Source organism: Egicoccus halophilus (assembly GCF_004300825.1).
Classification (GTDB): Bacteria; Actinomycetota; Nitriliruptoria; order Nitriliruptorales; family Nitriliruptoraceae; genus Egicoccus; species Egicoccus halophilus.
The window spans coordinates 3612984-3670247 of the sequence record NZ_CP036250.1 but is presented as its reverse complement, the minus strand read 5'-3'; the positions used below and the strand labels follow the sequence as shown (position 1 = coordinate 3670247).

54 protein-coding genes (2 of these 54 running past the window's edge) are annotated in these 57264 nt (G+C 72.2%); 33 read left to right on the top strand and 21 right to left on the bottom strand.

Features of this window, described 5'->3' with window-relative positions:
* The 4 genes in view from ELR47_RS16720 to ELR47_RS16705 are tightly spaced (at most 16 nt apart) and all read left to right on the top strand, a layout consistent with a single transcriptional unit that may run on beyond the window.
* A protein-coding gene (locus tag ELR47_RS16720; protein WP_130650920.1) for an ABC transporter permease subunit crosses the window boundary here: on the top strand, positions 1-379 show its end. The gene continues 1310 nt to the left of window position 1, outside the view; the window shows 379 of its 1689 coding nt (coding positions 1311-1689); its start codon lies beyond the left edge, outside the window; its stop codon occupies positions 377-379.
* Positions 379-1323: a sugar ABC transporter permease gene (locus ELR47_RS16715; RefSeq protein ID WP_205745331.1), complete on the top strand. Its 945-nt coding sequence runs from the start codon at positions 379-381 to the stop codon at positions 1321-1323. Before ELR47_RS16720 ends, ELR47_RS16715 begins: the two co-directional genes overlap by 1 nt.
* Positions 1324-1339: 16 nt before the next feature.
* A complete protein-coding gene (locus tag ELR47_RS16710; RefSeq protein WP_130650919.1) occupies positions 1340-3247 on the top strand; it encodes an alpha-amylase family glycosyl hydrolase in 1908 nt (635 codons plus the stop codon).
* Entirely contained in the window at positions 3244-5202 is a 1959-nt protein-coding gene (locus tag ELR47_RS16705; RefSeq protein WP_165404155.1) for a glycoside hydrolase family 15 protein, read from the top strand. Before ELR47_RS16710 ends, ELR47_RS16705 begins: the two co-directional genes overlap by 4 nt.
* Positions 5203-5208: 6 nt before the next feature.
* Here ELR47_RS16705 and ELR47_RS18525 read toward each other — a convergent pair whose 3' ends face one another.
* From ELR47_RS18525 to ELR47_RS16695, 3 genes are all read right to left on the bottom strand, one after another.
* Positions 5209-5355, bottom strand: coding sequence for a hypothetical protein (locus ELR47_RS18525; protein WP_165404154.1), 147 nt, complete (start codon positions 5353-5355; stop codon positions 5209-5211).
* A gap of 257 nt (positions 5356-5612) precedes the next feature.
* Positions 5613-7121, bottom strand: coding sequence for a pyridoxal phosphate-dependent decarboxylase family protein (locus tag ELR47_RS16700; RefSeq protein WP_205745330.1), 1509 nt, complete (start codon positions 7119-7121; stop codon positions 5613-5615).
* On the bottom strand, positions 7118-8605 hold the full coding sequence (locus tag ELR47_RS16695; protein WP_130650917.1) for an MFS transporter: 1488 nt from the start codon (positions 8603-8605) through the stop codon (positions 7118-7120). The genes ELR47_RS16700 and ELR47_RS16695 overlap by 4 nt, the downstream gene beginning before the upstream one ends.
* Before the next feature lie 123 nt (positions 8606-8728).
* On the opposite strand from ELR47_RS16695, the gene ELR47_RS16690 reads away from it, so the two are divergent.
* Positions 8729-8959, top strand: a complete 231-nt coding sequence (locus tag ELR47_RS16690) for a hypothetical protein (protein ID WP_130650916.1) — start codon at positions 8729-8731, stop codon at positions 8957-8959.
* Between the two features lie 20 nt (positions 8960-8979).
* Here the strand turns inward: ELR47_RS16690 and ELR47_RS16685 are convergent, their stop codons facing one another.
* Complete coding sequence (locus ELR47_RS16685; protein ID WP_130650915.1) at positions 8980-10326, bottom strand: C40 family peptidase; 1347 nt, start codon at positions 10324-10326, stop codon at positions 8980-8982.
* A gap of 105 nt (positions 10327-10431) precedes the next feature.
* Positions 10432-10956, bottom strand: coding sequence for a hypothetical protein (locus ELR47_RS16680; protein WP_165404153.1), 525 nt, complete (start codon positions 10954-10956; stop codon positions 10432-10434).
* A gap of 226 nt (positions 10957-11182) precedes the next feature.
* On the opposite strand from ELR47_RS16680, the gene purN reads away from it, so the two are divergent.
* Both purN and purH read left to right on the top strand, forming a co-directional pair.
* Entirely contained in the window at positions 11183-11821 is a 639-nt protein-coding gene (gene purN, locus ELR47_RS16675) for a phosphoribosylglycinamide formyltransferase (protein ID WP_130650913.1), read from the top strand.
* 8 nt (positions 11822-11829) lie between these two features.
* Positions 11830-13371, top strand: a complete 1542-nt coding sequence (gene purH, locus ELR47_RS16670) for a bifunctional phosphoribosylaminoimidazolecarboxamide formyltransferase/IMP cyclohydrolase (protein ID WP_130651457.1) — start codon at positions 11830-11832, stop codon at positions 13369-13371.
* Between the two features lie 123 nt (positions 13372-13494).
* Here purH and ELR47_RS16665 read toward each other — a convergent pair whose 3' ends face one another.
* Complete coding sequence (locus tag ELR47_RS16665; RefSeq protein ID WP_130650912.1) at positions 13495-14124, bottom strand: class I SAM-dependent methyltransferase; 630 nt, start codon at positions 14122-14124, stop codon at positions 13495-13497.
* Between the two features lie 120 nt (positions 14125-14244).
* On the opposite strand from ELR47_RS16665, the gene ELR47_RS16660 reads away from it, so the two are divergent.
* Entirely contained in the window at positions 14245-15234 is a 990-nt protein-coding gene (locus ELR47_RS16660; protein WP_130650911.1) for a malate dehydrogenase, read from the top strand.
* 284 nt (positions 15235-15518) lie between these two features.
* Here ELR47_RS16660 and ELR47_RS16655 read toward each other — a convergent pair whose 3' ends face one another.
* A complete protein-coding gene (locus ELR47_RS16655) occupies positions 15519-16106 on the bottom strand; it encodes a GNAT family N-acetyltransferase (protein ID WP_130650910.1) in 588 nt (195 codons plus the stop codon).
* A 156-nt stretch (positions 16107-16262) separates the two neighbouring features.
* Here ELR47_RS16655 and ELR47_RS16650 point away from each other — a divergent pair, with 156 nt between their 5' ends.
* The 4 genes from ELR47_RS16650 (at position 16263) to ELR47_RS16635 (ending at position 19170) form a co-directional block, all read left to right on the top strand.
* Positions 16263-16505 (top strand): hypothetical protein, encoded by a 243-nt coding sequence (locus ELR47_RS16650; protein WP_130650909.1) that lies wholly within the window; start codon positions 16263-16265, stop codon positions 16503-16505.
* A 115-nt stretch (positions 16506-16620) separates the two neighbouring features.
* Positions 16621-17625 carry a tryptophan--tRNA ligase gene (gene trpS, locus ELR47_RS16645; protein ID WP_205745329.1) on the top strand — a complete coding sequence of 335 codons (1005 nt, stop codon included), beginning with the start codon at positions 16621-16623 and terminating at the stop codon, positions 17623-17625.
* A gap of 5 nt (positions 17626-17630) precedes the next feature.
* Entirely contained in the window at positions 17631-18389 is a 759-nt protein-coding gene (locus ELR47_RS16640; RefSeq protein WP_130650908.1) for an alpha/beta fold hydrolase, read from the top strand.
* A gap of 361 nt (positions 18390-18750) precedes the next feature.
* Entirely contained in the window at positions 18751-19170 is a 420-nt protein-coding gene (locus tag ELR47_RS16635) for a mycoredoxin (protein ID WP_130650907.1), read from the top strand.
* 33 nt (positions 19171-19203) lie between these two features.
* Here ELR47_RS16635 and ELR47_RS16630 read toward each other — a convergent pair whose 3' ends face one another.
* The gene (locus tag ELR47_RS16630; protein ID WP_130650906.1) at positions 19204-19611 is read right to left on the bottom strand and encodes a hypothetical protein; all 408 of its coding nucleotides are present in this window, start codon (positions 19609-19611) and stop codon (positions 19204-19206) included.
* 258 nt (positions 19612-19869) lie between these two features.
* On the opposite strand from ELR47_RS16630, the gene ELR47_RS16625 reads away from it, so the two are divergent.
* The 3 genes from ELR47_RS16625 to ELR47_RS16615 are packed head-to-tail and all read left to right on the top strand — an operon-like array spanning position 19870 to position 23333.
* A complete protein-coding gene (locus ELR47_RS16625; RefSeq protein WP_130650905.1) occupies positions 19870-20619 on the top strand; it encodes a succinate dehydrogenase cytochrome b subunit in 750 nt (249 codons plus the stop codon).
* Between the two features lie 48 nt (positions 20620-20667).
* Positions 20668-22584 carry a fumarate reductase/succinate dehydrogenase flavoprotein subunit gene (locus tag ELR47_RS16620; RefSeq protein ID WP_130650904.1) on the top strand — a complete coding sequence of 639 codons (1917 nt, stop codon included), beginning with the start codon at positions 20668-20670 and terminating at the stop codon, positions 22582-22584.
* The gene (locus ELR47_RS16615) at positions 22581-23333 is read left to right on the top strand and encodes a succinate dehydrogenase/fumarate reductase iron-sulfur subunit (RefSeq protein ID WP_130650903.1); all 753 of its coding nucleotides are present in this window, start codon (positions 22581-22583) and stop codon (positions 23331-23333) included. Before ELR47_RS16620 ends, ELR47_RS16615 begins: the two co-directional genes overlap by 4 nt.
* A gap of 83 nt (positions 23334-23416) precedes the next feature.
* Here the strand turns inward: ELR47_RS16615 and ELR47_RS16610 are convergent, their stop codons facing one another.
* Positions 23417-24859, bottom strand: coding sequence for an SRPBCC family protein (locus tag ELR47_RS16610; protein WP_130650902.1), 1443 nt, complete (start codon positions 24857-24859; stop codon positions 23417-23419).
* Between the two features lie 385 nt (positions 24860-25244).
* Here ELR47_RS16610 and ELR47_RS16605 point away from each other — a divergent pair, with 385 nt between their 5' ends.
* The 5 genes from ELR47_RS16605 (at position 25245) to ELR47_RS18745 (ending at position 27403) form a co-directional block, all read left to right on the top strand.
* Positions 25245-25466: a hypothetical protein gene (locus ELR47_RS16605; protein ID WP_130650901.1), complete on the top strand. Its 222-nt coding sequence runs from the start codon at positions 25245-25247 to the stop codon at positions 25464-25466.
* A 78-nt stretch (positions 25467-25544) separates the two neighbouring features.
* The gene (gene gvpJ / locus ELR47_RS16600; RefSeq protein ID WP_130650900.1) at positions 25545-25931 is read left to right on the top strand and encodes a gas vesicle protein GvpJ; all 387 of its coding nucleotides are present in this window, start codon (positions 25545-25547) and stop codon (positions 25929-25931) included.
* A gap of 2 nt (positions 25932-25933) precedes the next feature.
* Positions 25934-26644 (top strand): GvpL/GvpF family gas vesicle protein, encoded by a 711-nt coding sequence (locus ELR47_RS16595; RefSeq protein WP_130650899.1) that lies wholly within the window; start codon positions 25934-25936, stop codon positions 26642-26644.
* On the top strand, positions 26641-26877 hold the full coding sequence (locus ELR47_RS16590) for a gas vesicle protein GvpG (RefSeq protein ID WP_130650898.1): 237 nt from the start codon (positions 26641-26643) through the stop codon (positions 26875-26877). The genes ELR47_RS16595 and ELR47_RS16590 overlap by 4 nt, the downstream gene beginning before the upstream one ends.
* Positions 26878-26896: 19 nt before the next feature.
* A complete protein-coding gene (locus ELR47_RS18745) occupies positions 26897-27403 on the top strand; it encodes a gas vesicle protein GvpO (protein WP_205745328.1) in 507 nt (168 codons plus the stop codon).
* A gap of 79 nt (positions 27404-27482) precedes the next feature.
* Here ELR47_RS18745 and ELR47_RS16580 read toward each other — a convergent pair whose 3' ends face one another.
* Positions 27483-27821: a hypothetical protein gene (locus tag ELR47_RS16580; protein WP_130650897.1), complete on the bottom strand. Its 339-nt coding sequence runs from the start codon at positions 27819-27821 to the stop codon at positions 27483-27485.
* Positions 27818-28540: a hypothetical protein gene (locus ELR47_RS16575; protein WP_130650896.1), complete on the bottom strand. Its 723-nt coding sequence runs from the start codon at positions 28538-28540 to the stop codon at positions 27818-27820. Before ELR47_RS16575 ends, ELR47_RS16580 begins: the two co-directional genes overlap by 4 nt.
* 256 nt (positions 28541-28796) lie before the next feature.
* Here ELR47_RS16575 and ELR47_RS16570 point away from each other — a divergent pair, with 256 nt between their 5' ends.
* The gene (locus ELR47_RS16570; RefSeq protein ID WP_130650895.1) at positions 28797-30392 is read left to right on the top strand and encodes an acyl-CoA mutase large subunit family protein; all 1596 of its coding nucleotides are present in this window, start codon (positions 28797-28799) and stop codon (positions 30390-30392) included.
* A 54-nt stretch (positions 30393-30446) separates the two neighbouring features.
* Here the strand turns inward: ELR47_RS16570 and ELR47_RS16565 are convergent, their stop codons facing one another.
* Complete coding sequence (locus ELR47_RS16565) at positions 30447-31133, bottom strand: response regulator (protein ID WP_130650894.1); 687 nt, start codon at positions 31131-31133, stop codon at positions 30447-30449.
* Positions 31130-32443, bottom strand: a complete 1314-nt coding sequence (locus tag ELR47_RS16560) for a sensor histidine kinase (RefSeq protein WP_130650893.1) — start codon at positions 32441-32443, stop codon at positions 31130-31132. The genes ELR47_RS16565 and ELR47_RS16560 overlap by 4 nt, the downstream gene beginning before the upstream one ends.
* A 154-nt stretch (positions 32444-32597) precedes the next feature.
* On the opposite strand from ELR47_RS16560, the gene ELR47_RS16555 reads away from it, so the two are divergent.
* The 3 genes from ELR47_RS16555 (at position 32598) to ELR47_RS16545 (ending at position 36219) form a co-directional block, all read left to right on the top strand.
* On the top strand, positions 32598-33542 hold the full coding sequence (locus tag ELR47_RS16555) for an ABC transporter ATP-binding protein (RefSeq protein WP_205745327.1): 945 nt from the start codon (positions 32598-32600) through the stop codon (positions 33540-33542).
* Complete coding sequence (locus ELR47_RS16550) at positions 33539-34726, top strand: ABC transporter permease (RefSeq protein WP_130650891.1); 1188 nt, start codon at positions 33539-33541, stop codon at positions 34724-34726. Before ELR47_RS16555 ends, ELR47_RS16550 begins: the two co-directional genes overlap by 4 nt.
* Before the next feature lie 86 nt (positions 34727-34812).
* Complete coding sequence (locus ELR47_RS16545; protein WP_205745326.1) at positions 34813-36219, top strand: NAD(P)H-quinone dehydrogenase; 1407 nt, start codon at positions 34813-34815, stop codon at positions 36217-36219.
* A 69-nt stretch (positions 36220-36288) separates the two neighbouring features.
* Here the strand turns inward: ELR47_RS16545 and ELR47_RS16540 are convergent, their stop codons facing one another.
* Together ELR47_RS16540 and ELR47_RS16535 are read right to left on the bottom strand one after the other, a co-directional pair.
* Positions 36289-39534 carry an ExeM/NucH family extracellular endonuclease gene (locus ELR47_RS16540; protein ID WP_130650890.1) on the bottom strand — a complete coding sequence of 1082 codons (3246 nt, stop codon included), beginning with the start codon at positions 39532-39534 and terminating at the stop codon, positions 36289-36291.
* 186 nt (positions 39535-39720) lie between these two features.
* The gene (locus ELR47_RS16535; RefSeq protein ID WP_130650889.1) at positions 39721-41526 is read right to left on the bottom strand and encodes an acetyl/propionyl/methylcrotonyl-CoA carboxylase subunit alpha; all 1806 of its coding nucleotides are present in this window, start codon (positions 41524-41526) and stop codon (positions 39721-39723) included.
* Between the two features lie 306 nt (positions 41527-41832).
* On the opposite strand from ELR47_RS16535, the gene ELR47_RS16530 reads away from it, so the two are divergent.
* Both ELR47_RS16530 and ELR47_RS16525 read left to right on the top strand, forming a co-directional pair.
* A complete protein-coding gene (locus ELR47_RS16530) occupies positions 41833-42243 on the top strand; it encodes a plastocyanin/azurin family copper-binding protein (protein WP_130650888.1) in 411 nt (136 codons plus the stop codon).
* 193 nt (positions 42244-42436) lie between these two features.
* Entirely contained in the window at positions 42437-43063 is a 627-nt protein-coding gene (locus tag ELR47_RS16525) for a plastocyanin/azurin family copper-binding protein (RefSeq protein ID WP_130650887.1), read from the top strand.
* A gap of 87 nt (positions 43064-43150) precedes the next feature.
* Here ELR47_RS16525 and ELR47_RS16520 read toward each other — a convergent pair whose 3' ends face one another.
* Both ELR47_RS16520 and ELR47_RS16515 read right to left on the bottom strand, forming a co-directional pair.
* A complete protein-coding gene (locus ELR47_RS16520; RefSeq protein WP_130650886.1) occupies positions 43151-43387 on the bottom strand; it encodes a hypothetical protein in 237 nt (78 codons plus the stop codon).
* Positions 43388-43413: 26 nt separating this feature from the next.
* On the bottom strand, positions 43414-44970 hold the full coding sequence (locus ELR47_RS16515; protein ID WP_130650885.1) for an acyl-CoA carboxylase subunit beta: 1557 nt from the start codon (positions 44968-44970) through the stop codon (positions 43414-43416).
* A gap of 114 nt (positions 44971-45084) precedes the next feature.
* Here ELR47_RS16515 and ELR47_RS16510 point away from each other — a divergent pair, with 114 nt between their 5' ends.
* Together ELR47_RS16510 and ELR47_RS16505 are read left to right on the top strand one after the other, a co-directional pair.
* A complete protein-coding gene (locus ELR47_RS16510; protein ID WP_130650884.1) occupies positions 45085-45870 on the top strand; it encodes a biotin--[acetyl-CoA-carboxylase] ligase in 786 nt (261 codons plus the stop codon).
* 118 nt (positions 45871-45988) lie between these two features.
* On the top strand, positions 45989-47125 hold the full coding sequence (locus ELR47_RS16505; RefSeq protein WP_370469408.1) for an acyl-CoA dehydrogenase family protein: 1137 nt from the start codon (positions 45989-45991) through the stop codon (positions 47123-47125).
* Between the two features lie 60 nt (positions 47126-47185).
* Here ELR47_RS16505 and ELR47_RS16500 read toward each other — a convergent pair whose 3' ends face one another.
* Entirely contained in the window at positions 47186-47788 is a 603-nt protein-coding gene (locus ELR47_RS16500) for a septum formation family protein (protein WP_130650882.1), read from the bottom strand.
* A 189-nt stretch (positions 47789-47977) separates the two neighbouring features.
* Here ELR47_RS16500 and ELR47_RS16495 point away from each other — a divergent pair, with 189 nt between their 5' ends.
* The gene (locus ELR47_RS16495; protein ID WP_130650881.1) at positions 47978-48781 is read left to right on the top strand and encodes a hypothetical protein; all 804 of its coding nucleotides are present in this window, start codon (positions 47978-47980) and stop codon (positions 48779-48781) included.
* A 30-nt stretch (positions 48782-48811) separates the two neighbouring features.
* On the opposite strand, the gene ELR47_RS16490 is transcribed toward ELR47_RS16495, so the two are convergent.
* Positions 48812-50035: a potassium channel family protein gene (locus ELR47_RS16490; protein ID WP_130650880.1), complete on the bottom strand. Its 1224-nt coding sequence runs from the start codon at positions 50033-50035 to the stop codon at positions 48812-48814.
* Position 50036: 1 nt separating this feature from the next.
* Positions 50037-51329, bottom strand: a complete 1293-nt coding sequence (locus tag ELR47_RS16485) for a magnesium transporter (RefSeq protein ID WP_130650879.1) — start codon at positions 51327-51329, stop codon at positions 50037-50039.
* 118 nt (positions 51330-51447) lie between these two features.
* Between ELR47_RS16485 and ELR47_RS16480 the strand changes: the two genes are divergently transcribed.
* On the top strand, positions 51448-53247 hold the full coding sequence (locus ELR47_RS16480; protein ID WP_130650878.1) for an acyl-CoA dehydrogenase: 1800 nt from the start codon (positions 51448-51450) through the stop codon (positions 53245-53247).
* Between the two features lie 37 nt (positions 53248-53284).
* Here the strand turns inward: ELR47_RS16480 and ELR47_RS16475 are convergent, their stop codons facing one another.
* On the bottom strand, positions 53285-54001 hold the full coding sequence (locus ELR47_RS16475; protein WP_130650877.1) for a hypothetical protein: 717 nt from the start codon (positions 53999-54001) through the stop codon (positions 53285-53287).
* Between the two features lie 161 nt (positions 54002-54162).
* Here ELR47_RS16475 and ELR47_RS16470 point away from each other — a divergent pair, with 161 nt between their 5' ends.
* The 3 genes in view from ELR47_RS16470 to ELR47_RS16460 are tightly spaced (at most 13 nt apart) and all read left to right on the top strand, a layout consistent with a single transcriptional unit that may run on beyond the window.
* On the top strand, positions 54163-55425 hold the full coding sequence (locus tag ELR47_RS16470) for an LCP family protein (protein WP_130650876.1): 1263 nt from the start codon (positions 54163-54165) through the stop codon (positions 55423-55425).
* A complete protein-coding gene (locus tag ELR47_RS16465; RefSeq protein WP_130650875.1) occupies positions 55422-56735 on the top strand; it encodes an LCP family protein in 1314 nt (437 codons plus the stop codon). The genes ELR47_RS16470 and ELR47_RS16465 overlap by 4 nt, the downstream gene beginning before the upstream one ends.
* 13 nt (positions 56736-56748) lie before the next feature.
* Positions 56749-57264, top strand: partial view of a glycosyltransferase family 2 protein gene (locus tag ELR47_RS16460; RefSeq protein WP_165404152.1) — the 5' portion only. Its footprint extends 381 nt past the window's final position; the window shows 516 of its 897 coding nt (coding positions 1-516); its start codon is at positions 56749-56751; its stop codon lies beyond the right edge, outside the window.

The window sequence follows — 57264 nt, the reverse complement described above, 5'->3', positions numbered from 1 at the left end:
GCTCCAGGCGATCCCGTCGGACCTGACCGAGGCGGCCAAGGTCGACGGCGCGTCGGGCTGGCAGGCGTTCCGCAACGTGACCCTGCCACTGCTGCTGGTCGCCGTCGGACCGCTGCTGATCGCCTCGTTCGCGTTCAACTTCAACAACTTCAACGTCGTGTTCCTGCTGACCGGTGGCGGGCCGCCGATCGGTGGGACCCCGACTCCGGCCGGCCACACCGACATCCTGATCAGCTACAGCTATCGATTGGCGTTCCAGGGCGGTCGTGGTCAGGACTTCGGGCTCGCTGCGGCGGTGTCGTCGATCATCTTCCTGCTCGTGGCGGTCTTCAGCTACATCGGCTTCAAACGCACCGCGGTGCTCGAGGAGATCAACTGATGGCCGCCGACCCGGTCCCGATGCCGGTCCCGACGACCGAGCACGCCGCTGTCCGTGACCCGGCCATCCGCGCCACGCGCACCCCGTCGCCCAAGGGGGTGCGCTGGTTCAAGGAACTCGGCTGGCGCTACCTCGTCGCCCTGTTGGCGGTCGCGTTCGCGCTGATGCCGGCCTACTTCGTGGTGCTCGCGTCAGTGTCGCCGACCGCGACGCTGCAGGGCAGCCAACTGCTGCCACGCGAGGTCACCACCGCCAACTACACCCGGCTGTTCGAGGTCACGCCGTTCTGGACCTGGCTGGGCAACTCGCTCAAGATCGCCGGCGGCGCGGCGATCGCCAACATGATGCTCTCGGCGATGGCCGCCTACGCGTTCTCGCGGCTGCGCTTCGTCGGCCGGCGGGTGGGCCTGCTCACCATCCTGCTGGTGCAGATGTTCCCCCAGTTGCTCGCCAACGTGGCGATCTTCCTGTTCCTGGTCAACGTCCGCGGCTACTTCCCGGCCATCGGGTTCGGGACCCAGCTCGGGCTGTTCCTGGTCTATCTCGGCGGGGCGCTCGGCACGAACACCTGGTTGATGAAGGGCTTCTTCGACACCGTGCCGACCGATCTCGACGAGTCGGCCCGCGTGGACGGCGCCACCCACGGCCAGATCTTCGTGCGGATCATCCTCCCGCTCTCCGCGCCGATCCTGGTGGTCGCCGGGCTGCTGTCGTTCATCTTCCTGTTCAACGAGTTCATCCTCGCCAGCATCCTGCTCGGCCAGGAGGACGCCAACCAGACCCTGGCGACCGGGCTGTACCGCTTCATCGACCAGAACTACGGTCAGCAGTGGGGGCCGTTCGCCGCCGGCGCCCTGATCGGGTCGCTGCCGACGCTGCTGTTGTTCCTGTTCGGCCAGCGCTGGATCGTCTCCGGGCTGACGTCGGGCTCGGTCAAGGGCTGATGGAGCGGCCACGCACGTGACCGACCTCCTCCACCAGGCCCACACGGACGGCTCGCCGGTGTACGTCGCCACGCCGGCGGGTCGTGCCGTGGCCGCGCCCGCCCTCGGCGACCGGGTGGTCGTCCGGGTCGAGGTGCCCCACGCCGCCGAGGTCGACGCCGTCCACGTGCGCACGACCCCCGACACCGAACCGGCCTGGGCCCCGGCGCGGCGGGTGGCGCGCGGCCCGGCGGTCGACCTCTTCGAAGCCGAGGTCGAGGTCGTCAACCCGATCTCCCGCTACCGCTTCCTGCTCGACGGGCCGGGAGGACAGCGCTGGCTCACCCAGCTCGGCGTGGTCGACCACGACGTCGCCGACACCTGGGACCTCGGCCTGGTGGCGACCCCACCGCCGCCGGCCTGGGTGGCCGACGCGGTCCTCTACCAGGTCTTCCCCGACCGTTTCGCCCGTGGTGACGGCAGTACCGACGCACCGGAGGCCTCACGGTTGCCCGCGGACGCGCTGCCGGCGGCCTGGGACGACCCGGTCGCCACCGTCCACCCCGCCTCGATGCGCCAGTTCTACGCCGGCGACCTGCCCGGGATCGTGCGCCACCTCGACCACCTCGTCGACCTCGGTGTCACCGGCGTCTACCTCAACCCGGTGTTCCCGGCGCCCGAGAACCACCGCTACTGCGCCGCCGACTTCGACCGCGTCGACCCGCTGCTCGGTGGCGACGCGGCCCTGGTCGAGCTCGCCGCCGCCCTGCACGCGCGTGGCATGCACCTGATCGGCGACCTCACCCTCAACCACTCCGGCGACCGCCATCCGTGGTTCACCACCGCAACGGCCGACCCGAGCTCCACCGAGGCCGGGTTCTACCTGTGGCACGACCACCCCGGCGGACGGGCGTTGGGTTGGGCCGGCGTCCCGACCCTGCCGAAGTTCGACCACCGCAGTCAGGCGCTGCGCGCGCAGCTCTACGACGGGCCCGGTTCGGTGGCCGCCCGCTGGCTCGCGCCGCCGTTCTCGCTCGACGGCTGGCGGGTCGATGCCGCCAACGTCGCCGGACGCTCCGGTGCGATCGACCTCACCGCCGAGGTGCAGGCCACGCTGCTGCGCACCATGCGCGAGGTGCGGGGCGAGGACGCCTACCTGCTCGCCGAGCACTGCCACGACGCCACCGCGGACCTCCAGGGCGCCGGCTGGCACGGCACGATGGACTACCTCGGATTCACCCGTGCCGCCTGGAGCTGGCTGCGCGACCCCGACCGGCTCGACGACGCGATGGGGCAGCCGGTCGCACTGCCGCGTCGTGGCGGTGCCGCGGTCGTCCGCGGCCTCGACCTCGTTCGCGGCCAGGTGCCCTGGCGCAGCGTGGTGCACTCGCTGTCGCTGCTCGGCTCCCACGACCGGGCCCGGTGGGCCACCGTCGCCGGCGACGTCGACCGCCGCGACGTCGGCCTGGCCTGGCTGCTGACCTTCCCCGGGGTCCCCTCGCTCTACTACGGCGACGAGATCGGGTCGACCGGCCACGACGACCTGCAGGCCCGCGCGCCCATGCCGTGGCACCGACCCGAACGTTGGGACCACGACGCGCTGGCCTGGGTGAGACGACTGGTGGCGCTGCGGCGGTCGTCGGTGGCGTTGCGTCGCGGCGGGCTGCGCTGGATCCTCACCGCCGACGACCAGCTCGCCTACCTGCGCCAACATCCCGATGAGCGGGTCCTCGTGCAGCTCACCCGCTCCGGCACCGACCCGGTCGAGCTCGACGCACGGCTGCTCCACCTCGCCGAGGACGCCACCGTCGAGGCCCTGCTCGACCATCCGCCGCTGCGCGTGTGCTCCGGTCGCCTGCGCCTGCCCGCCACCGACCGGCCCATCGCCCGGGCCTGGCGGCTGCCACCCCTGCCCGTTCCGTACGCCACCGAGGCCCGCCCGTGACCGTCCCCGCCGACCCACGCCGCTCGCTGTTCCCCAACGCCGTCCTCGGGGACGGCTCGCTGCTGGTGACCCTTTCCGCCAGGGGAGAGGTCGAGCAGCTGTGGTGGCCGCACGTCGACCACGACCCCCACCTCGGCCTCCTGCGCCTGGCCACCGTCGCCGACGGCACGCTGCGCTTCCTCGACGAGGCCGGTGACGTCCCGCCGGGCGGTGCCGGGCCGGTCCGCCACACCCAGACCTACGAGGACGCGGCCAGCATCCTGCGCACCACCGTGGCCAGCGGCGAGGCGGCGGTGACCGTCACCGACGTGGTGACCGTCGACGCCCCGGTGCTGGTGCGCCACGTGACGGGTCTGTCCACACCACTGGCCGTGGTGGTGCGGCCCGAGCTGGCCGGACAGGTGCAGGGCGGCGGTGGCTTCCTCGACCCGACCACCGGCGCGCTGGTGTTCCACCGTCGCGACCGGGTGCTGGCGCTCGCCCTCGACGTCCCGGCCACCGGCACGCTGGGGGAGCGGCACAACGGCGATGACCTGCTGCGCGATCTCGCCGAGGGGCGGTTGCGCGGCAGCGGCGTCGTCCACGGCGAGGTCGACGGGGCGCTGGTCGCCGACGCCGCCTGGCCACAGGTGACGGTGGCCGTCGCGGTGGCCGACACCGTTGCCGAGGCGGTCGACCGTGCCCACGCCGCCGTCCGTGGTGACCGGGAGCGTCAGTGGCGCGAACGTCGGGAGGCCGACGCGGTCGCTCGGGCGACCGTTCCCCTCGTCGTCGACGGGCCGTTGGCCGACCTCGAACGACGATCGCAACTGGTGTTCGCCCTGGTGTCGGACAAGGCGACCGGTGGCGTGATCGCCGCACCCGAGCAGGATCCGTGGTTCGCCCGGTCCGGCGGCTACGGGTTCGTGTGGGCCCGTGACCTCGTCTACCTCCTGCTCGCCGAGCTCTCGGCCGGTCGCGACGAGCTCGCCGTCCCCGCCCTGCAGTGGCTGGTCCGGGCCCAGGGAGCCGACGGGCTGTGGCTCCAGCGCAACTGGACCGACGGCAGCCTCGCGCCGTCGTGGGGCACCCAGCTCGACGAGACCGGCACCGTGCTGTTCGCCTACGACCAGGCCCTGCGCACGCTCGGACTCGGGGGGCTGCACGAGCTGGTGTGGCCCTCGGTGGTCCGCGCCGCGGACGCGCTGGTGCGGGTGCTCGACCCGGCCACCGGCCTGCCGGCCCCGTCGATGGACCTGTGGGAGGAGCGCGTCGGCCTGCACGCCTACACCGCGGCCGCCACGGAGGCCGGACTGCGCGCGGCCGCCGACATCGCCCGCCGTGCCGGCCAGCCCGGCCGCGCCGAGGGCTGGGACGCCGCCGCGGGACGCGTCAAGGCCGGCATCGAGGCCTTCCTGTGGTCCGAGGAGCACGGGCACTACCTGCGCTCGATCGTGCTCGCACGCGGGGACACCGCCGGTGACCCGGTGCCCGGCTGTTACGGCCTGCTACCGGCCCACGCGCAGCACCCGGTCGGGTCGGTCGACCCGATCGACGCGACCCCGGACGCGTCGCTGCTCGGGCTCACCTATCCGTTCGCGACCTTCGCGCCCGACGAGCCGCGGATGGCCGCCACCCTCGAGGTCCTCGACGCCCGGCTGCGGGCCGCCGACGGTGGCCTGGGCCGCTATCCAGGCGACGACTACCGGGGCGGCAACCCATGGGTGCTGACCACCCTGTGGCTCGGGCTCGCCCGTCGGGCACCCGGTGCGCCCGTGCCCGCCGACGGACTCGACTACGCCCGGCGGGCGGCCACCTCGACGCAGCTGCTGCCCGAGCAGGTCGACGCCGCCACCGGCCGGCCGGCCTGGATCGTGCCGCTGACGTGGAGCCATGCGATGTACGTGCTGGCCTGCCGACCCGACACGCCGGCGTTGGCCGAACATCGGCGCCGGGTCGCCGCCGTCCTGGACTGACCCGACTCAGCGGCGCAGGTCACGGAACGGGTCGGGGTCCTCGTCGAGCGCCCGCCGCTCGACGTCGGCGGAGCGCTGCAGGGATCGCCACACGACACCGGCGAGCACCGCGACGACCAGCACCAGCACCACCGTCGCGACGACCTCGCCCACGTCCGCTCCTCCCCGGGTGGCGACGGTACCGGCTGCCGACGGTCGGGGAACCTCCGCCGGTTCCCCGACCGCGGCCGCGAGGTGGACGACCCTCGTCCTTCAGCGGTGGTGCGCGGGAGGGATCGCCCCGCCGGCCCGGTTCCCTGCACCCGGTACACGACGAGGGGACAGCATGTTCGGCTTCTACTCGAATCGACTCGGATGTCTCGGGTCGATCGTGGTCTCGGTGATCGGCACCCTGCTGCTGCTGGCCCTGTTCAGCCTGCTCCGGGGCTGACCGCGTCGGCCCGGCCTCCGGGCGCCGGCCGGAACAGTTCGCCGAGGAAGGCGATCAACAGCCGTTCCCGTAGCGCCGCGGGGAGCGCGTCGAGCATCGCGTTGATCGTCGCCATGTCCGGTGGCAGGGCGGCACCGTCACCAGCGTTCGGTCCGCTTGCGGCGCGCCCGAGGCCGGCAGCTGCCAGCAGCCCGGCGTACATCTCCGGGGTGAAGGCGTCGGGATCCAGGCCACGCAGCGCGGCGAGGAAGGTGCGCCGCTCGTCGGACACCTCGATGCCGCGGGCGTGCTCGCAGGCCGCGGCGAGGTCCTCGAGCATGGCGTCGACCACCTGCTCCGAGGTGGCGGTCACCGAGAAGTGCACGTTCGCGGGCGAGGCACCGTGGGCGAGCTGCGGCTGCACGTACCAGCCGCGCCGCTTCATCTCGTCGACCACCTCGAACACGTCGTACGCCGGCGCGTGCGCCGCCACGAGGCTCAGCCGCGGGTCGCCCAGCACCTCGAGGCCGTCGATCGCGGCGATGCCGTCGATCAGCCGTCGCGTCGCCGCCTGCGTGCGGCGGGCGACGTCGAGGTAGCCGTCGTCGCCGACGTGGTGCAGCGTCGCCCATGCCGCCGCCAGCGGACCGGCCGACTTCGTCGACTGCATGGTCGGGTTGATCACGGTGTAGCCGGACCAGTCCGCGCAGGCGTAGAACTGGTGGCGGCGCAGATCGGCGTCCCGGTAGAGGACCACCGACGCCCCCTTGGGGCAGTAGGCGTACTTGTGCAGGTCCATCGAGATCGAGGTGACGCCGGGCACACGGAAGTCGAACGGCGGCACCTCGACCCCCAGGCGGGCGGCGTAGGGGAGCAGCCAGCCGCCGATGCAGGCGTCGACGTGCAACCACACGTCGCGCTCGGCGGTGACCGCGGCCACCGCCTCGACCGGGTCCATCACGCCGTGGGCGTACTGCGGTGCGGACACCACGACCAGGGCGGTCCGCTCGTCGATCGCGGCGGTCAGCGCGGCGGCGTCGGCCGCGAACGTCGTCGGGTCGACCCCGACGCGCACCTCCTCGAGGTCGAAGTAGTGGGCGGCCTTGGAGAACGCCGCATGGGCGGTGTCGGGCAACACGACCCGGGCGCGTCCGGGGCCGGATCGTTCGCGCAACCGGTCGCGGGCCGCCTTCACGGCCAGCATGCACGACTCGGTCCCGCCGCTGGTGAAGCTGCCGACCGCGTGCTCGTCCCCGCCGAGGTGGGTGACCGCGATCCCCACGACGTCGTTCTCCATCGCCAGCACGCTCGGGAACACGGTCGGGTCGAGCCCGTTCTCGTGCAGGAAGGCGAGGTAGGCCTGCCCGGCCACCTCGTCGACCTCGGCCCGGCCCGAGTCGTAGACGTACGCCCAGGTCCGCCCGCCCCGGCTGTCGAGATCGTCTCGGCGCAGGACGTCGAGGCGGGCGAAGACCTCGTCGCGGGGCAGGCCGCTGTGGGGCAGCGTCACGGGGACTCCGGTGGTCGGTCGACGGCATCGGTGCCGGCGTCGGGTGCGACGTCGGCGTCGGGGGCTCGAGGGGCGTCGGGTGCGTCGGGAACGGGCAGCGGGGACGGATAGGGCACGGCTCCCGGGGCGAGCGGTGGAGCGTCGGACCCGTGGAGCCCCGCGACCGTGTCGGCGTCGAGGTCGTAGCCGCGCAGGAACCACAGGCCGGACACCACCAGCAGCGGTGGCACGAGGGCGAACCCGAGGAGTACCCCGGTGACGGCGGACGACGGTTGGTCGACGATCGCGCCCGACTCGGTCTCCACGAAGCCCGTCAGGGCGAGGATGCCGGCGTAGACGGCCGGCCCGATCGCCATGCCGCCCTTCTCGCCCGCGGTCCAGACGCCGGTGTGGGCACCTGCGCGCCGCAGACCGGACCGGGCCGTGTCGAGGCTGATCGCGTCCGGCAACATCGCGAACGGGAACAGTTGCGTGCCGGCGTAGGCGGTACCCATGACGACCACCTGCAGGTAGACCAGCCACAGCCGCTGCGGCGACGCCGTGACGAGCGACAGGCCGCCGGCGGCGAACACCAGCGAGCAGGTGACCCAGCCGGCGCGCTTGCCGAAACGGTGGCCCACCCACGCCCACAGCGGCATGGTCACCAGCGCCGGGCCGACCAGGCACACGAACAGGATCGAGGTCTGTCCCGGGTCCCCGAGCACGTAGGCAGCGAAGAAGTCGACACCGGCGAGCATCGCGCCGATGCCGAGCGCCTGGACCACGAAGCAGGCCAACAGCAGCAGGAACGGTCGGTTGTCGCCCGCGGCCCGCAGCTGCTGCCGGAAGGAGGCGGTGGTCGCGACCGGCGCGGCGACCGGGGCCGCACGGGTACCGAGGAAACAGGCCAGCAGCGCCGTGAGCAGCACGGCCCCGATGGCCAGGCCCATCCGGGCGTAGCCGTCCCGGCCACCACCGCCGGCGGCGACGATCTCCGGTGCAAGCCCACCGGCGAGCAGGATGCCGACGGTCAGCAGGGCCACCCGCCAGGAGAGGATGGTCGTGCGCTCGTGGTAGTCCTGCGTCATCTCGGCAGGCATGGCGACGTAGGGCACCTGGAAGATCGTGAACGCGGTCGTACCGAGCACGTAGACGCCCAGCACGTAGACGGCCGCCGGCCGGCCGGCGAGCTCGGGCACGCGGAACAGCAGCGCGAACGCGACCGGCAGGGTGAGCGCGCCGGCCAGCAACCACGGTCGACGCGGCCCGAGTCGGGAACGGGTCCGGTCCGACAGCGACCCGACCAGTGGGTCGGTGACCACGTCCCACAGCCGCGGCAACAGGATCACCAGCCCCGCCAGGGCCGGCGGCACCTGCAGCTGGCGGACCAGGAAGGTGAGCAACAGCAGGCCCGGCACGGTCGCGAACACGCCGGTGCCCACCGACCCGACCGCGTAGCCGAGGTAGGTGCGTCGCGACAGCGTCGGTCGAGCGAGCTGGCCCATGTCCCGTTCCCGTTCCGCGTCCCTCCCGGACGCGGAACGGCGAACCCTCGCCGAGGGTGGCCGGGCCGTCAAGCATCCGGGCGCTAGCGTCGGAGGACCGACGGCGTCCGGAGAGCTGCCCTGATGGCCGAGAAACGCACCGTCCACCTCGGACAGTTCACCGACGAGCACGCCGAACGGATCGCCGAGGTGCTCGAACGGGCCGGCATCGTGTGGTGGCACAAGAGCTCCGGGCGCTACACCCGGATCCTGTCGGCGGGGGACTGGGGCACCCGCCTGTACGTCGAGGCGGGACGCCTCGAGGAAGCGCAACGGCTCGCTCGGGACGTCCTGGACGCGACGCCGGAACCCTGACGCCGGCGGACCGGGGTCCGTCAGGGGCGTCCGTACCCGACGATGTCCTTGCGCGACAGGCCGTCGCTGCGGACGCGGACGTTGGCGCCGGTGTACGGCGCCTCGACGATCTGCCCGCCACCGACGTACATCGCGACGTGCGAGATGCCGCTGACGGAGCGGCCGTAGAAGATCAGGTCGCCCGGTTGCAGGTCCCCGCGCGAGATCCGCTTGGTCGCGGCGTACTGCGAGCGCGACGTGCGGGTGATGTCGACGCCGGCGGCGCGCCACGCGAACGAGGTCAGGCCCGAGCAGTCGAAGCTGTTGGGTCCGCCGCCGCCCCACTGGTAGCGCTTGCCGACCTGTGCCAGGGCGGTGTCCACCGCAGCCTGCGCGGAACGGCGGGTCGAGGGTGCCGGTGCGGGCGTGGACTCGCCGCTCCCGCCGCCACTGCTGCTGCCGTTGCTGCCGCCGCTGTTGGTGCTGCCGCCGCTGTTGGTGCTGCCGCCGCTGTTGGTGCTGCCGCCGCTGTTGGTGCTGCCGCCGCTGTTGCCGGAAGCGGCCGGCGGCGACGAGGGCGCCGGTGCCGGTGCCGGCTCGGGTTCGGGTTCCGAGGGCTGCGCGGCAGCCTCGCGCTCCCGGGTCGCCTCCTGCCGGGCGCGCTCCTCGGCCTGCTGGCGGGCACGTTCCTCGGCCTGCTGGCGGGCACGTTCCTCGGCCTGCTGGCGGGCACGCTCCTCCGCTTCGCGGCGGAGGCGCTCCTCCTCGGCGCGGCGACGCTCCTCCTCCTCGCGCTCCTCGGCCGCGCGGATCCGGCGCTCGAGATCCGCGATCTCGGTCTCGTTGGCGGCCACACGCTGGTCGAGCCGCTCGCGACGCTCGGCGACCTGTTCGGCCGACGCGACCGCCGCGGCACGCTGCTCGTCGAGGCGTTCCTCGGTCGCGGCGATGGCCGTCCGGGCCGCGTCCAGACCTTCGAGGTCCGCACGCTGGCCGGCCAGCACCCGCCGCAACGTCGCCGCCTTGGCGCCGGCGTCCGTCGGGTTGCCGGCCACGAAGATCGACGACAGCTCGAGACCGGGGCCGAGCTTGTGGATCCGCCGGACGTGGTCCTCGGCCAGCTCGCTCAGCTCGCCGACCTCGGAGGTCAGACCGGCGTGCTCACGCTCGGTCGCGGCCAGCTCGGCCTCGGCGAGCTCCAGCGCGACCGTGGCCTCGTTGTAGTCCTCGACGACCTCCGCCACCTGCATCATCAGCTCGTCCAGGCGCTCCTGCACCTGTTCGCGCTCGCCCCGCAACTCCTGCGAGCTCGGCTGCGCGGCGGCCGGCAGGACGCCGGCGGCCCCGATGGCCAGCGCGGTCACCACGGACAGGGCGGTACGGGACAAGCGGCGGCTCGGACCCTGCGGCACGGAGGACCTCGGGGGTTGGGCGACGGGGAGTGCGGTCCGGACCAGGGCGCGAACTGCCGACGGCACGGACGGCCAAGGAGGCTACAGGTCCCGGGCGGCCAATGTGCCGACGGCCACCATCACCGCCGCGACGGCCGAGAGGACCGGACCCATCGCCGCCCGGACCGACAACTGCAGGTCCACGCCGCTCGGCAGCCGGCCGGCCAGGTCGAGCAGTTGGTCTCCCTCACCCCCTGCCACCCGTGCCAGCGACGGCCCAGGCCCCACCCAGGCCCATCCGGCCGCCGAGACCAGCAGCAGCGCACAGCCGAGCAGGACCGTGCGCGTGCTCGCGGGCGGCCGGTCCAGCGCAGCCGCCGCCCCCAGGACGACCGCGACGAGCCCGGCGGCCAGCGTCAACCAGCCCCCGGGCGTGTCGGGCACCCCCGTGAGCGCGGCCACGGCCCGGTTCTGCTCCACACCGAGCATCGCGACCTCGGCCACGGCCGTGAACCACGGTCGCGTCGCTGCCACCACCGCCAGGACGCCGCCGAGCGCGACCACCACGCCGGCCAGTCCCGAAGCGCGCAACAACAGGCGGGCGGTCAGCGCCATGTCGCCGCGCAAACCGCCCCCCTCGTGTGCGCACCCGGCCTGCGACCTCGGATGCTAGTCGGCGCGCGCGACGCGCCCATCGGGACCTTCGATAGGCTCGGCCGACGTCGCCCCCGGTCGCGGGGGTGGACCGGTCGACGTCGCGTCCGACCCGTTGCCCCGGCCGAACGTGTGGTGGGCGGCGGTGCACGCGCCACGCCGACCGCCCGTCGAACACGAAGATGTCCGGGGAGTCACCGTGCCGCCTGCGTCGCGCCCGTCGACCCGATGCGCCGTCCTCGTCTCCGGCGGTGGCACCAACCTGCAGGCCCTGCTCGACGCCATCGATGCCGACCCCGACTTCGGCGGCGAGGTGGTCGTCGTCGGCAGCGACCGTCGCGATGCCGGCGGCCTCGAGCGCGCCCGTGGACGCGGCATCCCCACCGTGGTCCAGGGGCTCGACGACCACGCCGACCGGACGGCCTGGGAGGCGGCCCTGCGACGCGACGTCGAGGCGCACCGACCCGAGGTCGTGGTGCTCGCCGGGTTCATGCGGATCCTCTCGGGCGCGTTCCTCGCCGGCTGGCCCGACCGGGTGGTCAACACCCACCCGTCACTGCTGCCCGCCTTCCGTGGCGCCCACGCGGTCCGCGAGGCCCTCGACCACGGCGTCAAGGTCACCGGCTGCACCGTGCACCTGGTCGACGAGCAGGTCGACCACGGACCCATCGTCGCCCAGCGGGCGGTCGAGGTCGTCGCCGGTGACACCGAGGACGCCCTCCACGAACGCATCAAGGCGGTCGAGCACGAGCTGCTACCCGCCTGTGTGAAGTTGTTGTGTCACGACCTCGTCGCCGTCGAGGGCCGGGTCGTGCACGTCCGAGAGGAGACGCCGTGAACACCCCGATGCCGACGCCCGCCCCCACCCCGGTACGGCGGGCACTGGTCAGCTGCTACGACAAGACCGGTGTGGCGGACCTGGCCGGCGAACTGCGCGCCCTCGGGGTCACGGTCGTCTCCACCGGCTCGACCGCACAGACGTTGCGCGACGCCGAGGTCCCCGTCACCGGTGTCGCCGAGGTCACCGGCTTCCCCGAGTGCCTCGACGGTCGGGTCAAGACGCTGCACCCGCGCGTGCACGCGGGGATCCTCGCCGACCGCACCGATCCGGCCCACGTCGCAGAGCTCGACGAGCTCGACGTCGATCCGATCGACCTCGTGGTGGTCAATCTCTACCCCTTCCACGAGACCGTGGCGTCCGGTGCCAGTGACCCCGACGTGGTCGAGATGATCGACATCGGCGGTCCCACCATGGTCCGCGCGGCCGCCAAGAACCACGGCTCGGTGGCCGTGCTGGTCGACCCGGCCGACTACGAGCGGGTCCTGGTCGAGCTGCGTGAACAGGGCGGGTTGTCGTTCTCGCTCAAGCGCGAACTCGCCGCCAAGGCGTTCCAGCACACCGCCGCCTACGACGCCGAGATCGCGGCCTGGTTCCAGCGCGACGAGCCGTTCCCGACCCAGCTCGGCCTGTCGCTGCCGCGGCGGGCGACGCTGCGCTACGGCGAGAACCCGCACCAGGGCGCCGCGTTCTACACCCACCCCGGTGAGGGCGGCCTCGGTGCGGCCGAGCAGTTGCACGGCAAGGAACTGTCGTACAACAACCTGCTCGACACCGACGCGGCCTGGGGGCTGGCGGTCGACGTCGACGAGCCGGCCGTCGCCATCATCAAGCACACCAACCCTGCCGGCTTCGCCGTCGCCGACGAGCTGCCCACCGCCTACGCCCGAGCCCTCGAAGGCGACCCCGTCAGCGCCTTCGGCGGCATCGTCGCCGTCAACCGACCCGTCGACGCCGAGACCGCCCGCCGGATCGTCGAGGTCTTCACCGAGGTCGTGGTCGCGCCCGGCTACGACGACGAGGCCCTCGAGGTCCTGCGGACCAAGGCCAACCTGCGGATCCTGCGCATGCCCTCCGCCGATCGGCCTCGTGCCGGTCGGGACCTGCGGGCGGTCGCCGGTGGCCTGCTCGTCCAGGACGGTGACCTCGGCGACGAACCGTTCGACGAGTGGAGCGTGGTCACCGAGGCGCAGCCCGACGAGGCGACGCTGGCCGACCTGCGCTTCGCCTGGATCGCGTGCAAGCACACCAAGTCGAACGCGATCGTGCTCGCCAAGGACCTGCAGGTCGTCGGTGTCGGCGCGGGACAGATGAGTCGGGTCGACTCGGTCCGCCTCGCCGTCGAGCGCGCCGGCGACCGCCACACCGGCAGCGTGCTCGCCTCCGACGCGTTCTTCCCGTTCCGTGACGGTCCCGACGCGGCCGCTGCCGCCGGGGTGCGCGCCATCGTCCAGCCGGGTGGCTCGGTCCGCGACGCCGAGGTCATCGCCGCCGCCGACGAGCACGGCATCCCCATGCTGTTCACCGGTCGCCGCCACTTCCGTCACTGAACGGCACAGATCCCACCCTCCACCCCGATCGTCGCGCTCGCCGACGCTCGCTCGTCGCCCGCGACCGCCCCTCGGACCTGTGGGGGCTGCTCGTCGAGCAGCCGGTCGCGCCGCGACCGCCGATCAGCGCGGGACGATCGCGGTGCCGACGAGGCCGGGGCGCGTCAACGCGGGCATCGGCAGCTCGACCCGGTCCACCCCGGCGGTGTCGAACCCCGCCGTCGCCAACGCCGGGGCGGGATCCCGCGTCAGGTGGCACCCGCCCGACAGCGGCGACCACACCGGCTGGAGCAACCGTTGCGTACGCAGCAGCCGGCCCTCGCCGGCGACGTGCTCGAGCAGGACGAGCCGGCCCCGGGGGCGCAGGACCCGCCGGGCCTCGGCGAGCGTCCGACCGACGTCGCGTACCGAGCACAGCACCAGCGTCGACACCACCACGTCGGCGCTCGCGTCCGGCAGCGGCAGCCGCTCCGCCGGTGCCGTGACCACCTCGACGTCGAGGTGGTCCGGCCCGTCCGCGGCCCGTCGCCGCAGCCGGTCGGCCATCGGGAGGGACGGCTCGACGGCGACGACGCGTCGTACCTGCGCGCCGTAGTGGGCGAGGTTGGCGCCCGTGCCCGCACCGATCTCGACGACCTCGCCCGACAGGTCGGCCAGCAGGGCTCCGCGGAGCTCACCGAGACCGGCGCGCTCGACGGCCGCCATGCACGGGTCGTACATCCTGGCGAAGAGGCGTTGCAGCAGCGAGTTCATGCTTCTGCCGTCCGGGGCTCGCCTGAAGCGTAGACGTCTGCGGACACTAGGCTGCCGGAACCGCGATCCCTCGGGACGTTCCGCCGCCCGAGACCACGCCCGCGACTCCCAGGAGCACCCATGAGCTCGCCCGTCCGTGTCGCCGTCACCGGTGCTGCCGGCCAGATCGGCTACGCCCTGCTGTTCCGCATCGCCTCCGGGCAGATGTTCGGTCCCGACACCCCCGTCGAGTTGCGCCTGCTCGAAGTTCCCCCGGCACTCGGTGCGCTCGAGGGGGTCGCGATGGAGCTCGACGACGCCGCGTTCCCGCTGCTCGCCGGCATCGAGCTCAGCGACCAGGCCGAGACCGCCTTCGCCGGCGTCAACGTCGCCTGCCTGGTGGGCGCCAAGCCGCGCGGTCCGGGCATGGAGCGCGCCGACCTGCTCAAGGACAACGGCAAGATCTTCACCGGACAGGGCGCCGCGCTGGCCTCCGCCGGAGCGTCGGACCTCAAGGTCGCCGTCGTCGGCAATCCCGCCAACACCAACGCCCTGATCGCCGCCGCCAACGCCGAAGGGCTGCCGGCCGAGCGTTTCACCGCCATGGTGCGCCTCGACGAGAACCGCGCCAAGTCGCAGCTGGCGAAGAAGGCCGGCGTGCCGGTCGCCGAGGTCACCAACCTCGCCGTGTGGGGCAACCACTCGCCGACCATGGTCCCCGACTTCGACAACGCCAGGATCGGCGGTCGGCCGGCGACCGAGGTCATCACCGACCGCGAGTGGCTCGAGGGTGAGTTCCTCACCACCGTCCAGCAGCGCGGCAAGGCCATCATCGACGCCCGCGGCGCGTCGTCGGCCGCATCGGCCGCCAGCGCGCTGGTCGACCACGTCGCCAACTGGTGTGGCGGCAAGCCCACCGCCGACGGCGACTGGGTGTCCATGGCGATCCCGTCCGACGGCTCCTACGGCGTGCCGGAGGGCCTGATCTCCGGCTTCCCCGTCACCACCGACGGCAACGGCACCTACGAGATCGTGCAGGGACTCGAGCTGTCCGACTTCGCCCAGCAGAAGTTGCAGGCGTCGGTCGACGAGTTGCAGCAGGAGCGCGACGCCGTCGCCGACATGCTCTGAATTCGCAACAGCGCCGCGCCCGGAACCGGGCGCGGCGCTACGCATGTGGCACGTCGTGTGGGGTGCCGTCTAGCCGAGGTCGGCCAGGCACTGTGCCACGACGTGTGGCGGGTAGGTGACCGGGCGGCTCTGCGCGTCCTGGGTCATCACCTCTCCTTTCGCTTTCCCCGTGGGTCGCCTCGTGCGACCGTCGAACTCTCCCCGATGTCGGCCACGGGCGCATGTGCTCAAGGTGACCGATCGTCGACGTCTTGCGCAACGTCGTGCCACCTCGGTCCGATCGGTCAGGCGGGGTGCCGGCCCCGGTCGAGCAGCTCCCCGGGCCGCAGGCCCCAGACGTTGGCGTCGCAACGGGGCGCCGACCGGTCACCCGAGGGGCCGTCGCGCATCGCCGAGCGCAAGGTCCCCTCGTGCGTGAAGCCCAGCGCGCGGGCGACCGCGTTGGATCCCGGATTCGTCGCGGCCGCGTGCAGGCCGATGTAGGCCAGTCCCAACTCCTCGAAACCGAATCGGATCAGCAGCCGACAGCCGTTGCTGGCGACCCCCTGCCGGCGCGCATCGGGTGCGATCCAGTACCCGGCCTCCCCGCTGTCGTCCACCCGGTCCACGTCGAGACCGATCGCGCCGAGCACCCGCGTGTCGTCGTCGGCATCGACGGCGAGCAGGTGGGCGCCGGTCCCACGGACGAGACCGTCACGGCAGAACGTCACCCAGCGCTGACCGTCGGTGGTCGTGTACGGCGAGGGCACCCGGGTGAAGCGCTGGATGTCGGGGTCCTGGCAGCACGCGACGATCGCCGGGACGTCGTCCTCCCGCGGCGGTCGCAACCGGAGGTGCTCGGTACGCAGGTCCGGCAGGTCGATCCTCGTCATCCGGCCACGCGCTCCCCGATGAATGGTGCCTGCTCCCCGTCCGCGAAGCTACGCCGTGGGGGCCGCCGACGCCACGGGCGACGGGTGGGACCGCCCACACGGCCGCGACATCACGGCGCCGATGTTGCGAGACTGGTGGCCGAACCGGAGGAGCCGATGCACACCGAGGAGTTCGCCGACACCGTGGTCGTGCCGGGCCCGAACCTGCGCAGCCGGTTCGTCGAAACCGAGGAGGTCGACGACGCCGAGGTCGAACAGGTCGACGGCGCCGAGGATGACCAGCTCGCCGACGACGCCGGGTTCTGTCCGGCCTGTCACCGGGTCGTGGCCAGCACCGAGCGCGTCTGTCCGGACGACGACACGACGCTCGTGACCCTGCCGCCTCCTCCGTCGGCCTGAACCACCGGCGGCGCGCCCGCCTCGGAGGCGACGTCGGCCCGCCGATCCGTCGGCGCTACCTTCGCGTCCCGCGCCGTCCCGGCGTACTCCACGTCTCGCGAACAGGGACCGACCCGTGACCCGTGTGTTCTCCGGCATGCAGCCCAGTGGTGACCCGCATCTCGGCAACCTGCTGGGGGCGTGGGTGAACTGGGTGGCGATGCAGGACGACGCCGAGTGCATCTACTGCGTGGTCGACCTGCACGCGATGACCTCGCCCGCCGAGCACGACCCGGCCACGTTGCGGCAACGGACCGTCGAGTTGGCGACCGGGATGCTCGCCGTCGGTGTCGACCCGGAGCGCTCGATCCTGTTCGTGCAGTCGCACCTCTCCGAGCACGCCGAGTGCACGTGGCTGTTCAACTGTGTCGCCGGCTTCGGCGAACTGCGCAAGCAGCCGCAGTTCAAGGAGAAGTCGGAGGGGCGCGGCGAGTCGGTCAGCGTCGGACTGTTCGACTACCCCGTCCTGCAGACCGCCGACATCCTGCTCTACGCCGCCGACGAGGTGCCCGTCGGCGAGGACCAGCGCCATCACATCGAGTTGGCACGCGACATCGGTCAGCGGTTCAACCACCGCTTCGGCGAGGTGTTCACCCTGCCCAAGGCGGTGCACCCGGAGGCCGGCTCGCGTGTGATGGACCTGCAGGACCCGACGCGCAAGATGTCGAAGTCGCAGTCGTCGGAGAAGGGCATCGTGCGACTGCTCGACGACCCGAAGAAGATCGAGAAGAAGTTCCGCAGCGCGGTGACCGACTCGGCCACCGACATCCGCCACGACCGCGACGACAAGCCGGGCGTGTCGAACCTGCTCGAGATCCTCGCCGGCGCCACCGGGGACCCGATCGACAAGCTCGCCGCCACGTACGACGGGGGCGGCTACGGACCGTTCAAGCAGGCCGTCGCCGATGCGGTCGTCGAGCGTCTGCGCCCGTTCCAGGACCGCTATCGCGAGCTCGAAGCCGACCCCGGCGAGGTCGCCGCACTGCTCGAACGCGGTGCCGAGCGCGCCCGCGCGATCGCCGCCCCGACGCTCGAGCGCGCCAAGCAGGCCATGGGGCTGCTGCCGCCCGGGCAGGTCTGAGCCGCATGGGCGAGCAGCCGCCGGCGGTCCGGCTCAACACCCACCTGTGGAATCCGACCGGTCGCCGCCGCGCACTGTTGCTGCACGGCCTCGGTTCCGACGGCACGAGCTGGTGGCGTCTCGCGTCCGAGCTCGCCACCGACGGTTGGATGGTGCTGGCGCCCGACCTCCGCAGCCACGGGTTGAGCCCACCGGGGGCCGACCACCGCATCGCCGCGTTCGCCGCCGACGTCGCCCTGCTCGGTGACCGGTGGGAGCTGCTGGTCGGCCATTCCCTGGGCGGTGCCGTCGCCGCCCACCTGCTCGCCGAGCAGCAACTGGCTCCCGCGGCCGTGCTGGTCGACCCGGTCCTGCACCTGACCGGCGACGACCACCGTCGTCTGCGCGTCGAGCAGCGCCTCGACGTCGGTGAGCTCGACACGGACGCCGTCGCCGAGGCCCATCCCGCCTGGCACCCACGGGACGTCTCGCGCAAGGTGCTCGCGGCCCGGCGGGTGACGCCCGACGTCGTCGACGCCGTCCTCGACGACAACGACCCGTGGGACGTGCGTGCCGACGGCGACCGGTGGCGCGAACGCGTCCATCTGCTGGTCGCCGACCCCGGGTACGGCGGCTGGCTCGCCCCGGCGACGGCCGACGAGCTCACCGACGGCACGCGGGTCACCGCCGAGGTCGTCCCGGGCGCCGGGCACAGCATCCATCGCGAGCGTCCCGAGGTACTCGCGCGCGCCGTCGCCCGGGTCACCGCCACCGACGCGGCGTGACCCGGTTGCCCTCGACACGGCGGCGCCGACCCCTGGCGGCCCATCCGTGGAGTCGTGGAAGTGCTGAGTTCGTCCACGACTCCACACGTTGACGTCGGACCGCGGTGCCGCGCCGCCTGTGCGGCCTTCCGTGGAGTCGTGGAAGTGCTGGGTTCGTCCACGACTCCACACGTTGACGTCGGGGCCCCCGACCCGCTGACGGCCCCGACCCGCTGACGGCCCCGACCCGCTGACGGCCCCGACCCGCTGACGGCCCCGACCCGCTGACGGCCCCGACCCGCTGACGGGGCCGGCGCGTCGGGTCGGCGCGAGCGACTGTGCCAAGCTGGGCGCGTGCAGACGCCCGAAGAGGAGCCGGGACATGACCGACGCGACCGGATCGCACCGCGAGGACGGTGGCCCCGAGCAGCTGCAGCGTTTCGAGGACGACAGTGCCCCGGCGGCCGACGCCACCGTGACGGTCTACTGGCGACCCGGCTGTGGGTTCTGCAGCTCGCTGTTCCGCGGGCTCGAGCGCACCGGGCTGTCCTTCGAGCGGGTCGACATCTGGCAGGACGAGGACGCGGCCGCGTTCGTGCGCTCGGTGGCCGACGGCAACGAGACGGTCCCGACGGTGCGCGTCGGGAACGACCTCGCGCTGGTCAACCCCTCGGCGCGCGAGGTGCTGCGGGCGGTCGCCGACCGGGATCCGGACGCACTGCCCGAGGCCGCGCGCAGCGAGCTGGCGGCCGGCTCCGGCCGGATGGGACAGGTGTTCGGTCGGATCCTCGGGGAGCGGTAGGCGTCGACCGGCCGGCCGGACCCGGCCGGACCGTCAGGCCAGGCTCGGCAGGGCGGCGGCCGCGCCGATCCGGGCCACCTCCCGCAGCACCCGTTCGACGGCTCGCAGGTCCCGCACCAGCGAGCGCAGCTCCCGTTCGCTGCGACCGGGGGTACCGGGCCCGCCGGCCGCCGCGAGCAGCGCCGAGGCGAGTCGCGAGCGCCGAGCCCGGTCGAGCGGGTGCCCACGTCGGGCGAGCAGGCGGCGCACCTGCTCGAGGTGCTCGTCGGGCGCCGGGCCACCCTGCGCGGCGATGGCCGCCAGCAACTCCCGGCACCGACCGGCGATCGCGTCGGCCTCGCACACCTCGGTCCGTCGTGCGTCGAAGGGGCGCGTCTCGGTCTGCACGGCCACCACCATGCCCAGCGTCGTCATCGGCGTCTGCTCCGCGTTCGTCTCCACCGTGACAGACGTCCGGGCAGCCCCCGGGGTTGCCTCGGGGTCGTCTCGGGTCCGTCGCGCGCGCGCCCCGGCGGGAACGGGGCCATCCGATCACGGTGGTAGGCTCGGACCCGTGGCAGTGCCGAACCGGTGGGTGGGCACGCCACCACGTCTACCTCTCGCGGGTGCCTCTCCTCCTCCTGACACCGGACACCCGTGTCGGTCACAGCGTGCGTTCGAGGCCCCACCGGCCGGTTGGCTTCAGGAGAGAGCAGCGCGATGGCGACCAAGGTCACCGGGGTCACGCAGGGCGGTCCGCCCAACCCCGCTGGTGGGAAGACCCGCCGCCCCTTCCTCGTGGACCTCTACGGATCCGCGGTGGGCAAGAAGTACATCATGGCCATCACCGGGATGGTGTGGCTGGGATACGTCTTCGCCCACATGGTCGGCAATCTCAAGGTCTATCTCGGGGCCGAGGACTTCAACCACTACGCCGAGTTCCTGCGCGCCGGGCTGCTCGTGCCGATCGTGCCCGAGGAAGGTGCGCTGTGGGGCATGCGGGTCCTGTTGCTGGTCACGCTGTTCTTCCACATCCTGGCCGCGTACCAGCTCACGGTCATGAACCGCAACGCCCGTCCGGAGCGCTACCAGGCCCGCCGTGAGTTCGTCGCCGCCGACTTCGCCGCCCGCACCATGCGCTGGACCGGCGTGATCGTGCTGCTGTTCCTGTTGTTCCACATCGCCGACCTCACCCTCGGGTGGGTGAACCCGGCGGAGTCGGGCGCCACCCCCTACGAGAAGCTGGTCGCGAGCTTCCGGCAGCCGGTCGTCGCCGCCTTCTACGTGCTGGCGAACCTCGCCCTGGGCATCCACATCTACCACGGTGGTTGGAGCCTGTTCCAGTCGATGGGGTGGAACAACCGCAAGTTCAACCACTGGCGCCGGGCCTTCGCCATCGGTTTCGCCGTCGTGGTCGTCGGCGGGAACGTCACCTTCCCGTTGGCCGTGCAGTTCGGCATCGTCAGCTGACGGAGCGGCCTCGACCGCCCGTCGCATCCGCGGGAGAAAGCAGGAGCGATGACGCTCGACTCGAAGATCCCCGACGCGCCCCTGGAGACCATGTGGCGTGACCACAAGTTCTCCATGAAGCTGGTGAACCCGAACAACAAGCGCAAGTTCGAGGTCATCGTCATCGGGACCGGGCTGGCCGGTGCGTCGGCCGCTGCCACGATGGGCGAACTCGGCTACCGGGTGAAGGTGTTCACCTTCCACGACTCGCCACGACGGGCGCACTCGATCGCCGCCCAGGGTGGCATCAACGCCGCCAAGGACTACCACGGCGAGGGTGACTCGGTCTACCGGTTGTTCTACGACACGGTGAAGGGCGGCGACTACCGCTCGCGCGAGGCCAACGTCTACCGCCTGGCCGAGGTGTCCAACAACATCATCGACCAGTGCGTCGCGCAGGGCGTGCCCTTCGCCCGCGAGTACGGCGGCTTCCTCGACAACCGCTCGTTCGGGGGCGCCCAGGTCCGCCGCACCTTCTACGCCCGAGGTCAGACCGGGCAGCAGCTGCTGCTCGGGGCCTACCAGGCGTTGGCCCGCCAGGTCGCCGCCGGCACGGTCGAGCTGATCACCAAGTCCGAGATGCTCGAGCTCGTGACCGTCGACGGCAAGGCGTCGGGCGTCGTGGTCCGCGACCTGGTCACCGGGGAGATCACCTCGCACTCCGCGCACGCGGTCGTGCTGGCGACCGGTGGGTACGCCAACGCGTTCTTCCTGTCGACCAACGCGATGGCATCGAACGTGACCGCGGCCTGGCGGGCGCACCGCAAGGGCGCGATGTTCGCCAACCCGTGCTTCACCCAGATCCACCCGACGGCCATCCCGTCCTCGGACGAGTTCCAGTCCAAGCTGACGCTGATGTCCGAGTCGTTGCGCAACGACGGTCGCATCTGGGTCCCCAAGGACCCCGACGAGACCCGCGCCGCCGCCGACATCCCCGAGGCGGACCGCGACTACTTCCTGGAGCGCAAGTACCCCGCCTTCGGCAACCTGGTCCCGCGCGACGTCGCCTCGCGCAACGCCAAGGAGCAGATCGACGCCGGCAAGGGAGTCGGGCCGCTCAAGAACGGGGTCTACCTCGACTTCGCCGCCGCGATCGAGCGCCTCGGCCGCGACGCCGTCGACGACAAGTACGGCAACCTGTTCGAGATGTATGAGCGCATCACCGGCGAGGACCCGTTCGTCACGCCGATGCGCATCTACCCGGCGCCGCACTACACGATGGGCGGGCTGTGGGTGGACTACCACCTGCAGACCACGATCCCCGGCCTGTTCGCCATCGGCGAGGCCAACTTCTCCGACCACGGTGCCAACCGGCTCGGCGCCTCGGCGCTGATGCAGGGTCTTGCGGACGGGTACTTCATCCTGCCCTACACCATCGGTGACTACCTCGCACCGATGCTGGGACAGCCCAAGGTCGACACCACGGCGTCCGAGTTCGTCGCGGCCGAGCAGGCCGTGCGCGACCAGAACGAGCGGTTCCTCCGGACCAACGGCACACGGTCGGTCGACTGGTACCACCGCGAGCTCGGCAAGATCATGTGGGACCACTGCGGCATGGCGCGAAACCGGGCCGGTCTGGAGAAGGCCCTGTCCGAGATCCCGACGCTGCGCGAGGAGTTCTGGCAGAACGTCCGCGTGCCGGGTTCGGCCGACACGCTCAACTCCTCGCTGGAGAAGGCCGGCCGGGTCGCTGACTTCTTCGAGCTGTCCGAGCTGATGTGCCGTGACGCGCTCATGCGCGAAGAGTCCTGCGGCGGCCACTTCCGTGAGGAGTCGCAGACCGAGGAGGGCGAGGCCAAGCGGGACGACGACAACTTCAGCTTCGTCGCCGCCTGGGAGTGGAACGGTCCCGGCGTCGAGCCGACCCTCCACAAGGAAGCCCTCGAATTCAAGAACGTCGCGCTCACCCAGAGGAGTTACAAGTGAACCTCACCCTGCGGGTCTGGCGTCAGGCCGGTCCGGACGCACCGGGACGGTTCGAGACCTACGAGGCGACCGACGTCAGCGAGGACGCGTCCTTCCTCGAGATGCTCGACCAGGTCAACGAACAGCTGACCGACGACGGCCAGGAGCCGATCGAGTTCGCGCACGACTGTCGCGAAGGCATCTGCGGCACGTGCGGACTGATGATCAACGGTCAGGCACACGGCCCGGAGCGCGCCACGGCGACCTGCCAGTTGCACATGCGCAAGTTCGCCGACGGTGACGAGATCGTCATCGAGCCGTGGCGAGCGGCCGGATTCCCGATCGTCAAGGACCTGGTGGTCGACCGCAGCGCCTTCGACCGGATCGTCGAGGCCGGTGGCTACATCTCGGTCGACACCGGTTCGGCTCCCGACGGCAACCTGATCCCGGTACCCAAGGAGGTCGCCGACGCGTCGATGGACGCGGCCGCCTGCATCGCCTGCGGTGCCTGCGTCGCGGCGTGTCCCAACGGTGCCGCGCAGCTGTTCACCTCGGCCAAGATGGCGCACCTCAACGTGCTGCCCCAGGGCCAGCCCGAGCGGCATGAGCGGGCCGTGGCGATGGTCGACACCATGGAACAGTTCTTCGGTTCGTGCACGAACATGGGGGAGTGCGAGGCGGCCTGTCCCAAGGGCATCTCGATCGACTTCATCGCCTGGATGAACAAGGACTACCGCAAGGGCAAGATGAAGTCGCGTCGCAGCGCCTGAGGCGTCTGGTACCGACAGCAAACGCGAGACGCCGGGGAGCATGCGCTCCCCGGCGTCTCGCGTTGCCTCACCGGACGGTGGCCTCAGGCCTGCTCGTCGGTGTCGTCCTCACCCTCGTCGTCGGACTCGGCGTTGGGGTCCTCCTCGCCGGCGTCGGCGTTGGGGTCCTCCTGCTCCGGGTCGGCGTTCGGGTCGTCGTCGGACTCGGCGCTCATCTCGTCGTCGGACTCGGCGCTCATCTCGTCGTCGGACTCGGCGCTCATCTCGTCGTCGGACTCGGCGCTCATCTCGTCGTCGGACTCGTCGCCGGTCTGGTCGTCGGATTCGGCGGTGGCCTGGTCGTCGGACTCGTCGCCGGTCTGGTCGTCGGATTCGGCGGTGGCCTGGTCGTCGGACTCGTCGCCGGTCTGGTCGTCGGATTCGGCGGTGGCCTGGTCGTCGGACTCGTCGCCGGTCTGGTCGTCGGATTCGGCGGTGGTCTGGTCGTCGGACTCGTCGCCGGTCTGGTCGTCGGATTCGGCGGTGGCCTGGTCGTCGGACTCGGCGGTGGCCTGGTCGTCGGACTCGCTGCTGGCCTGCTCGTCCTCTTCGCCGTCCTCGACGACCTCACCGTCATCGATGCGGCCGCGCCAGGCACCCGACTCCTCGGACTCGAACTCGAGCCAGTGCTTGAACAGACGCAGGTCCTTGCGCACCCGGTGACGGACCGTCAGGAACAGGTTTCCGAACTTCTCCACGAAACCGGAGGGCTCGTACTCCATCTCCACCTGGATGCGGGTGAGTTCCTCGTCCAGCTCGTGGAAGGTGACGACGCCCCGGTGCTGGACGTCACCGCTGGACTCCCACACGATGCGCTTGTCGGGGATCTGCTCCTTGATCTCGGCCTTCCAGTTGCGGCGCGAGAACAGGATCTTCGCCTGCCACTCGGTGGTCTCCTCCTCCTCCTGGTCGACCTGTTCGGTCGCGCGGGAGAAGGTCGGGAAGTCCTCGAACTGGGTCCACTGGTTGTAGACCGACGAGCGGGGAACGGCGACGTCCACGTGCTCCTGGATGATCAGCCGCTGCTTCTTCTGCGTGCCGTCACCGTCGCCACCGCCGCCGCCACCGTCGTCGCCGTCGTCGTCGTCACTGCCCAGCGACTTGGCCGCCTGGAAGGCCTTGCCGACCCCGGTCGAAGCACCGGACGCGGCCTCGGAAGCGTCCGAGACCTTCCCGCCGATGTCGGTCACGGTCGAGGCGGCCTCCTTGCCCTGCTCGGCCAGCTGACCGACCGGAGACTCCTCGATCAGCTCACCAGCCTTCTGCTTGCCCTTCTCGAGCAGTCCGCCACCCGAGCCGTTGCTACCCGAGCCGTTCTGACTGGACTCGTCGTCGGACCCACCCAGCCCTCGGCGGACCAGTTCGGTCGCGGCGGCCGCACCCGCACCGAGCTTGGCGACGCGGCTCCAGTCGGTGCGCTTCGGGCCGAACGGCAGCCCGAGTACCCGTTGTCGCTTCGTGATGCCGAGGCGTTCCTTGACATCCATCAGTCGCACTCCTTCGTCGTGGTCGTCGGACGCCCGGGTGGCGCGGTGGCGCTGGGGGCGCCGGGCCGTGCTCGATTCGGGCGGCGGACCCGTCTCCACACGGGCCGCAGGAGTTCCACCGTGCCGATCGCGCGGCCCCTGCGTGCCCGGTCCCGCCGCCGTTCGACTGTGACCGACGGGCGCTCCGGGCGCCCGGCCACCAACCGACGGCGGCCGGAGGGCGTCGACGGCATCGGACGACCAGTGGTCAATGGGTGCGCAGACGTGGCCGAAGGACGGGCGTGCACGGCACGCGCCGATGCACCAGCCTGCAGAGTCGACCCCACCGGGAGGTACGGCATTGCCAGCAGCCAAGAATTACGCGGACGAATACCTGGATGTGTTGATGGAACGGTCGCTCGAAGCCGAGCGGCATCCCAGCCACCAGATGCTCGACCGCGTCGAGCACACCATCTACGACCGCGAGTCGGCCGAGCGCTACCTCGAGGAGTTGCTCGACCTCGTCGCGAGCCAGCGCTACCCGAGTCACCGGATGCTGGCGAGGATCGAGCGGGTGCTCACCCTGCTGGCCCTCGCCGACGCGGAGTCGGAGGCCGAGGACGGGTGAGCCCGTCGTGACCGCTTGCTTCCCCACCCCTGAACGCGATCGGCTCGCCGAGCGAGCCAGGAAAAGGGCCCAACAGCCATGAGTGCCACCACGACCGTCAGCCGCCGTCCCGCCTCGGGCAGTCTCGCCGAGGTCGTCGACATCATCCTCGACAAGGGTCTGGTGATCGATGCCTACGTCCGCGTCTCCCTGGTGGGGATCGAACTCCTCACGGTCGACGTCCGGGTGGTGATCGCCAGCGTCGACACCTACCTGCACTTCGCCGAGGCGACCAACCGTCTCGACCTGCGCGGGCAGGCGGAGGAGTACGACTCCGACCTCAACGACCTGCTGGGGGGGATGACCGAGTCGGTCTCGGCGGGCAAGACCTCGGGAGCCATCGAAGGCGGCGTCGACAAGTTGCGTGACATGTTCACCAGCGATGACGAGGAAGAGGCCGAGGCCGAGGCCGAGAACGAGAGCTGACGATGACCTTGTTGGTTCACGGGGTGGTGGCCGACCACTCCGTCGACACGTCGGCGATGGGTGACATCGCCGACGTGTACACCGTCTCGGCCGGCGGGATCGCCGCGCTCGTCTCCGACGTGCGCGACGAGCCCGTGTTGCCGAGCCGCGCCATGATGCTGCGGCACGCCAACGTCCTCGAGGCCGCCGCCGCCACGACCACGGTCGTGCCGATGCGCTTCGGGGTCGCCGTGCCGTCGCGTGACGCGCTGCGGGACGAGTTCCTGCACCCGGCGCAGGCGCAGCTCACCGAGGCGCTGTCGTACCTGCGTGGCCGCTCGGAATGGCGGCTGCGCGGCGACTACGTCGAGAACGAGGCCATACGGGCCGTTCTGGCCAACGACCGACGCGCTGCCTCGCTGCGCGGACGACGGGACACCGACGCGAAGATGGAGCTCGGCGAGCGCATCGTCCAGGGCGTCTCCGGCCTACGAGACCGGGACACACCCGAGGTGCTCGGGCACCTGCGCGAGCACGTCGTCGAGCTCGTGTCCCGCGACGTCACCGAGCCGCTGGCGTGTCTCGACGCGTCGCTGCTCGTCGACGACGAGGGCCAGGAGGCGCTCGAGCGCCACGTGGAGCAGCTCGCGGAGCGGTTCGCGCCGCGCCTGCAACTGCGTCTGGTCGGCCCGTTACCGCCCTACAGCTTCGCGGCGATGGAGACGACACGATGATCGGATCGCTGGTCAAGCTGCTGGCGGCGCCCGTCACCGGCCCCTGGTGGGTCGTGCAACAGGTGATCGGTGCCGCCGAGGCGGAGTTGTACGACGAAGGGCGCATCCTCGCCGCCCTGCGCGAGCTGTCGGCGGAACTCGACGCCGGCCGCATCAGCGAGGAGGAGCACGCCGTGGCCGAGGAGGCGCTCCTCGAGCGCCTGGTGGCGGCCCGTGCGCGGTCCACGCAATGACACCGACGGAGGAGACGTGGTGAGCAAGGACGAGACAGCCGAGCAGAGCGATCAGCGCGAGGACGACGCACCGCAGAACGGTGGAGGACGTCAGAGCGGGAAGGACCGCGAACGGTCTTCGGGTGGTGGCCGCTCCAAGGGCGGCGACCAGTCCAAGGGCGGTGACCAGTCCAAGGGCGGTGACCAGTCCAAGGGCGGTGACCAGTCCGAGGGCGGCGACCAGTCCAAGGGCGGCGACCACTCCGAGGAGCTCGAGAGGCCGGGTGGGACCCCTCCGCTGAAGGCGGCCCGAACGGCGATGCAGCAGATCGCCGAGCTGACCGGACGGCGCGTCGACGGGCTCACCGGCATCGAGCCGCGGGACGACGGCTGGCGCGCGCGGATCGACGTGGTCGAGCTCGCCCGGGTCCCGGCCGCGACCGATGTCGTGGCCACCTACGAAGTGGACACGGACGCCGACGGCGAGGTGCTGCGTTACGAGCGCATCCAGCGCTACATCCGTGGTCAGGCCCGCGCCGAGGACTGAGGACGACCGGAACACCGAAACCAACGAGAGAGGCGACCCGCCTGCGGGTCGCCTCTCTCGTTGCGTCGTGCGGGCGCGATCAGGCGTCGGCGCCTTCGCTGGCATCGGCGCGCGCGTCGTCCTGTTCGGACCCCTCGCCGTCCTCGCCGCCGTCGGAAGCCTCACGGTCGGCCTGGCCGGCGGCCTGGCCGTTGGCCTGGCCGTTGGCGAGGCCCTCGGTCAGTGCCGTCAGGTCACCCTCGTTGAGGTTCTGCAGCCACTGGACCAACGGCCCGACGCGGGTCGAGGCGGTCAGGGCCTGCAGGGCCTGCAGCAGCTCGGCACGACGTTCGACGCCGTGCTCCTCGTCGTTGAGGTAGGCCGCAGCCAGTCCGAGGCGGAAGCCCCACTTGAGCGTGGTCGTTCGTCGGAACATCATGCGGTCTGCTTTCCCTTCGTGCGCTGGTCGTTGCGTGCGGCTTCGCGCTGATGCACCCGCACCGACGGGCGGGCGCGTTGCCCCAGCCGCGGACGTGGGCGACGACGCTGCGAGATGACACGCCGACGTGTCTTGACCGGTTCCTGGTGGGAGCCGCCGGAGTCCGTCCCGCTGCTCTTGTCGTCGGAGGCAGGCGATTCGCCGTTCGACGACCTGCTCTTCGACGGCTTGGTCTTCGACGACTCACCCTGGGCCGACGCGCCGTTCGACGACGTGCCGTTCGCGGATGTCTCGCCCTTCGCGGAGGTCTCGCCCTTCGCGGAGGTCTCGCCCTTCGCGGAGGTCCCTTCCTCGTCGCCGTCGCCGTCGCCGTCTGCGTCGGCGGCATCGTTCTCGGCCGCGCGGGGGGACGCGTCGTCGTCCTCGTCGGCGTCGTCGTCGCCCTCGTCGTCGCCGGTCGACGCCTCGGTGTCGGACGTCTCGCCCTCGCCGTCCTGTCGGCTCGGGGCCTGTGCGGCCAGTTCGTCGATGTCGACCGAACTCGCCGCCTTGGCCGCACCCGCCACGGCGGCGGCGCCGGCTCCCAGCTTCGCGACACGGCTCCAGTCGGTCTGCTTCGGACCGATCGGCAGGCCGAGGATCGTCTTGCGCTTGCGTACACCGAGTGCCTCGAGGGCACGGTCGAGGTGCAGTGCGCTTGCCACACCGTTGCCACCCATGGGTTGCTCCTCTCGCTCGCGGACCTGAGCACTGGAGCCCATCGTGGGGTGTGCGCCGCCGCCCTCCTACCGCCGTTGGATCGTGTCGACGCCACCGATGCGCGCGGGCACGCCGACCACTTCCCCTTGGTCCACAGTCGCCCGTACGTGTCGAGGGTGTGTCCGCGCCCGTGGGAGGGCCGACTACCGCCGGCGTTCATCGGCGCCATAGCCTGTCCCAGCACGTCAGGACGTCGTCGGAGCAGGAGGTCGCAGCATGGGCGAGGGCGCGCAGGAACCGACCACGGTCAGTGGCTTCCCCATCGAGGCCGTCTACGGCCCCGACGCCCTCGCGGACTTCGAACCTGCGACCTCGCTGGGCGAGCCCGGGACGTATCCGTTCACGCGGGGCGTCTACCCGACGATGTACCGGGGACGCCGGTGGACCATGCGCCAGTACGCCGGGATGTCCACGGCCGAGGAGTCCAACCGGCGCTACAAGTACCTGCTCGAGCAGGGCACCACCGGCCTGTCCGTCGCCTTCGACCTGCCGACGCAGATGGGCTACGACTCCTCGGCGGCGATCGCCGACGGGGAGGTCGGCAAGGTGGGTGTCGCGATCGACACCGTCGAGGACATGAAGGCCCTCTTCGACGGCATCCCGCTCGACCAGGTCTCGACGTCGATGACCATCAACGCGCCGGCCTCGCTGCTGCTGCTGATGTACCAGATCGCCGGGGAGGAACAGGGCGTCGCGCCCGGACAGCTGCGCGGAACCATCCAGAACGACGTGCTCAAGGAGTACATCGCGCGCGGCACCTACATCTACCCGCCGGCCCCGAGCCTGCGGATCATCGCCGACACGTTCGGCTACTGCGCCGAGCACCTGCCCCGTTTCAACACCATCTCCATCTCCGGGTACCACATGGGCGAGGCCGGTGCGACCCCGGTGCAGGAGATCGCCTTCACGCTCGCCGACGGCATCGCCTACGTCCAGGCCGCCATCGACGCCGGCCTCGACGTCGATGCGTTCGCGCCGCGACTGTCGTTCTTCTTCGTGGCCCGCTCGACGCTGCTCGAGGAGGTCGCCAAGTTCCGGGCCGCCCGTCGACTGTGGGCCTCCATCATGCGCGACCGGTTCGGGGCCCGTGACCCCAAGTCGCAGATGCTGCGGTTCCACACCCAGACCGCCGGTGTCCAACTCACGGCCCAACAACCCGAGGTCAACCTCGTCCGGGTCGCCATCCAGGCGCTCGCGGCCACGCTCGGTGGCACGCAGTCCCTGCACACCAACAGCTACGACGAGGCGTTGGCCCTGCCCACCGAGAAGTCCGCCCGCCTCGCCTTGAGGACCCAGCAGGTCATCGCCCACGAGACCGACGTCCCCGCCACGGTCGACCCGCTGGCGGGTAGTTATCTGATCGAGTCGCTGACCGACCGCATCGAGGCGGAAGCGCGCGGCTACCTGCAGCGCATCGACGACATGGGCGGTGCCGTCGCCGCGATCGAGGAGGGCTACCAGAAGGGGGAGATCGAGCGCGCCGCGTACGAGCTCGCCAAGGACGTCGATGCGGAACGGCAGATCGTGGTCGGCGTCAACCGCTACCGCACGGACGAGGAGATCACGCCCGATCTCCAGCGCATCGACGAGTCCATCCGGGACGGGCAGATCGCGCGGATCGACCGGGTCAAGGCCGAGCGTGACCAGGCCGGTGTCGACACCGCACTCGACGAGGTCCGCCGCGCCGCCGAGGGTGACGACAACCTGCTGCCACCGATGCGTGAAGCGCTGCGCCGCCGCGCCACCCTGCAGGAGGTCTGCGACGTGTTGCGCGACGAGTTCGGTGCCTACGTCCCCTCCGAGACCTTCTGACCGACCCGTGCCGGATCACCTGGCGTACCGTGGCCGACCTCACCGGGCGGCCGGTCACCCGGTGAGGTCGTCCAGGGCGCCGGTTCCCGGAGCGACCAGGCCGATCTCGTAGGCGAACACCACCGCGTGGACCCGGTCGCGCAGGTGCAGCTTCTGCAGCGTGCGCGACAGGTGGGTCTTGACCGTCGCCTCGCCCAGGTGCAGCGAGGCGGCGATCTCGGCGTTGCTCCGGCCCGTCGCGACCAGCGTCAGCACCTCGCGCTCGCGTCCGGTGAGCGGTGCCAGCAGGTCGTCGCGTCGGGGGACGAGCCCGGTGGTGGCGAAGCGCTCGATCAGCCGGCGCGTCACCGACGGGGCCAGCAGCGCGTCCCCGGCCGCCACGGTGCGCACCGCCTCGACCAGCTGCTCCGGTGGGGCGTTCTTGAGCAGGAAGCCCGAGGCGCCCGCCCGCAGGGCGTCGACCACCAGGTCGTCGCGTTCGAACGTGGTCAGGATCACGATTCGGGCGGGCTCCCCCAACTCGGCGAGCCGGCGCGCCGCCGCGATGCCGTCGAGCACCGGCATCTGCACGTCCATGAGCGCCAGGTCCGGACGCAGGCGGCGCGTCTCCTCGACGGCCGCGGCGCCGTCCGCGGCCTCACCCACCACCCGCAGACCGGGCTCGGTCTCGAGGATGAGACGGAACCCGGCGCGGACCAGCTCGTGGTCGTCGACGAGCAGGACGCGGCACTCGCGGCTCACGTGGGCTCCATCGTGAGCCCGGCGGGCGTCGGCTCGGACACCGCGACCGCCGCGCGGCGGGAGGCCGCGTGCTCGGACCCGTTGCGGGGTTCAGGCAGCGGCAGCCAGGCCTCGACGCGGAAGCCGCGGGGACGGGTCGGACCGCACGTGAAGCGTCCACCGTGCAACTCGACCCGCTCACGCATCCCGCGCAGCCCCGAGCCGCTGCCGGCCCGGGCGGCGGCGAGCAGCGGTTCTCCACCGGCGTCGTCGATGACCTCCACCTCCACCGCGGTCGGCGTCGCCGCGAGTCGTACCCAGGCCGACGAGCCGGGGCCGGCATGCCGCAGGGTGTTGGTCAGCGCCTCCTGCACCACCCGACCCAACGCCAGGTCGATCTCCGTGGGCAGGGGCGGCAGCTCGGTCGCCTGCACGGTCACCGACAGGCCCGCGGTCCGCAGTTCCTCGGCCAGAACGTCGAGTCGTTGGCCGATCCGCAGGCCGCCGCCCACGTCACGGTCGTCGGTGCGCAGCAGCTCGAGCACCCGCTGCAGCCCGGTGACCGCCTGCCGGGACGAGTGCTCGATCGCCGCGAGCGCCTCGGTGGCCCGATCCGGGTCGCGGGGCAGGATCCGCCGCGCCGCGGCGGCCTGCACGCCCATCACGCTGACGTGGTGGCCGAGGACGTCGTGCAGTTCGCGGGCGAGCCGGAGCCGCTCCTCGGTGGCCGCCTTCTCGGCCGTGCGCTGGCGTTCCTCCTCGAGTTCGAGCGAGCGGGCGGTGAGCTCCGCGGTGCGGGCGGCGAGGTCGGCCTCGCGCTCCCGACGCACCCGCTGTTGGTCGCCCAGCACCCAGCCTGCGCCGAAGAAGAACACGTTGAGGGCGACCGAGTAGGCCTGCAGCGCGAACACGGCCGAGTAGTCGGCGAGCAGGAAGCGTTGGGCGAACAGGCTCCAGACGACCAGCGCCATCAGCCCGGCGACGGCGATCCCGCGGACCTGGTCACGGTGGGCGCCGCCGTAGGTGCCGGCGGCCGCGAGGGCGAGGAACAGCGCGACGGTGGAGGCACCGGCGTCGTAGCCGTTGGTGAGCCGGAACACGGTGAAGGCGATGCCGGCCACGACCAGCGTCGTCAGCGGCGCCCGGCGTCGCAGGACCAGCACGAGGCAGAGCAGCGCACCCGACACGTAGGTCCATCGGTTGGGCGGGAACGCTGTCAGGTCCGCGGTGCGGGCGTTGAGCCACACGGCGGAGACCAGCAGGCCCGCGAGGACGACGGCGATGCCGGTGTCGACGGCCCACTGACGGCGGGAGAGCGGAAGGCTGACCATGTCGACGAGCCTACGTGGCGACGGGCGTGGTCGACGTCCCTCCACCGCGGGACCCACGATCCGCCGCAGGGTTGACGCCGCCGCGGCTCGCGTCGTGCAGGCTGGAGGCGACGCGCCGGCGGAAGGGCCGGCGCCCGACGCAGAAGGACGCCACGTGCTGAGGGTGCAGGACCTGCACAAACGCTATGGCGAGGTGACGGCGCTCGACGGTGTGACGTTGACCGCCGCCCCCGGCCGCATGCTGGGCTTCCTCGGTCCCAACGGCGCCGGCAAGACGACCACCATGCGGGCGGTGTTCGGGCTCGTGCGGCTCGACGCGGGTGAGGTGCGCTGGCGGGATCGGGAGGTCACCAGCGACGTCCGGCTGCGGTTCGGCTACATGCCCGAGCAACGCGGCCTGTACGCCCGCATGCCGGTGGGCCGCCAGCTGCGCTACCTGGCCGAACTGCACGGGATGGACGCCGACGACGCCGGGCGCGCGACGCAGCGATGGTTGACGGAACTCGGCCTCGCCGACCGGATCGACGCGCGTCTGTCCGACCTGTCCCACGGCAACCAGCAGCGGGTGCAGCTCGCCGCGTCGCTGGTGCACGACCCGGAGCTGCTGGTGCTCGACGAGCCCTTCAGCGGTCTGGACCCGCTGGGGGTGCAGGCCATGAGCGAGGTTTTGCGCGAGCGGGCCGCCGCTGGAGCGACCGTGGTGTTCAGCTCGCACCAGCTCGAGCTGGTCGAGGAACTGTGCGACGACGTGGTGATCATCGCCCACGGCCGCGACCAGATCGCCGGCACCCTGGACGAGGTCCGCGCCGCCGCCGACTACCGGCGGGTCGAGGTGCGCCTGGCCGACAACCGGCCGGTGACGCCGCCGAGCGGGGCGCGACTGCTCGACGCCCGCGAGGGCATCGTCCGGCTGCAGGTCCCGGTCGCGACCCCGGTCCCGGCACTGGTCGAGGAGCTGGCCGGTCAGGGCACCATCGAGCACCTGACCTTCACCTCGCCCCGACTGACGGAGGTCTTCCGCGACGTCGTCGGGGCCTCGATCACCGATCTCGAGCACGCCGCCGCATCGTCCGAGGAGTCCGTGGAGGTGGACGCATGAGCCCGCTGCAGACCATCTGGCTCGTGACACGGCGGGAGCTCGTCGAGCGGGGCGCCAAGAAGGGCTATCTGGTCGGCACCCTCGTGACCCTGGTGATCGTGGCCGGCCTGGTCGTGGTCCCGACCCTGTTCGGTGACGACGGCCCGGAGCCGCACGCCCTGGGCGTGGTGGGTGACGCACCGGCCGACTTCGACGCGCTGCTCGCCGCCGGGCTGCCCGACGACGCCGAGGTGACGGTCACGACGGTGCCCGACCGGGACGAGGCGGTGCGCGCCGTCGGCGACGGCGAGCTCGACGCCGTGCTGGTCGAGCGCACCGAGCTGCTCGCCGACGGGCGCCCCGACCAGTCCCTGCAGTTCGCCGTCGAGGCGGCGCTGCAGCTCGCCGCGGTCGGGGAGGGGCTCGAGGCCGCGGGGCTCGACCCGGCGCAGGCCGCGTCGGTGCTGCGACCGACCACGCCGTTGGAGACCGTCGACGTGGCCGGTGAGGCGACCGACGGCGTCGACGGCTTCGGGATCGCGCTGGCCGCGACCATCCTGCTGTTCGTCGGCATCCAGGGCAACGGCGCGACGCTGCTCAGTGGCGCGATCGAGGAAAAGTCCTCGCGGGTCGTCGAGGTCCTGCTCAGCGTCGCCCGACCGTGGCACCTGCTGGCGGGCAAGCTTCTCGCGATGTCGGTGCTGGCGTTGGTGCAGCTGGGTCTGACGGTGGCTGCGGCGCTGGGCGCCAACGCCGTCGTCGGGGCCTTCGAGCTGCCGCCGGCGACCGGCGGCGTGGTCGCGATCAGCCTGCTCATGCTGGTCGTCGGCTTCCTGTTCTACGCCTCGTTGTACGCGGTGGCCGGGTCCATGGCCTCGTCGCTGGAGGACGCGCAGTCGACGTCGGGGCCGTTGACCTTCGCGGTCATCGGCGCCTACTTCGCGGCCATCTTCGTGGTGCTGCCCAACCCCGATGGCCTGGTGACCCAGATCCTGACGTTCGTGCCGCCGACCGCCCCGTTCGTGGTTCCCGCCCGCATGGCGTTCGGCGCGATCCCGATGTGGCAGGTCGCGCTCGCCACGCTCGTCACCCTGGCGACGACGGTGCTGGTGGTCCGTCTGGCGGGACGGCTCTATGCCGGCACGCTGCTGGCCGGCAACCGGATGACCTGGCGTGAGGCCTGGAAGGCCGAGCCGGTGCGCTGACGCCACCCGCGCGGCCGGGCCGGCACCCGGCCGCGGCGGGTAGCGTTGGGCCCGATCCCCGCCCGACTCCTGTCCGAGGCAACCTCGTGAGCACGCAACGCATCGTCATCCTCGGCGGCGGGCCGGCCGGCTACGAGGCCGCGCTGGTCGCCGTCGAGCTCGGCGCCGACGTCACCATCGTCACCGACGAGGGACTGGGCGGCAACAGCGTCCTGTGGGACTGCGTGCCGTCCAAAGCACTGATCGTCGCCGCCGAGGCGATGGGTTGGCTGGATCTCGCCGAGGGCATGGGCGTCCACCTGCCCGAGGGTCAGCCGGTCGACCGCACCGTGGTCGACTTCCCCAAGGTGGCGGCCAACGTCCTGCAGCTCGGCGCGAACCAGTCGCGCGACATCGAGGCCAAGAGCGAGGCCGTGGGCGTGAAGCTCGTCCGCGGACGGGGGCGCCTCTCGGGCTACCACGAGGTCACCGCCACCGACCAGCACGGCGAGCAGCACGTCCTGACCGCCGACTACGTGCTGATCGCCACCGGGTCGACCGCCCGGGTGCTGCCGTTCTTCGAGCCCGACGGCGAGCGGGTGCTCGTCGGCCAGCAGGTCTACGGGCTGCCGGAGGTCCCCGAACACCTCGTCGTGGTCGGCTCGGGCGCGACGGGCGCGGAGTTCGCCCACGCCTTCCGGCGCTTCGGCGCCGAGGTGACCCTGGTCAGCTCCCGCGAACTGATCCTGCCCACCGAGGACCCCGACGCCGCCCAGGTGATCGAGGACGTCTTCGAGCGGCGCGGGATGACCATCCTGCGCAACGCCCGGGCCGTGTCCTGCGAACGTCGCGGCGACGAGGTCGCCGTCGGACTCAAGGCCGGCGGTGAGGTCGTGGGCAGCCACGTGCTGTTCACCGTCGGGCAGGTGCCGAGCGCGTCGGACATCGGCCTGGAGAAGGTCGGCGCGGTGGTCAACGACTGGGGCGGGATCGACGTCGACTCGGTCGGCCGCACCGAGTGCCGCTGGGTGTACGCGGCCGGGGACGTCACCGGCCGGGTGATGCTCGCCTCGGTGGCGGCCATGCAGGGGCGCACCGCGATGTGGCACGCGCTCGGCCAGGCGGTCCAGCCGATCCGGTGGGACGCGGTCGCCTCGACGATCTTCACCGATCCGGAGGTCGCGACCGTGGGCATGTCGTCGGAGGAGGCGGCCGCGGCCGGCGTCCCGGTCGAGACCGCCCGTCTCGACTTCCGCGGCAACCCGCGCGCGAAGATGACCGGTGGCGTCGACGGGTTCGTGAAGGTCCACGCCCAGGTCGGGTCCGGCACGGTCGTCGGCGGGGTCGTGGTGTCGATGCGGGCCAGCGATCTGATCCAACCGCTCGCGACCGCGGTGCAGAACCGCCTGACCGTGGCGCAGCTCGCGCAGACCATCACCGTCTACCCGTCGATGGCCGGCTCGGTGGCCGAGTGCGCCCGCATGCTGATGGCCCGCCTCGACGCGCCACGCTGAGGACGCTGCCGACACGACGAGGGACCGGCCGAGATGGCCGGTCCCTCGCTCGTTGGTTGCGACGTGCGTTCAGCCGAGGTGGTTCTTCCCGCCCGACGCCACCCAGGCCACGCACTGGCCCTGGTTGCGGAACGTCGGATCGGTGAAGGTCCGCCAGCCGCCGCCCTTGCACTCGTCCTTGCTGGACGGCGCCGACGGTGTCACCGGTGCGTCGGCCAGCTGCAGGCCGACGATCACCGGGTCGTGGTCCGACGAGCGGAACGCGCTCGGGTCGTAGAAGCGCTGCGCGACGTCGGCGGTGCGGAACCGGCCACAGCACGACTCGAGGTAGTCGATGGCCGGGACCTCGTCGGCGTTGATGTTCCATGCCGCCGCGCCGGTCACGTACTCGAGCAGGGCGGCGTCGGCCAGCGCGTGGTCGAGGTAGCCCTGCGTGGCGTCGAACGTGTAGGTGTAGGGCATCTCGCCGTCGGCCGCGAAGGCGTCCAGCAGGTCGGTGTAGCCGGCCTGCTGCAGCGCCCGGATCGGGTCCTCCTGCGCGTAGGCGTTGAGGTCGCCGATGATCAGGTCACCGCGGGACTCCTGCCCGGTCGGGTTGGTCGCCAGGAAGTCGGCGATCGCCTGTGCCGCGCGCAGACGCACCCCGTTGCAGTTGCCCTGGCGGGGGTCGTTGTCGGCGGCGGCGCAGGCCGAACCCTTCGACTTGAGGTGGTTGACCGACACCGTCACCGCCTCGCCGGTGGCGAGCTCGGTGAAGGTCTGCGTCAGCATCGGACGGCTGCGGTTGTCCTCGAAGCGCGGGTCGACCGAGCTGTCGAGGATCGCGTAGTCGCCGGTCGGTGCCACCGTGGACGGCTTGTAGATGAACGCGAGCTTGATCGCGTCGGTGCCGATCACGCCGGTGTCGAGGTAGTCGTACGCCTCGGTGCCCAGCGTGGTGTTGACGGCGTCGACGAGCGCGGCCGCGGCCTGGCGCGGGCCCTCGTCGTTCTCGATCTCGATCAGGCCCAGCACGTCGGCGTCCATGCGCACGATCGCGTCGACGATCTTCTCGGTCTGCCGCTCGAACTCCGACGGGGTGACCGCGCCACGCGAGGTCGGGAAGCCCTGCGCGGTCGCGGGGTCGTCACCGACGAAGTAGCCGTCGCCGTTGAAGTAGTTGAGGACGTTGAAGCTCGCGACCGTCAGGCTGCCGCCGACCTCCGGCGGCGTCTGCGGACGCGGGCGGGTCCGGTTGTCGCGCAGTTCCTCGGTGATCTCGCCGACGTCGATCGGCTGGAGGCGCCACTCGTTGAAGGCGTAGTGCAGGATCGTCGGGACGTCGCGCAGCTGGTCACCGATGCGCAGCGTGTCACCCGGCACGACGTAGGGGAGCGGGTCGAGGTTCTGGCCCGTCCGACCGTCGTCGAGGATGATGTTGTTGGCCGCGTTGTAGTCGACGACCGCCTGGTAGGCCGCGTCGTCGCGCGGGTCGACCACGTTGGTCGGGTTGGCGAGCACGCCACCCGACGACAGGCGGACCTCGCCGAACCGTTCGATCTGGAAGAACTCGACGACCGTCAGCTCGGGGTGCACGACCCGCATCGACTCGAGCGGCTCGAAGACCTGGTCGCGGTCGTCGGGGTGGGTCGGCAGGGGCAGCTCGGCCGGCGGGGGCAGGGTCGTGTCGACCCCGGTGCCGGTGCACACGGCCAACTGGTCGGCACTGAGCTGGGTGACGTCGAACTGCTCGGCGGGACGGCCCACGACGTGGACGAGGTCGCCGACCTTGCCGTCGAAGACCCCGGCGCCGTCGAAGACGAACAGGCCCTCGGAGGTGGCCGGGTCGGCGTCACGGTCGGCCGCGATCGCCTCGACGAAGAAGCCGCGCAGGCCCTGGTTGGCCGGCACGCCGCTCTCGCCGCCCGAGGTGTGGTCGGCGGTGACCACCCCGCGGGTGAGGACCAGCTCACCGGCGATCGGCGTGACCGAGCCGGCACCCTGGATCTCGTTGATGACGGTCAGGTCGTCGCTGGTGGCCGTGCACACGTCCGCGGGGAACTCGGGGTCCGGGTCGGGATCGGGATCGGGATCCGGGTCCGGGTCCGGGAGGACCGCACCGCACGGGTTGGCGTCCGTCGCGCTGTTGCGCGGGGCGGGCGTGCCGGTGGCGAAGTCGGCCGCGTTGTCGCCGGTGTCGACGCAGCCGGCGTCGGCGCGCAGCACCGCGTTGGTGTTGCTCGGTGCCGGGGTGGGGGCGGAGCCCTCGAAGCAGTTGGCCGTGCCGCCGAAGCCGACGAGGTCGACGACGTCGGTGGGGCAGGTGCCGGTCAGTGCGGCGCTCGAGGTGGCCAGGGCGACCTTGCCGGCGGTGGCCGACATGCTGGCGGTGCCGGTGACGTCCGGGGTGGGCAACGGCGTGGTACCGCCGGAACCCGCGGCCTGCTGCACGAGCAGGTAGCCGCCGGCCGGGATCGTGCCGCTCAGCGTGGTGGTGTTCCAGCTGCTGCCGGTCGCCGAGGCGTAGCCGACGACCCAGCCGTCCACGGTCGCGGTCTGGTCGCCGCGGTTGAACAGTTCGACGAAGTCGTTGGTGTAGATGGATCCGCTGTTGCCGCCGCCGCCGTAGACCTGGCTGACCACGACGATCGGGCCGACGGGCTCACCGGCCTCGCCGCAGGGGCTGGTGGGTGTGGCGCTGTTGCGCGGTGCGGGGCCGTCGGCGACGAAGTCGGCGGCGTTGTCGTCGGTGTCGGTGCACCCGCCGTCGGCACGGAACGCGGCCGTCGTGTTGCTCAGCGTCGGCGCGGCGCCACTGCCCTCGAAGAAGTTGGCGCTGCCGAACCCGACGAGGTCGACGATGCGTGCCAGCTGCGCGGCGTCGCAGGCGGTGCTGCCGCCGTTGCAGCCGAGGCCGTCGGTGCCGTCGACGAGCGCGACCTTGCCCGCGCTGGCGGACATGTTGATGGTGCCGGTGCTGTCGGGTGCCGGCAGATCGGCGCCGGTGCTCCCGCCGCCGAGGGCGACGAGGTGGTAGCCACCGGGCGCGACCGTGCCGCCGAGCGACACGAGCTGGCCGGCGTTGGCGCCGAAGTTGCCGGTGCCGGTGCCGGAGGCGTACTGGACCGACAGGCCGTCGAGGGACACCGGGGCGCTGCCGCGGTTGAAGACCTCGACGTAGTCACGGTTGTACGGGGCGCTGGCATTGCCGCCGCCGCCGTAGACCTGGCTGAGGACGAGCGTTGGCCCGGCCTCCTGGGCGATGGCCCCCGAAGAGGCCAGGGGGAGGGCGCTGGTGAGCATGGCGAGCAACACCAGCAGGGTGGTTCGACGCATACGGGCAGACCTCGGTCGAGGAGGCGCGACGCGTCGGCGCGCCCGGGCACGCCGACCATCGTCCGCCTCCGAACGGACGGGTGAACAGAACCACATCCGCGCGACATCCGGTTCAACGAACCGGTCGATCCGGGCTGATCATGCGTTGAACGAACGGTGAACCGTGTCGGCCGGGGCGGTCGCCGGTCAGCCGGCGTCCTCGATGCGGGCGAGCACGGCCCCGGACTCGACGACGTCACCGGCGGCGTAGCCGACGCTGGTGACGGTCCCGTCGCGGTGCGCGGTGATGTTGTTCTCCATCTTCATCGCCTCGAGGACCGCGACGAGGTCCCCGGCCGCGACCGTGTCCCCCTCTGCCACCGCGTACTTGACGACGGTGCCCTGCATCGGGGCGACGAGGTCCTCGCTGGAGGCCGCCGCCCTGGCCGTGCCCGACGCGCCGCCACGCGAACGTCGCTTCGTGGCCGTGCGCGAACCGCCCCCGCCCCCGCCCCCCGCGGCGAGCTCGCCGAAGACGCGCACGCCGAGCCGCTTGCCGTCGACCTCGACCGTCACCTCCCGCGAGGGCTCCGGGTCGTCGCCCGTGCCTGCAGTGGCCGGCCCCTGCGGTGCCAGCGACGACAGGTCCCACTCGCGCTCGACCGAGCTCGTCGCGTGCTCGCCGGCGGCGAACTGCTCGTTGCGCATCGCCAGCGCGTGGAAGGTCACGGTCGTCGGGATGCCCTCGAGCACCAGCTCGTCGAGGGCCCGACGCATCCGCGCGATCGCCGCCGGACGGTCGGCGCCCCAGACGATCAGCTTGGCGATCATCGAGTCGTAGTCGCGGGGCACCTCGTAGTCCGACTCGGCGCCGGTGTCGAAGCGCACCCACGGACCCTGTGGCGGCACCAGCTTCGTGATCAGACCCGGGGTCGGCAGAAAGTTGGTGGCCGGCTCCTCGGCGTTGATCCGCGCCTCGATCGCGTGGCCGGTGAGCACGACGTCGTCCTGGGTCAGCCCCATGCCGTCGCCCGAGGCGATGCGCAGCTGGGCCTGCGCGAGGTCGACGCCGGTGACCATCTCGGTCACGGGGTGCTCGACCTGCAGGCGGGTGTTCATCTCGAGGAAGTAGAACGGCACGTCGTCGTCGGCTCCCCCGGAAGGCGCAGCCGATGGGTCGAGGAGGAACTCGCACGTGCCGGCGTTGAAGTAGCCCATCTCGCGGGCGACCTCGATGGCGGCCCGGCCGATGCGGTCGCGCAGGCCCTGCGTGATGCCGGCGGCCGGGGCCTCCTCGACCAGCTTCTGGTGGCGGCGCTGCAGGGAGCAGTCGCGCTCGCCGAGGTGGATCAGCGTGCCGTCGAGGTCACCGAGCACCTGGATCTCGATGTGGCGGGGGCGCTCGAGGTAGCGCTCGAGGTAGCACTCGCCGCGGCCGAAGGCGGCCTTGGCCTCACGCTGGGCGGCCTCGAGGGCCTCGCGCATCTGCTCGGCGTCGCGCACGACCTTCATGCCGCGTCCACCACCACCGAACATCGCCTTGACCGCGACCGGGTAGCCGTGCTCGTCGCCGAAGGCGATGGCGACCTCCGGGTCGTCGGTCGGCTCCAGCGTGCCCGGGACGACCGGCACGCCGGCCGCGAGCGCCACCGCGCGGGCGGAGAGCTTGTCGCCCATCCGCCGGATCGCCTCGGCGGGCGGGCCGACGAACGTCAGCCCGGCGGCGGCGACCGCCTCGGCGAAGTCGGCGTTCTCCGACAGGAAGCCGTAGCCGGGATGGATCGCGTCGACCCCGGCGGCGTGCGCCACCGAGAGGATCCTGTCGATGTTCAGGTAGGACTCGGCCGCTGGCGCCGGTCCCAACAGGTACGCCTCGTCGGCCAGGCGCACGTGGGGCGCGTCGCGGTCGACCTCGGAGTAGACGGCGACGCTGCGCACGCCGAGCTCCCGGCAGGCGCGGAGAACGCGGATCGCGATCTCCCCGCGGTTGGCGACCAGGACGGCGTCGAACATCGGCTCTCGACCTCGGGCTGCGGCGGCAGGACCCCGTGCACACTAGTGAGCCGGGCACGCCGGCTCATCAGCGGCCGTCCTCCGGGCGCGTCGCGGGCACGCGCAGGCCGGGCGGCCGCACGGCCGACGCGTCCGGCGCCCGGGGGTGACCGCGCCGGCGTCGGGGTCGGCGGAGCCGGATCGGCGGACCCGGATTGGCGGCCACCGAGCGAGCGGGGGACACTGGCGCGCCGGCCGAGCCGCCATCGGTCGCCCGCCGGTCCGCGTCCTCGGTCCGTGCATCCACGTCCTCGAAAGGCCGCTGCCGTGACGGTCCGTGCTGCCGCGCGCCCGCGCACCCGTGCCCTGGTGCTCGCCGCCACCGTGGTCCTGGCTGCCTGTGGCGGAGAGCCCGAGACCGTCGCACCGCCCGTCGTCGTGCCGGCCGAGGTCGGCACACCCGACGACGACGGCGTGCTGCGCGTGGTGGGCACCGACACGTTGCAGTGGGAGCCCGTCGGCCTGGCCGCGCCCGCCGGCGAGATCCGTTTCGAGCTGCGCTGCGAGGAGCGGGTCAACCACAACCTCGTCGTCGGCGAGGACCGGGCGCTCGTCGCCGAGTGCGGGCCCGGGAGCTCCGACACGGGGACGCTGACACTCGAGCCGGGCGAGTACCTCTACGTGTGCACGATCCCCGGGCACGAGTCGTCGATGCGGGGCACGCTGCGCGTCGAGTGACGGATCGCCCGACGCGGTGACGCCGTGGGGCCGCGGCGTGCCGGGCGTGACGCGCGCCGGTTGGGTGGCGACCGGCGGTCAGGGGTACGCTGCCGCCCTCGCGCGTGCCCGGGGAACGGGTGCCGCGCCGTTGCTCCGCGGCGACGGATCTCCCGACCCGTCGCCGCGAACCGTTGTCACGAGAGGAGCCACCGTGCGTCGCCCCACGCTGGGACTCGCCGCAACCGCGGGCCTGCTGCTGGTCGCCGGTTGCTCGCCCGTGCCCGATGGCGCCATCGCCGCCGAACCGGTCCAGTGCCCCGAGGGCTCGGACTGCTTCGACCCCATCCAGCCGGTCGGCCCGGGCGGTGACCTCGAGATCGACATGGGCAACTTCTTCTTCGAGGTGACCGACGGGACGGCGGTGACCGGTGAGGTGCAGGTCACCGTCCACAACGTCAGCGACGCCTACCACAACGCCGAGTTCCTGGGTGCCGCGGACGGGTCGGGGATCCCCGAGGCGGACGCCAACGCCAGCGGCGAGGACACCGTGCTGCTGTTCCCGGGTGAGTGGACGGTCATCTGCAACGTCCCGGGTCACCGCTCGGCCGGGATGGAGACGACGGTCACCGTCTACGCCACCGAGGAGGAGGCCGCGGCCGCCGAGCAGGAGGCCGAGGGCGAGATGCCCGAGGAGGGCGCCGACCCGACCGCGCCGGCCGAGGAACCGGAGCTGCCGGCGGCCGGGGGCGGACGTGACGAGGCCGACAGCGTCGCCGAGGACCAGACCGGTGAGGACGCCGACGTCACCACCGGTGGCGAGGGACAGCAGGACTCCTGACCCGGATGGCGTCGGACGACGTCGACCACGACGAGGGCGGCCCCGCGGGGCCGCCCTTCGCGTCGCCCGCCGGGCCGGCGGGGCGGGTCAGGTCGGCCGAGCGTGCAGCGAGGCCGGCTCCGACACGCGCGGCGCGCCGGTGCCCTCCAGCAGGGCGGCAGTGGCCCAGGCGGGCACGGCGTCGCCGACGGCCGGGGCGTCGTCGCTCCCACCGGCGTCCGAGGGCGCCGCCGGGGTCAGCGCGACCACCAGCGCCGCGAGGTCCGCGGGCGTCGGGGCGCCGGAGCGCACCTCGAGACGTCCGAGCGACGGGTCCGGGTCCACGACACGCCTTCCGTCCATGGGCACGTCTAGAGGGGGATGTTGCCGTGCTTGCGCGGCGGCCGCTGCTCGCGCTTGGTCCGGGCGAAGCGCAACGCCTTGACGAGCTCCACGCGCGTACGGGAGGGCTCGATGACGGCGTCGACGTAGCCACGCTCGGCGGCGCGCCACGGGTTGGCCAGGTCGCGGGCGTAGCGCTCCTCGAACTCGGCGTGCAGCGCGTCGGGGTCCTCGGCCGCCTCGAGCTCGCGCCGGTGCAGGATGCTCACGGCCCCCTTGGCGCCCATGACGGCGATCTCGGCGGTGGGCCACGCGAGGTTGACGTCGGCGCCCAGGTGCTTGGACCCCATGACGTCGTACGCGCCGCCGTAGGCCTTGCGCACGATCACGGTCAGCTTCGGCACCGACGCCTCGGCGTAGGCGTACAGCAGCTTGGCGCCGTGGCGGATGATGCCGCCGTACTCCTGGTCGGTGCCGGGCAGGAAGCCGGGCACGTCCACGAAGGTCACGACGGGGACGTTGAACGCGTCGCAGAAACGCACGAACCGGGCCGCCTTCTCCGAGGCGTCGATGTCGAGCACGCCCGCGAGGTAGGCCGGCTGGTTGCCCACCACGCCGACGGACTGTCCGTCGAGGCGGGCGAGCCCGACCACGATGTTCTCCGCGTACAGCGGGTGGACCTCGAGGAACTCGGCCTCGTCGACGACGGCGCGGACCACGTCGCGCACGTCGTAGGGCTGGTTGGAGGAGTCCGGGACGAAGGTGTCGAGTTCCTCGACGAGGCGGTCGGGGTCGTCGTCGGTGTCGACGACCGGTGGCAGCTCGAGGTTGTTGGCCGGCAGGAAGCTCAGCAGGTACTTGATGTCCTCGAGGCAGGACTCCTCGTCCTCGGCCGCGAAGTGCGCCACCCCGGACTTGGTGGCGTGCGACATCGCACCGCCGAGCTGCTCCATCGTGACGTCCTCACCGGTGACCGTCTTGATGACGTTCGGACCGGTGATGAACATGTGCGAGGTGTCCTTCACCATGAACACGAAGTCGGTGATGGCAGGCGAGTAGACCGCCCCGCCGGCGCACGGGCCCATGATCGCCGAGATCTGGGGAACCACTCCCGAGGCGCGGACGTTGCGCTGGAAGATGTCGCCGTACCCGCCCAGCGACACGACGCCCTCCTGGATGCGGGCACCGCCGGAGTCGTTGAGGCCGACGACCGGCACGCCCATCTTGACGGCCAGGTCCATGATCTTGACGATCTTGGCGGCGAAGACCTCGCCGAGCGAGCCACCGAACGCGGTGAAGTCCTGGCTGAACACGCACACCCGCCGGCCGTCGATGGTGCCGTGGCCGGTGACGACGCCGTCGCCGAGGATCCGCTTGTCCTCGAGACCGAAACCGCTGGCGCGGTGGACGGCGAAGGCATCGGTCTCGGTGAACGAGCCCTCGTCGAGCAGCAGGTCGATGCGCTCGCGGGCCGTGAGTTTGCCGCGGTCGTGCTGCTTGGCGACGGCTTCGTCGCCGCCACCGGCGGCCGCTTCGGCCTGCCGACGGCGCAGCTCCTCGAGCTTGTCCTTCGTGGTCTGGGCCACGTGAGAGCCTCCCGGGCGACGCTGGCGCTGGCGCGTGGCGACGGGGCGTCGTCGTCGCACGGTCGGGCATCCTAGCCTTCCGCCTCCTTCGGACCCCGAGCCGGGAGCAGCGGCGTGGCAGGACGGCTGGCGCGACACGAACGGGTGGCGGCGGTGCTGGCGGGTCCGTTGCCGTTCTCCCGGCTCCTCGAGGTCGAACGGACCACCTCCACCTCCGATCTCGCGCTCGAGCGCGTGCGTGCCGGTGACGGCCCGGGGTTGGTCGTGGTCGCCGACCGGCAGACCGCGGGCCGCGGACGGCAGGGGCGCCGGTGGCTCGACGGGCCCGGGCCACAGGCCTCACTGCTGCTGACGGCGGTGGCGGCGACCCCTCCGGTGCACCCGACACTGGTACCCCTGGCCGCCGGCCTGGCCAGCGTGGACGCCGTGCGTTCCGCCGGCGCCGACCCGGCGCTCAAGTGGCCCAACGACGTCCTGCTCGGGGGCCGCAAGGCCGCCGGCATCCTGGTCGAGCAACACCGCGTGGAGGGCCGGGGGATGGTCCTGGTCGGGATCGGCATCGACGTGGACTGGCGCGGGGTCGCGCGTGACGACGAGCGCGCGGGGTGGACGAGCGTCGCCGAGGCGACGGGGGCCCCGGTGGACCGCGGCGGGGTGCTCGCCGACGTGCTGCGGGGGCTGGCGGCCTGGCTGCACGCGGTGGCGGCCGACCCGCTGCGGCTGCTGGTCGCCTACCGCGAGGTCTGCGCCACGATCGGCGCCGAGGTGACCGTCGACCTCCCCGACGGCTCGCGTCTGTCCGGGCGCGCGGTGGACCTCGATCCCGACGGTCGCCTGGTCGTCGACACCGGCGCGCGGCAACTCGCCGTTGGCGCCGGGGACGTCCACCACGTCCGCTGAGCGTCGAACGTCCGCCCGCGGGGCGCGGGAGGTCCGGGCGCGGAGCGACGCGGGCTGGCGAGGTAGTTGGACGTCCTAGTATCCTGCCGGGACGCCGTTGGAGGGAGCCGTCGTGGCGCTGTCGTTCTCGTTGAGCCCGGAGCAGGAAGAATTCCGCAAGGTCGTCCGGCGCTTCGCCGACGAGGTCATCGCGCCCGCCGCCGACGAGATGAACGCCCAGGCGCGCTTCCCGGTGGAGATCGTGCGCCAGATGGGCGGGCTCGGGCTGTTCGGCATCCCGTTCTCGTCGAAGTACGACGGCATGGACGGCGACTACCTCACGTTGTGCCTGGCCATCGAGGAGCTCGGCCGGGTCGACCAGTCGATGGGCATCACGCTCGAGGCCGGTGTCGGGCTCGGGGCCGCGCCGATCGACGAGTTCGGCACCGACGAGCAGAAGCAGCGGTGGCTGCCCGAGCTCTGCCGCGGCGAGAAGCTCGGTGGCTTCGGGCTGACCGAGCCGGGCGGCGGCTCCGACGTGTTCGGCGCGACCCGGACCCGCGCCGTGCAGGACGGCGACTCCTGGGTCATCAACGGCGGCAAGGTGTTCATCACCAACTCCGGCACCGAGATGACCTCGATCGTCACCGTCACCGCCTTCACCGGCGAGGACGAGATGACCTCGATCGTGGTGCCGGTCGACACCCCAGGGTTCTCGGTCGCGCCGCCCTACCGCAAGGTCGGCTGGCACGCCTCGGACACGCGCGAGCTGATCCTCGAGGACGTCCGCGTCCCGGTGGCCAACACGCTCGGTGAGCGGGGCGCCGGCTTCCGCCAGTTCCTCAAGACGCTCGACGACGGCCGGATCGCGATCTCCGCGCTGGCCGTGGGCCTCATCCAGGGCTGCGTCGACGAGTGCGTGCGCTACGCACAGGAGCGCGAGGCGTTCGGCAAGCCGATCGCCAAGCAGCAGGCGCTGGCGTTCAAGATCGCCGACCTCGAGGTCGCCGCCCAGACCGCCCGGCAGATGTACTACCTGGCGTGCTGGCGCAAGATGGAGGGTCTGCCCTACAAGCGCGAGGCGTCGATCAGCAAGCTGTTCTCCTCCGAGCAGGCCGTGACCGCCGCCCGCGAGGCGACGCAGGTGTTCGGTGGGTACGGCTTCACCACCGAGTACCGCGTCGGGCGCTTCTACCAGGACGCCAAGATCCTGGAGATCGGTGAGGGCACCAGCGAGGTGCAGCGGATGCTCATCGCCCGCTCGCTGGGCCTGTAGCCACACAGGACGTGCGAGGCACCGCCGGTCCATCGGCCGGCGGCGCCTCGCGTCGTACGCTCAGCGCTGGCTGTCGCGCATCGACCCCTGGAGCGTCGAGCCGTCGAGCGCGAACAGGGCACAGGTCGCGGTCCGGTCACCGAGCCGCCAGGAGTCCGCGGTCGGCCACATCGGGAACAGGTCGAGTTCGGACTCCTCGTAGGCGAGGCCGACGAAGGCGTCGAACGCCGGGAGGCACGCGGCGTCGACCTGCGTGAAGATCTCCTCCTCGCTCGGCAGCGACTCGCCGGTGAGCTCGAACTCGTGGAACACCTCGTTGTCGTGCGGCTCGGTGCACGGCACACCGGCGACCGCCTCGAACTGGACGGTCTCGTCGGTCTCGAAGGTGCCCTCGTCGTCGAAGCAGTCGCCGACCCGCAGGTCGTCGGCCGTGACGGCGCCCGCCTCGACGATCGCGCCGTCGTCGTCGCGGTCGGCCTGGCCGAAGACGCTGAAGGCGCCGATGCCGAGCACGACCACGGGAACGGCGAACCGTGCCAGGCCGCGCAGGCGGTCGGCGGTGGTGCGGTCGGGCTGAGGGCCGGTAGGAAGGGGCGCCTGGTCGCCGGGGGCGACGTCGGGGCCGGGCTGGCCCGGCGGCGTGGGCGGTGGTGGTGTGGTCACGTGGGCGTCAGCACCTCGTCGGGCGGCCCGCGGGGTGCGACGCCGGTCGCTCCAGTATCGGCCGAAGGTTCACCATCTTCAGGAGTTCTGCAGTCGGTGTGCGGCCGCGGCGCGCCGCCGTCGTGAACCGGCGCGAGCGCACCGGCCGTAGTCTGGCCGCCAGCCCCGCCGACGACCGAGGTGACCTCCGTGGCCGACAAGTACACGTCACTGATGGCTCTGGTGCTCGACGAGCCGCTGGAGGAGGTCGGCACGCTCGTCAAGGCGGCCGGCCAGGCCAAGGACCTCGACCGAGGCGCACCCGTGCGTGGCGCGGGCGAGCTCGCCTACGAGGTGCACTGGGGCGGCCGGATGCAGAAGGCGGTCGTCCGTGCCTGCAACGCCGAGCGTGACGGCGCCCCACTGCTACGGACCGAGGCCTACATCGGCGACGACGGGCTCGAGCACGGCATGCAACGCCAGGCCCAGCTGTTGCAGGCGCTGTCGCGCCAGTTGCGGGGTCGGGTCCGCGGCGTGCGGGACCTGACCGGCGACGCCGATCGCGACGCGGCGTGGATGAACCGCCTGGCGATCGGGGCCGTCCGGCACGACGACGGCATCGTGACCCGCGCGGAGGGCGAGGGCACCTGGTGGGTGCGTACCCACGGCGCGGCCCGCTTCGACGTCCCGGACCTCGAGGTCTACGGGCTCAACGCCGCGCAGGTGTCGGCGGCCGAGGTCGCGATCGAGCACGTGCACACCCAGCTGCTGCGGGTGGGCCTGCGGGGTGAGCTGTCGTTGCCCGACGGTACGCCCGTGCGCCTGGTGCCGGTCCTCGAGGCCTGGCAGCACGTGCCGCTGGACTGGCCCGGGGTCGGCAAGGCCGGCCAGGAGCGCGGGCCCGGACTCGACGGCCCACGCGCGACCCTGTCGGTCCTGCACCGTCCCCGGCTCGGGCGCTACAAGACCGACATCGACGGGGTGATCGACAAGCTGCCCGCCGGCGCGGCGTAGCACCGGACGGCGCGGCCCCGAGCGGCTCGTTCAGTCCTCGTCGAGGTCCTCGGGCTCGATCCAGCCCTCCTCGCCCTCGGGGCGCTGGTCGCCGCAGAGCACCCGCAGGCGCGGTGCGCCCTCCTCGGGGCCCATGGCCAGCAGGCGGTCGCCGGCCTGCAGCGACCGGGAACGCCGGGGTCGGTAGACCCAGCGCTCGCTGCGCTGGATCGCCAGGACCTCCATGCCGGTCTCCGTGTGGATCTGCAGTTCGCCCAGGGTGTGGCCCTCGGCGGGGCTGCCCGTCGCGACGATCGCCTCGGCGACGATCTCGTCGGCCTCGGACAACGCGGCCGCGATGATCGGGTGCGGCGGTCCCTCGTCCTCGATGACCCGGGTCATGGACTGGGCGGCGTCGACGATGCGCTCGGACGAGGAGGCGAGGTGGATCAGTCCGCGCAGCTCGTCGGGGTCGTCGAGTTCCGCGGCGGCGCGCAGCACCCATCCCTCGAGCTGGTGGTAGAGCTCGTCGGACTTGTCCTCGATGACCGCGACCTCGGCGGCCAGCGACTGGTCGCGGAGCAGGATCGCGGAGTAGGCCAACCCGACCGCGACCTCGGAGGCGTTCTTGAGTTCGACGATGACGTCCACGGCCCGGTCGAGGTTGGACAGCTTGGCGCGCTTGGGCGGCGGTGGGAAGTGCCGGGGCGTGCCGCCCGCGAGCTCGCGGGCGTGGTCGACGCCCTCGGGCGGGCCCTGCAGGAACAGCACGTCGCCCTCGCGCAGCACCTCCTCGGGTTCGGGTCCGTAGAGCCAGTCGACGTCGCGACGGATCGCGATCACCCACATCCCGGTGCGGGCCGGCAGCTCGAGATCGCGCAGCGACGCGCTGGCCAGCTGGTTCTCCTCGCGGATCTTGACCCGCGCGGTGACCTCGGTGGCGTGGCGCAGGTCGTCACGCAGTTCGCCCGGGACGCCGAGGTCCTTGAGCACCACCCGGGCGATGTCCTCGGCGGCGTCGGCGATGCCCTCGATCGACACCGCCATGGACAGCACGCCGGCCAGCCGGTCGGCGTCGTCGGGTGTCCGGGCCGCGATCATACACACGGCACGGAGGTCGACGAGCAGCTCGTCGACCTGGTCCTCGAGGCGCAACACCTCGCGGGCCAGGGACTCGTCGCCGAAGAAGATCGCGGCGTACGCGAGGTCCACCATCAGCTCGGCCGCGTCCTTCGCGCCGACCAGCAGTTCCTTGACCGTCTTGCGCGTCCTCATGTCAACCCACCTGCAGGATCGTGATCGCCGCGACCAGACAGATGACCCCCGCCAGGTCCATGGTCGCGGTCACCACGGGGATCCCGTGGTTGTCGGGGTCGAACCCGAAGCGGAACGAGGTCGTCGCCGCGGCGTACGCGGCCGCGGCCAGCACGAAGACGGCGAACAGTCCGGCCAGCCACGTCACCCCCAGCATCGACAGCAGCGGCAGCGGGTCGACGTTGGGCACCAGCACCGCCGCGAGCCAGCCGGCCGCCCCCACGCCGGTGAAGGCGAGGAACGCCAGCAGCACGGTGAGGGAGAAGTCGAGGCTGGCCAGCTTGCCCGGCAGCAGCCGCGGCTCCAAGAGGCCGACGTGCAGCTTCGAGGCCAGGCGGCTCGAGAGCATGCCGCCGAGCGATCCGCAGTTGGCGATGAAGGGCGGGATCAGCACCAGCAGGGCCGGGGCGCTGAACTGCTCCTCGGCGCGGGACTCGACGACGATGCCGGCCATGACGTCGATCGAGACGGCGATGGTGAGCACGATCATCGACTCGCGCACGATCCGGCGGATCATGGCGTCGTCGCGGCGGGCGCCCAGCACGACCGCGACGACCCCGACGACCAGTCCGAGGGCGCCGACGGCCATGGCGACCGGTTCGACGGCGAGGACCAGGCTGCCGACCAGCAGCGCCGGCAGGGTCACGAGGTCGCCGGCGGCCGTGATGATGGGGGCACCGACGTCGTCCATGGACCAGCCACGCAGGTTGCTGCGGCGGGCCATCCAGATCACGACGAAGAACAGGACGAGCGACGACAGCAACCCGCCGATCAGCGAGATCGCCACGAGGTCGAGCAGCGGCACCGTCCGCAGGCCGAGGGCGACCGAGATGGCCCAGGCGAGCACACCGGCCTGCGTGGCGGTGGCGAACGACAGGATGGTCGCCGCCTCGATCTGGCGGCCGAGGTAGCTGCGCCGGCGCAGTTCTGGCTCGAACTCCCCGGTCAGGATGCCGGTCGAGAGTCGGGAACCGAGCGCGCCGAAGATCGAGCCGCGCATGCCGATCGCGGCGGGAATCAGCGCGAGCAGGCCGGGGATGTCCTCGAGCCGCGCCTCGGCCGACATGAGCACCACACCGGCGATGATCGTCGCGAACAGTCCGATGCCGAGCGCGCTCGCGCCGGCCCGGATGCTGCGCGACTCCTGCATCCAGTAGCCGCGCACCTCGTTGATCGGGATGCCCAGCAGCCGGCCGAGCACCTTCAACGGCCGGGGCGCGGGAGGCAGCGGCACGCCGCGACGACGACTGGGCACGTTGGCGGCCTTCCTCGTCGATGGCGGACGTGCACGCCGGCGGAGCCTAACGACCGCCGGTCGCGCCGAGGTGTGCGTCGATGAACTCCCGGGCACGCCGGCTCATTATCCTGGGCACATGACGACCTACACCGCGCCCATCCGTGACATCCGCTACGTGCTCGAGCACGTGACGCCGCTGCGGGAGCTGACCGCGCTGCCGGCGTTCGCCCATGCCGAGCCCGACCTGGTCGCCGGACTGCTCGAGGAGGTGGGCCGATTCTCCGCGCAGGCGATCGCCCCCACCAACCGCGACGGTGACCAGCACGGCGCCACGCTCGACGGCGACCGCGTCGTGCTGCCCGACAGCTTCAAGAAGGTGTACGACCAGTACGTCGAGGCCGGCTGGGGCACGCTGCAGCATCCCACCGAGTTCGGCGGTGGCGGTTTCCCGCTGACCGTCGCCAACGCGGCCAAGGAGACCATCAACAGCGCGAACCTGGCGTTCTCCCTGGGGCCGCTGCTCACGACCGGAGCGGTCTACCTGCTGACCCACCACGGCTCCGCCGAACAGCAGCAGACCTACCTGCCCAAGATGGTCACCGGCGAGTGGGCCGGCACGATGAACCTGACCGAGCCCCAGGCCGGCTCCGACGTCGGGGCCGTGACCACCAGGGCCGTCCCGGCCGACGACGGCAGCTACCGCATCACCGGGCAGAAGATCTACATCACCTTCGGTGAGCACGAGCTGACCGAGAACATCGTGCACCTCGTGCTGGCCCGCCTGCCCGACGCGCCACCCGGGACCAAGGGCATCAGCCTGTTCCTCGTGCCGAAGTTCCTGGTGAACGACGACGGCAGTCTCGGGGAGCGCAACGACGTCTCCGTGGTGTCGCTCGAGCACAAGCTGGGCATCCACGCCTCGCCGACGTGCGTGATGGCGTACGGCGAGGACGGCGAGGGGGCGGTCGGCTATCTCGTCGGCGAGCCGCACACCGGCATGCGCGGCATGTTCACCATGATGAACGACGCCCGGCTCGGGGTGGGCATCCAGGGACTGGCCATCGCCGAGCGTGCCTACCAGCAGGCCCTGGCGTACGCCCAGGAGCGCCGCCAGGGCCGCGGGCCGACCTCGGCTCCCGGCGAACAGGCCCCGATCATCGAGCACGCCGACGTGCGGCGCATGCTGTTGACCATGAAGGCCAACATCGAGGCCATGCGGGCCCTGTGCTACGCCAACGCACACGCGCTCGACCTGGCCCACGGCGCCGACGACCCGGTCGTGCGCGAGCAGCAGCAGAAGCTGGCCGACCTGCTCACGCCGCTGTCCAAGGCGTGGTGCACCGACCTCGGGGTGGAGCTGACCTCCCTGGCCGTGCAGGTCCACGGCGGTATGGGCTACGTCGAGGAGACCGGGGTGGCCCAGCACTTCCGCGACGCCCGGATCGCGCCGATCTACGAGGGGACCAACGGCATCCAGGCCCTCGACCTCGTCGGGCGCAAGCTGCCCTACGACGGTGGCGCCTACGTCAAGGGCGTCCTGGGCGAGATCCGGGACACCGTCGACGCGCTGCCGGAGGAGTTGGGCACCGTGGCCGTCAACCTCGGCGACGCGCTCGACGCGCTGCAGGAGGCCACCGACTGGATCTTCGCCCAGCGGGAGACGCCCAACGAGGTGTTCGCCGGCGCGACGCCCTACCTGCGCATGTTCGCGACCGTGGTCGGCGGGTGGCTGCTCGCCCGCGGCGCCGTCAGCGCCTCCGCCGCCATCGCCTCGGGGGACACCGGCACGTTCGACGCCGAGTTCCTCCAGGCCAAGCTGACGACCACGCGGTTCTTCGCCGAGCAGGTCCTGCCGACCGTCCGCGGCCTGCAGCCGTCGGTCACCGCCGGCTCCCGGGACCTGTACGCGTTGACGCCGGCGCTGCTCGCGCCCTAGCCGTCGACCGCGGCCACGGGAAGGTGGCGCACCGGGTTCACGCCCAGTGCGCCACCTTCTCGCCGTCCGCGGCCGAACGTGGCACACCCGGCTGCAACAGCACGGTCGGACGGGCCGCGAGCAGCGGACGGGCCGCCAGGGCGACCAGCACGAGCTCCGACGGCAGGTCGGTGTCGGCATCGAGTCCGAGCGTGCCGCCGGCACCGAGCAGTGACGCGGCCGCGGTGAGCACCTCGGCCTGGGTGAGCACGCGGCGGGCGGTCACGATCGCCGGCAGCTCGGCCGCGGCCCGTGGCGGCGGAGGCTGATCGGGGAACGACTGCACGGCGCTGACCCAGGCCTCGCCGACGACCTCGGCGACCGGTGCGCCGTCGACCGAGGCGCCGATCCACAACACGTCGTCGGCGGTCGTCGGCGCGCGGCGACCCTCCTGGACGACGGCTGCCGGCGCGTCGCCGTCCAGGGTGACGGCCACGCCGGCCCACCAGGCCGCCAGGGCGACGGCGACCAACGGCCAGCCGGGGTCGAGATCGACACGCAGCCGGTCTCCCGGCTCGAGCAGCAGGTCCAGTTCGAGCAGCGAGGCCCCCTTGGCGGCCCACTGGGCCAACGAGACGATCCCCTGCTCGTCGCGGCGCTCGGGCCCGTACACGGTGACGGCCGGGCGGGACCCGAGTTCGTCCCTGGCCCGGGCCAGCGCGTCGGCGAGGTGGCCGGGTGCGGGGCGGGGGGAGGAGGGCGGGGCGAGCTGCACCGGTAACCTTCGTCGGCGGTAGGTCGATGCTACCGTCGGCAGCGGAACCACCGTCCGTTCGCGGATCCCGTCCGGGTGGGATCGGGACCGCCGTGTTCGCCGGCAGCCCGTGCCCCAGCGGTCGGTCCGCACCTCCTCGTCGCACGTGAGGCTGTGCCCCGGTGCCCGGATCCCGTCAGCTCGTGTTCTCCTCGTCGCGCCGTGCTCCACGGGCGCGCTGGACGCGTGTCCTGCGATGGGTGGTCGTGCTCGCGGTGCTGGTGGCGGCCGCCATCGGGCTGACGGCCGCGTCGCTGTACGGCTACGCCTGGTGGCAGCTCGGCGCCGACGACATCCCCGTGCTGCTCGACGACACCCGGGCGTTGGGGGTCGAGGGCGCGACCGCCCCGGCGGACGCGACCACCCTGCTGGTCACGACGACCGCCGAGCGGGACCCGACCGTCCCACGCGGTCCGGAACTGGTCGCGCCGGTGTGGTTGGTGCAGGTCGGTGGACCCCGTGACGTCCCCGCCGTGCTGCTGCTGCCCGAGGACCTGCCGGTACACGCCGACGGGGACGGCGCGCGCACGCTCGCCGAGGTCCAGCTCGCCGGTGACAGCAGCGCCATGGTGGGCGTCGTGACCGACTACACCGGGGTCCGTATCGACCACGTCGTCAGCGTCGAGGACGACGCGCTGCCGACGCTCGTGGGGCATCTCGGCCCGGTGCCCGTGTGCGACGACGCCGCCGGATGCCACGAGATCCAGGCCGAGGAGGCCCGCCGGCAGCTCACGGAGGCGACACCCGAGGCCCGCGCCGCACGCACCGCCGAACTGCTGCGTGGTCTGGCGGCCAACGCCCGGCCGGGCGAGCTGTTGCGCTCCCCGCTGGCGACCAAGCGCAGCATCGACACGGTCGCCGCCGTCCACACCGACGTGTCGTTGCGCGGGACCCAGGTGCTCGACCTGGCGCGCACGCTCGAGCACGGACCGCCCCCGGAGGTCACCACCCTGCCGATCCTCCGCAACCCGCAGACCGGTTCGAGCGTCTTGTTGGAACAGGCCGAGACGCTGTTCCAACGCTTCGCCGAAGGCGCGCCGCTGGACGGGGTCACCGGCGACGAGGGTCTGCAGGAGACGATCGGGGAGGTACCGGTGGCGGTGTTGAACGCGGCGGGGATCGACGGACTGGCCGGACGTGTCGAGGCGCGCCTGACGGCGGCCGGCTTCCGGGTCGTGGGTACGGGCAACGCCGTCTTCGAGGAGGGGGCACCCACGGTCGTGCGCTACCGCGCGGACGATGCGGCCGCCGAGGCGACCGCGATCCTGCTCGCCGAGCGCCTGCCGGACGCACGACTGGAGTCGGCGGACCCGCTGCCCGACTTCGAAGGGGAACCCGTCGGCGTGCAGGTGCTCGCCGGGGCGAATCTCGACGATGGAGCGTGACCGACGTGCTGGTGGGTGCTGATCCGGGTCCGTGGGGGCCCAACGTCCGCGGCGGCCGTCGCTGGCGGCTGCTGCGGCGTCTGTCGACCGTGCTGGGCGTGGCCGTGCTGGTCGCGGGAACCGGTATGGGGACCACCGGCGTGCTGCTGCTGCGGCAGGCCGAGGCGAGCCTGACCCGGGTCGAGGTCCCACAGTTGACCACCGCGGAGGAGCCGTCCGACGCCCGCCACTTCCTGCTGGTCGGTTCCGACTCGCGCGACGGCCTCAGCGACGAACAGCGCGCGCGTCTGACGCTGGGGCAGTTCGACGGGCAACGCAGCGACACCGTCATCTACGTGTCGATCAGCGAGGACCGCAGCGCCGTGTCGCTGGTCAGCCTCCCGCGCGACCTGCTGGTCAACGACGGCAACCAGCAGCGCAAGCTGACCGAGACCTACGCCGGCGGGCCCGACCGGCTGGTCAGCGTGCTGCAGGACAACTTCGGTCTGCCCGTCAACCACTACGCCGAGGTGTCGCTCGGCGGGTTCCTCGGGGTGGTCGACACGTTGGGCAGCGTGGAGCTGTGCCTCGACGAGCCGCTGCGCGACCGCAAGTCCGGCGCGGACTTCACCGCCGGTTGCCACGACATGGAGCCCGAGCAGGCGCTGTCCTACGTCCGCTCGCGTCAGGGCGCGTTCGGCGACTACGAGCGCATCGCCCGCCAGCAGCAGTTCCTCAAGGGCATGCTGCGCGAACTGACCGACGCGCAGGTCCTCACCGACGTCCCGCGCCTGTTCCGCCTCGTCGACGAGGTCGGGCGCAACGTCACCACCGACGACAACCTCGGACTCGCCGAGATGCGCGCCGTGGCACAGGAGATGCGCCAGGTCGTCGACGCCGGGGTGCCGATGGTCACCGTGCCGGCGTTCCCCCGCAACATCGACGGCATCGAGTTCATGGTCGCCTACCGGCCCGGTACCGAGGCGATGTTCGACCGACTCCGCCAGGGCGTCCCGCTGCTCGACGCCGGCACCCGCGACCAGCGCGTCGAGGTCGACGTCGCCGTGGTCTCGGGTGGGCGGATGACCGGCGCGGGGATCGTGGGCTCGGTGTTGCAGTTCGTCGGGTTCCCGGTGGTCGCGGCCGGCAACGGAGGTTCGCAACTCGACGCGGGCCCGACCACGACGATCTACCAGCTCCCCGGTCACGAGGACCAGGCCGAGTGGGTGGCGAGCTTCCTGGGGGCACCGATCCGCAACCTGCCACCCGGCGTGAGCGCTCCCGTTGGTGCCGAGGTGCTGGTCGCGGTCGGCGACGACGCCGCCGCGTGAACCGGAGCTGACCGTGGGGTCCGGTGACCGACGGGCGCCGTCGACGGCCGTGGTGGTGGTCTCGCACCAGACCCGCGCCCACGCGCTCGCGTGCCTGGACACGCTGGCGGACGCCGGGGCCGACGAGGTCGTCGTGGTCGACACCGGCTCGAACGACGGCACCGTGGAGGCGGTCTGCGCCGCCCACCCGGAGGTGCGGGTGCTCGCGGTCGCCAACGTCGGCTTCGGTCGCGGCGCGAACCTCGGTGTGGCCGCGACCGGCGCACCGGTCGTGGTGGTCGCCAACGCCGACGTGCGCTTCGCCCCCGACAGCGTGCGCGAGCTCGCCCGGTGCCTGGCCGACGCGCCCGACGTCGCCGCCGTCGGCCCGCAGGTGCGCTACCCCGACGGCCGCCCGCAGGCCTCGGCCCGCCGGTTGCCCTCGATCGGCACCGCGGTCGGCCACGCGGTGCTGGCGCGCCTCTGGCCCGGCAACCCCTGGACCCGCCGCTACCGGGCGACCGACCGGGACCCGCAGCAGCCGCGCGAC

Excerpts from the sequence above, each read along its gene's own strand:
- ELR47_RS16715 (WP_205745331.1), top strand. The coding sequence starts at position 379 with ATGGCCGCCGACCCGGTCCCGATGCCGGTCCCGACGACCGAGCACGCC.
- ELR47_RS16695 (WP_130650917.1), bottom strand. The coding sequence starts at position 8,605 with ATGGGCCAGCTCGCTCGACCGACGCTGTCGCGACGCACCTACCTCGGC.
- ELR47_RS16690 (WP_130650916.1), top strand. The coding sequence starts at position 8,729 with ATGGCCGAGAAACGCACCGTCCACCTCGGACAGTTCACCGACGAGCAC.
- purH (WP_130651457.1), top strand. The coding sequence starts at position 11,830 with ATGCCGACGCCCGCCCCCACCCCGGTACGGCGGGCACTGGTCAGCTGC.
- ELR47_RS16665 (WP_130650912.1), bottom strand. The coding sequence starts at position 14,124 with ATGAACTCGCTGCTGCAACGCCTCTTCGCCAGGATGTACGACCCGTGC.
- ELR47_RS16660 (WP_130650911.1), top strand. The coding sequence starts at position 14,245 with ATGAGCTCGCCCGTCCGTGTCGCCGTCACCGGTGCTGCCGGCCAGATC.
- ELR47_RS16655 (WP_130650910.1), bottom strand. The coding sequence starts at position 16,106 with ATGACGAGGATCGACCTGCCGGACCTGCGTACCGAGCACCTCCGGTTG.
- ELR47_RS16650 (WP_130650909.1), top strand. The coding sequence starts at position 16,263 with ATGCACACCGAGGAGTTCGCCGACACCGTGGTCGTGCCGGGCCCGAAC.
- ELR47_RS16640 (WP_130650908.1), top strand. The coding sequence starts at position 17,631 with ATGGGCGAGCAGCCGCCGGCGGTCCGGCTCAACACCCACCTGTGGAAT.
- ELR47_RS16635 (WP_130650907.1), top strand. The coding sequence starts at position 18,751 with ATGACCGACGCGACCGGATCGCACCGCGAGGACGGTGGCCCCGAGCAG.
- ELR47_RS16625 (WP_130650905.1), top strand. The coding sequence starts at position 19,870 with ATGGCGACCAAGGTCACCGGGGTCACGCAGGGCGGTCCGCCCAACCCC.
- ELR47_RS16620 (WP_130650904.1), top strand. The coding sequence starts at position 20,668 with ATGACGCTCGACTCGAAGATCCCCGACGCGCCCCTGGAGACCATGTGG.
- ELR47_RS16610 (WP_130650902.1), bottom strand. The coding sequence starts at position 24,859 with ATGGATGTCAAGGAACGCCTCGGCATCACGAAGCGACAACGGGTACTC.
- ELR47_RS16605 (WP_130650901.1), top strand. The coding sequence starts at position 25,245 with ATGGAACGGTCGCTCGAAGCCGAGCGGCATCCCAGCCACCAGATGCTC.
- gvpJ (WP_130650900.1), top strand. The coding sequence starts at position 25,545 with ATGAGTGCCACCACGACCGTCAGCCGCCGTCCCGCCTCGGGCAGTCTC.
- ELR47_RS16595 (WP_130650899.1), top strand. The coding sequence starts at position 25,934 with ATGACCTTGTTGGTTCACGGGGTGGTGGCCGACCACTCCGTCGACACG.
- ELR47_RS16590 (WP_130650898.1), top strand. The coding sequence starts at position 26,641 with ATGATCGGATCGCTGGTCAAGCTGCTGGCGGCGCCCGTCACCGGCCCC.
- ELR47_RS16580 (WP_130650897.1), bottom strand. The coding sequence starts at position 27,821 with ATGATGTTCCGACGAACGACCACGCTCAAGTGGGGCTTCCGCCTCGGA.
- ELR47_RS16575 (WP_130650896.1), bottom strand. The coding sequence starts at position 28,540 with ATGGGTGGCAACGGTGTGGCAAGCGCACTGCACCTCGACCGTGCCCTC.
- ELR47_RS16570 (WP_130650895.1), top strand. The coding sequence starts at position 28,797 with ATGGGCGAGGGCGCGCAGGAACCGACCACGGTCAGTGGCTTCCCCATC.
- ELR47_RS16560 (WP_130650893.1), bottom strand. The coding sequence starts at position 32,443 with ATGGTCAGCCTTCCGCTCTCCCGCCGTCAGTGGGCCGTCGACACCGGC.
- ELR47_RS16550 (WP_130650891.1), top strand. The coding sequence starts at position 33,539 with ATGAGCCCGCTGCAGACCATCTGGCTCGTGACACGGCGGGAGCTCGTC.
- ELR47_RS16540 (WP_130650890.1), bottom strand. The coding sequence starts at position 39,534 with ATGCGTCGAACCACCCTGCTGGTGTTGCTCGCCATGCTCACCAGCGCC.
- ELR47_RS16535 (WP_130650889.1), bottom strand. The coding sequence starts at position 41,526 with ATGTTCGACGCCGTCCTGGTCGCCAACCGCGGGGAGATCGCGATCCGC.
- ELR47_RS16490 (WP_130650880.1), bottom strand. The coding sequence starts at position 50,035 with ATGAGGACGCGCAAGACGGTCAAGGAACTGCTGGTCGGCGCGAAGGAC.
- ELR47_RS16480 (WP_130650878.1), top strand. The coding sequence starts at position 51,448 with ATGACGACCTACACCGCGCCCATCCGTGACATCCGCTACGTGCTCGAG.